Annotated in this window: 48 protein-coding genes, 1 tRNA gene and 1 pseudogene; 24 read left to right on the plus strand and 26 right to left on the minus strand. The window is 71.9% G+C overall.

Annotated features, from left to right (window positions below):
* Window positions 1-104: 104 nt before the first annotated feature.
* Window positions 105-491, plus strand: coding sequence for a peptidase inhibitor family I36 protein (locus LE181_RS05395; RefSeq protein ID WP_225659970.1), 387 nt, complete (start codon window positions 105-107; stop codon window positions 489-491).
* Window positions 492-609: 118 nt separating this feature from the next.
* Here LE181_RS05395 and aceE read toward each other — a convergent pair whose 3' ends face one another.
* Window positions 610-3342 (minus strand): pyruvate dehydrogenase (acetyl-transferring), homodimeric type, encoded by a 2733-nt coding sequence (gene aceE, locus LE181_RS05400; protein WP_225659971.1) that lies wholly within the window; start codon window positions 3340-3342, stop codon window positions 610-612.
* A gap of 460 nt (window positions 3343-3802) precedes the next feature.
* Between aceE and LE181_RS05405 the strand changes: the two genes are divergently transcribed.
* From LE181_RS05405 to LE181_RS05430, 6 genes are all read left to right on the plus strand, one after another.
* Entirely contained in the window at window positions 3803-4225 is a 423-nt protein-coding gene (locus tag LE181_RS05405) for a DUF3052 domain-containing protein (RefSeq protein WP_225659973.1), read from the plus strand.
* 184 nt (window positions 4226-4409) lie between these two features.
* Window positions 4410-4868 carry a peroxiredoxin gene (locus LE181_RS05410; RefSeq protein ID WP_225659975.1) on the plus strand — a complete coding sequence of 153 codons (459 nt, stop codon included), beginning with the start codon at window positions 4410-4412 and terminating at the stop codon, window positions 4866-4868.
* Window positions 4869-5036: 168 nt separating this feature from the next.
* A complete protein-coding gene (locus tag LE181_RS05415; protein ID WP_225659977.1) occupies window positions 5037-5612 on the plus strand; it encodes a TerD family protein in 576 nt (191 codons plus the stop codon).
* 108 nt (window positions 5613-5720) lie between these two features.
* On the plus strand, window positions 5721-6296 hold the full coding sequence (locus LE181_RS05420) for a TerD family protein (RefSeq protein WP_190110296.1): 576 nt from the start codon (window positions 5721-5723) through the stop codon (window positions 6294-6296).
* Between the two features lie 47 nt (window positions 6297-6343).
* Window positions 6344-7486, plus strand: coding sequence for a DUF475 domain-containing protein (locus tag LE181_RS05425; RefSeq protein ID WP_225659979.1), 1143 nt, complete (start codon window positions 6344-6346; stop codon window positions 7484-7486).
* 100 nt (window positions 7487-7586) lie between these two features.
* The gene (locus tag LE181_RS05430; protein WP_225659981.1) at window positions 7587-8330 is read left to right on the plus strand and encodes a TerD family protein; all 744 of its coding nucleotides are present in this window, start codon (window positions 7587-7589) and stop codon (window positions 8328-8330) included.
* A gap of 35 nt (window positions 8331-8365) precedes the next feature.
* Here LE181_RS05430 and LE181_RS05435 read toward each other — a convergent pair whose 3' ends face one another.
* Entirely contained in the window at window positions 8366-9361 is a 996-nt protein-coding gene (locus LE181_RS05435; protein ID WP_225659983.1) for a TerD family protein, read from the minus strand.
* A gap of 222 nt (window positions 9362-9583) precedes the next feature.
* Between LE181_RS05435 and LE181_RS05440 the strand changes: the two genes are divergently transcribed.
* From LE181_RS05440 to LE181_RS05455, 4 genes are all read left to right on the plus strand, one after another.
* Window positions 9584-10795, plus strand: a complete 1212-nt coding sequence (locus LE181_RS05440) for an HpcH/HpaI aldolase/citrate lyase family protein (RefSeq protein WP_225659984.1) — start codon at window positions 9584-9586, stop codon at window positions 10793-10795.
* A 20-nt stretch (window positions 10796-10815) separates the two neighbouring features.
* Window positions 10816-13572 carry a phosphoribosyltransferase gene (locus LE181_RS05445; RefSeq protein WP_372458252.1) on the plus strand — a complete coding sequence of 919 codons (2757 nt, stop codon included), beginning with the start codon at window positions 10816-10818 and terminating at the stop codon, window positions 13570-13572.
* Complete coding sequence (locus tag LE181_RS05450) at window positions 13569-14375, plus strand: HAD family hydrolase (RefSeq protein WP_372458249.1); 807 nt, start codon at window positions 13569-13571, stop codon at window positions 14373-14375. The genes LE181_RS05445 and LE181_RS05450 overlap by 4 nt, the downstream gene beginning before the upstream one ends.
* Window positions 14376-14452: 77 nt before the next feature.
* Window positions 14453-15118, plus strand: a complete 666-nt coding sequence (locus LE181_RS05455; protein WP_225660023.1) for an O-methyltransferase — start codon at window positions 14453-14455, stop codon at window positions 15116-15118.
* A 56-nt stretch (window positions 15119-15174) separates the two neighbouring features.
* Here the strand turns inward: LE181_RS05455 and LE181_RS05460 are convergent, their stop codons facing one another.
* From LE181_RS05460 to LE181_RS05470, 3 genes are all read right to left on the minus strand, one after another.
* Complete coding sequence (locus LE181_RS05460) at window positions 15175-15393, minus strand: FmdB family zinc ribbon protein (protein WP_225659988.1); 219 nt, start codon at window positions 15391-15393, stop codon at window positions 15175-15177.
* Window positions 15394-15433: 40 nt separating this feature from the next.
* Window positions 15434-16795: a coiled-coil domain-containing protein gene (locus LE181_RS05465; protein WP_225659990.1), complete on the minus strand. Its 1362-nt coding sequence runs from the start codon at window positions 16793-16795 to the stop codon at window positions 15434-15436.
* Window positions 16796-16869: 74 nt separating this feature from the next.
* Window positions 16870-17649: a DUF4097 family beta strand repeat-containing protein gene (locus tag LE181_RS05470; RefSeq protein WP_225659992.1), complete on the minus strand. Its 780-nt coding sequence runs from the start codon at window positions 17647-17649 to the stop codon at window positions 16870-16872.
* Between the two features lie 226 nt (window positions 17650-17875).
* On the opposite strand from LE181_RS05470, the gene LE181_RS05475 reads away from it, so the two are divergent.
* A tRNA-Val gene (locus LE181_RS05475) sits at window positions 17876-17947 on the plus strand.
* 108 nt (window positions 17948-18055) lie between these two features.
* On the opposite strand, the gene LE181_RS05480 is transcribed toward LE181_RS05475, so the two are convergent.
* Window positions 18056-19069, minus strand: coding sequence for a LysR family transcriptional regulator (locus LE181_RS05480; RefSeq protein ID WP_225659993.1), 1014 nt, complete (start codon window positions 19067-19069; stop codon window positions 18056-18058).
* A 190-nt stretch (window positions 19070-19259) separates the two neighbouring features.
* Here LE181_RS05480 and snpA point away from each other — a divergent pair, with 190 nt between their 5' ends.
* A complete protein-coding gene (gene snpA, locus LE181_RS05485; protein ID WP_225659995.1) occupies window positions 19260-19940 on the plus strand; it encodes a snapalysin in 681 nt (226 codons plus the stop codon).
* A gap of 77 nt (window positions 19941-20017) precedes the next feature.
* Window positions 20018-20560, plus strand: coding sequence for a DUF1990 domain-containing protein (locus tag LE181_RS05490; RefSeq protein ID WP_225659996.1), 543 nt, complete (start codon window positions 20018-20020; stop codon window positions 20558-20560).
* Here the strand turns inward: LE181_RS05490 and LE181_RS05495 are convergent.
* The 3 genes from LE181_RS05495 to LE181_RS05505 all read right to left on the minus strand — a co-directional run bounded on the left by LE181_RS05495 (window position 20557) and on the right by LE181_RS05505 (window position 22877).
* Window positions 20557-21195, minus strand: coding sequence for a DedA family protein (locus tag LE181_RS05495; protein WP_190110328.1), 639 nt, complete (start codon window positions 21193-21195; stop codon window positions 20557-20559). The two genes, LE181_RS05490 and LE181_RS05495, sit on opposite strands and share 4 nt — an antisense overlap.
* A 321-nt stretch (window positions 21196-21516) precedes the next feature.
* Window positions 21517-22005, minus strand: a complete 489-nt coding sequence (locus LE181_RS05500; protein ID WP_225659998.1) for a DoxX family protein — start codon at window positions 22003-22005, stop codon at window positions 21517-21519.
* Window positions 22006-22235: 230 nt separating this feature from the next.
* The gene (locus tag LE181_RS05505) at window positions 22236-22877 is read right to left on the minus strand and encodes an HNH endonuclease family protein (protein ID WP_372458253.1); all 642 of its coding nucleotides are present in this window, start codon (window positions 22875-22877) and stop codon (window positions 22236-22238) included.
* A 673-nt stretch (window positions 22878-23550) separates the two neighbouring features.
* Between LE181_RS05505 and LE181_RS05510 the strand changes: the two genes are divergently transcribed.
* The gene (locus tag LE181_RS05510) at window positions 23551-24132 is read left to right on the plus strand and encodes a TMEM165/GDT1 family protein (protein WP_225660001.1); all 582 of its coding nucleotides are present in this window, start codon (window positions 23551-23553) and stop codon (window positions 24130-24132) included.
* On the opposite strand, the gene LE181_RS05515 is transcribed toward LE181_RS05510, so the two are convergent.
* The 5 genes from LE181_RS05515 to LE181_RS05530 form a co-directional block, all read right to left on the minus strand.
* A complete protein-coding gene (locus LE181_RS05515; protein ID WP_225660002.1) occupies window positions 24104-24781 on the minus strand; it encodes a hypothetical protein in 678 nt (225 codons plus the stop codon). The genes LE181_RS05510 and LE181_RS05515 overlap by 29 nt on opposite strands.
* A 221-nt stretch (window positions 24782-25002) precedes the next feature.
* A complete protein-coding gene (locus tag LE181_RS05520; RefSeq protein ID WP_225660003.1) occupies window positions 25003-25191 on the minus strand; it encodes a hypothetical protein in 189 nt (62 codons plus the stop codon).
* A gap of 4 nt (window positions 25192-25195) precedes the next feature.
* A complete protein-coding gene (locus tag LE181_RS32155; RefSeq protein ID WP_263868479.1) occupies window positions 25196-25330 on the minus strand; it encodes a hypothetical protein in 135 nt (44 codons plus the stop codon).
* A gap of 79 nt (window positions 25331-25409) precedes the next feature.
* Complete coding sequence (locus LE181_RS05525; RefSeq protein ID WP_225660004.1) at window positions 25410-25673, minus strand: DUF6255 family natural product biosynthesis protein; 264 nt, start codon at window positions 25671-25673, stop codon at window positions 25410-25412.
* 328 nt (window positions 25674-26001) lie between these two features.
* Window positions 26002-26781: a GntR family transcriptional regulator gene (locus LE181_RS05530; protein WP_263868481.1), complete on the minus strand. Its 780-nt coding sequence runs from the start codon at window positions 26779-26781 to the stop codon at window positions 26002-26004.
* Between the two features lie 17 nt (window positions 26782-26798).
* On the opposite strand from LE181_RS05530, the gene LE181_RS05540 reads away from it, so the two are divergent.
* The 5 genes and pseudogenes from LE181_RS05540 (at window position 26799) to LE181_RS05560 (ending at window position 29916) form a co-directional block, all read left to right on the plus strand.
* Window positions 26799-27266, plus strand: a complete 468-nt coding sequence (locus LE181_RS05540; protein WP_372458250.1) for an NUDIX hydrolase — start codon at window positions 26799-26801, stop codon at window positions 27264-27266.
* Window positions 27267-27393: 127 nt separating this feature from the next.
* A complete protein-coding gene (locus tag LE181_RS05545) occupies window positions 27394-27702 on the plus strand; it encodes a putative quinol monooxygenase (protein ID WP_225660005.1) in 309 nt (102 codons plus the stop codon).
* 138 nt (window positions 27703-27840) lie between these two features.
* Window positions 27841-28368 (plus strand): annotated as a pseudogene (locus tag LE181_RS05550) (GntR family transcriptional regulator); the annotation flags it as partial.
* Between the two features lie 104 nt (window positions 28369-28472).
* Window positions 28473-28946 (plus strand): carboxymuconolactone decarboxylase family protein, encoded by a 474-nt coding sequence (locus LE181_RS05555; RefSeq protein ID WP_225660006.1) that lies wholly within the window; start codon window positions 28473-28475, stop codon window positions 28944-28946.
* Window positions 28947-28998: 52 nt separating this feature from the next.
* Complete coding sequence (locus LE181_RS05560) at window positions 28999-29916, plus strand: RNA polymerase sigma-70 factor (protein ID WP_225660007.1); 918 nt, start codon at window positions 28999-29001, stop codon at window positions 29914-29916.
* A 12-nt stretch (window positions 29917-29928) separates the two neighbouring features.
* On the opposite strand, the gene LE181_RS05565 is transcribed toward LE181_RS05560, so the two are convergent.
* Entirely contained in the window at window positions 29929-30561 is a 633-nt protein-coding gene (locus LE181_RS05565) for an AAA family ATPase (RefSeq protein ID WP_225660008.1), read from the minus strand.
* Between the two features lie 122 nt (window positions 30562-30683).
* Between LE181_RS05565 and LE181_RS05570 the strand changes: the two genes are divergently transcribed.
* Entirely contained in the window at window positions 30684-31049 is a 366-nt protein-coding gene (locus LE181_RS05570; protein WP_225660009.1) for a cupin domain-containing protein, read from the plus strand.
* Between the two features lie 81 nt (window positions 31050-31130).
* Here LE181_RS05570 and LE181_RS05575 read toward each other — a convergent pair whose 3' ends face one another.
* Window positions 31131-31790, minus strand: coding sequence for an HAD-IA family hydrolase (locus tag LE181_RS05575; protein WP_225660010.1), 660 nt, complete (start codon window positions 31788-31790; stop codon window positions 31131-31133).
* A gap of 258 nt (window positions 31791-32048) precedes the next feature.
* Here LE181_RS05575 and LE181_RS05580 point away from each other — a divergent pair, with 258 nt between their 5' ends.
* A complete protein-coding gene (locus LE181_RS05580; protein ID WP_225660011.1) occupies window positions 32049-34208 on the plus strand; it encodes an MFS transporter in 2160 nt (719 codons plus the stop codon).
* On the opposite strand, the gene LE181_RS05585 is transcribed toward LE181_RS05580, so the two are convergent.
* From LE181_RS05585 to LE181_RS05595, 3 genes are read right to left on the minus strand one after another with little or no spacing between them, the layout of a single operon-like run.
* Window positions 34205-34753: a GNAT family N-acetyltransferase gene (locus LE181_RS05585; RefSeq protein WP_225660012.1), complete on the minus strand. Its 549-nt coding sequence runs from the start codon at window positions 34751-34753 to the stop codon at window positions 34205-34207. The genes LE181_RS05580 and LE181_RS05585 overlap by 4 nt on opposite strands.
* Before the next feature lie 33 nt (window positions 34754-34786).
* Window positions 34787-35113 carry an antibiotic biosynthesis monooxygenase family protein gene (locus tag LE181_RS05590; RefSeq protein ID WP_225660013.1) on the minus strand — a complete coding sequence of 109 codons (327 nt, stop codon included), beginning with the start codon at window positions 35111-35113 and terminating at the stop codon, window positions 34787-34789.
* Between the two features lie 55 nt (window positions 35114-35168).
* Window positions 35169-35831: a TetR/AcrR family transcriptional regulator gene (locus LE181_RS05595; protein ID WP_225660014.1), complete on the minus strand. Its 663-nt coding sequence runs from the start codon at window positions 35829-35831 to the stop codon at window positions 35169-35171.
* Window positions 35832-36051: 220 nt separating this feature from the next.
* Between LE181_RS05595 and LE181_RS05600 the strand changes: the two genes are divergently transcribed.
* Window positions 36052-38040, plus strand: coding sequence for a bifunctional glycosyltransferase 87/phosphatase PAP2 family protein (locus tag LE181_RS05600; protein ID WP_225660026.1), 1989 nt, complete (start codon window positions 36052-36054; stop codon window positions 38038-38040).
* 36 nt (window positions 38041-38076) lie between these two features.
* Here the strand turns inward: LE181_RS05600 and LE181_RS05605 are convergent, their stop codons facing one another.
* The 4 genes from LE181_RS05605 to LE181_RS05620 all read right to left on the minus strand — a co-directional run bounded on the left by LE181_RS05605 (window position 38077) and on the right by LE181_RS05620 (window position 41395).
* The gene (locus LE181_RS05605) at window positions 38077-38781 is read right to left on the minus strand and encodes a hypothetical protein (protein WP_225660015.1); all 705 of its coding nucleotides are present in this window, start codon (window positions 38779-38781) and stop codon (window positions 38077-38079) included.
* Window positions 38778-39344 carry a DUF6114 domain-containing protein gene (locus tag LE181_RS05610; RefSeq protein ID WP_225660016.1) on the minus strand — a complete coding sequence of 189 codons (567 nt, stop codon included), beginning with the start codon at window positions 39342-39344 and terminating at the stop codon, window positions 38778-38780. Before LE181_RS05610 ends, LE181_RS05605 begins: the two co-directional genes overlap by 4 nt.
* Window positions 39331-39951 (minus strand): DUF6230 family protein, encoded by a 621-nt coding sequence (locus LE181_RS05615; RefSeq protein ID WP_225660017.1) that lies wholly within the window; start codon window positions 39949-39951, stop codon window positions 39331-39333. The genes LE181_RS05610 and LE181_RS05615 overlap by 14 nt, the downstream gene beginning before the upstream one ends.
* A 196-nt stretch (window positions 39952-40147) precedes the next feature.
* Complete coding sequence (locus tag LE181_RS05620) at window positions 40148-41395, minus strand: cytochrome P450 (RefSeq protein ID WP_225660018.1); 1248 nt, start codon at window positions 41393-41395, stop codon at window positions 40148-40150.
* Window positions 41396-41625: 230 nt separating this feature from the next.
* Here LE181_RS05620 and LE181_RS05625 point away from each other — a divergent pair, with 230 nt between their 5' ends.
* Complete coding sequence (locus LE181_RS05625; RefSeq protein WP_225660019.1) at window positions 41626-42795, plus strand: steroid 3-ketoacyl-CoA thiolase; 1170 nt, start codon at window positions 41626-41628, stop codon at window positions 42793-42795.
* 94 nt (window positions 42796-42889) lie between these two features.
* Here the strand turns inward: LE181_RS05625 and LE181_RS05630 are convergent, their stop codons facing one another.
* From LE181_RS05630 to LE181_RS05640, 3 genes are all read right to left on the minus strand, one after another.
* Window positions 42890-43309, minus strand: coding sequence for an aggregation-promoting factor C-terminal-like domain-containing protein (locus tag LE181_RS05630; RefSeq protein ID WP_225660020.1), 420 nt, complete (start codon window positions 43307-43309; stop codon window positions 42890-42892).
* Between the two features lie 255 nt (window positions 43310-43564).
* Window positions 43565-44407, minus strand: a complete 843-nt coding sequence (locus tag LE181_RS05635) for an ECF transporter S component (protein WP_225660027.1) — start codon at window positions 44405-44407, stop codon at window positions 43565-43567.
* 104 nt (window positions 44408-44511) lie between these two features.
* The coding region (locus LE181_RS05640; RefSeq protein ID WP_225660021.1) for an energy-coupling factor ABC transporter ATP-binding protein at window positions 44512-45364 on the minus strand (853 nt) is incomplete at its 5' end.

Here is a 45364-nt window from a genome sequence, read left to right on the forward strand (position 1 = left end):
CCGTCCGTCTTCCCCTATCAGTGCATGGCCGACCCGGCCCTCTTGGCAGTGGCGATCAGCGCCCACCAGACTCGGCGCTCCATTCGAGTGGGGGAGGAACCCATATGCGTATGAACCGTGCCATCGCCCTCGCCGGAGCCGTGGCCTTCGCCCTGGCCCTCGCCGAGGGCGCGGGGGCGCCGGCGGCGAGCGCCCAGGACGCCCCGCGGCGGCTGGGGCCCTGCGCGGCCGGGCAGCTGTGCCTGTGGCCGAAGACCGGATTCCGTGGGCAGCAGCGGACCGCGGAGCTGGCGGGGATCGACATCGAGAGCTGTGTGACGCTGCCGGCGGGTGTGACGGCCGCCTCGCTGGCCAACCGGACGGGGCGTCCCGTCACGACGTACCAGAGCGCGACGTGCGCGGAGACGGGGGAGTTCTCGACGTATCCGTCGGGCACGTGGGCCCCGGAATCGCCCTACGTCGTACGGGCGTACAAGGTGTGGGAGCGGTAGCCCGCCGTTGACGTCTGCGGGTGGTGTGGTACCCCCCGACACGGAAACGCCCGAGCCCCCGGCCGCTTCTGCGGCCGGGGGCTCGGGCGTTGCTACTGCTGACCGTCAGCGCGAGCGCTTACGCGTCGCCGCCCGCGGCGCCCGGGTCGGCCGCGGCCACGTCCAGGAGCTGGTAGCGGTCGATGGCCTGCTTCAGGGCCGAGCGGTCGATCTTGCCCTCCTTGGCGAGCTCGGTGAGCACCGCCAGGACGATCGACTGCGCGTCGATGTGGAAGAAGCGACGGGCCGCGCCACGCGTGTCCGCGAAGCCGAAGCCGTCCGCACCCAGCGACGTGTACGTGCCGGGCACCCAGCGCGAGATCTGGTCCGGAACGGCACGCATCCAGTCGGACACGGCCACCTTCGGGCCCTCGGCGCCGGCGAGCTTGCTCGTCACATACGGGACGCGCTGCTCCTCCTCCGGGTGCAGGAGGTTGTGCTCCTCCACCGCGATGGCGTCGTTGCGCAGCTCGTTCCAGGAGGTCGCCGACCAGACGTCCGCCTTGACGTTCCACTCCTCGGCGAGGATGCGCTGGGCCTCGATCGCCCACGGCACGGCCACACCGGAGGCCAGGATCTGCGCCGGGATGGCGCCCGCCTCGCCCTGCTTGAAGCGGTACAGACCCTTGAGGATGCCCTCGGCGTCCACGTTCTCCGGCTCGGCCGGGTGCTGGATCGGCTCGTTGTAGACGGTGAGGTAGTAGAAGATGTCTTCCGCATTCTCGCCGTACATACGCCGCAGACCGTCCTGGACGATGTGCGCGATCTCGAAGCCGAACGCCGGGTCGTACGCGACGACGCCGGGGTTGGTCGAGGCCAGCAGGTGCGAGTGGCCGTCGGCGTGCTGCAGGCCCTCACCGGTCAGGGTCGTACGACCCGCCGTGGCGCCGAGGACGAAGCCGCGGGCCAGCTGGTCGGCCATCTGCCAGAACTGGTCACCGGTGCGCTGGAACCCGAACATCGAGTAGAAGACGTAGATCGGGATCAGCGGCTCGCCGTGCGTGGCGTAGGCGGAGCCGGCGGCGATCAGCGAGGCGGTGCAGCCCGCCTCGGAGATGCCGTCGTGCAGCATCTGACCGGTCGGGGACTCCTTGTACGCGAGCAGCAGCTCGCGGTCCACGGCCTCGTACTGCTGGCCCAGCGGGTTGTAGATCTTCGCCGACGGGAACAGCGAGTCCATGCCGAAGGTGCGGTACTCGTCGGGGGCGATCGGCACGAAGCGCTTGCCGATCTCCTTGTCCCGCATGAGGTCCTTCAGCAGGCGGACGAAGGCCATGGTGGTGGCGATCGACTGCTGGCCGGAGCCCTTCTTGGTGGGCGCGTAAGCCTTCTCGCCCGGCAGGACGAGCGGCTTGGAGCGGTCCACACGGCTCGGTACGTAGCCGCCCAGCGACTTGCGCCGGTCGTGCATGTACTGGATCTCCTCCGAGTCGCGACCCGGGTGGTAGTACGGCGGCAGGCCGGACTCCAGCTCCTTGTCGGCGATCGGGATGTGGAGACGGTCACGGAAGCGCTTGAGGTCCTCGACCGTGAGCTTCTTCATCTGGTGGGTCGCGTTGCGGCCCTCGAAGTTCGGGCCGAGCGTCCAGCCCTTGACCGTCTGCGCGAGGATCACGGTCGGCTGGCCCTTGTGGGCCTTGGCCGCCGCGTAGGCCGCGAAGATCTTCTTGTGGTCGTGACCGCCACGGCCCAGGTGCAGGATCTGGTCGTCGGTCATGCCCTCGACCATCTTGCGGAGACGGTGGTCGTCGCCGAAGAAGTGCTCACGGATGTACGCACCGGTCTCGGTGGCGTACGTCTGGAACTGGCCGTCGGGGGTGCTGTTGAGCTTGTTGACCAGGATGCCGTCGCGGTCCTGGGCCAGCAGCGGGTCCCAGGAGCGGTCCCACACCAGCTTGATCACGTTCCAGCCGGCGCCGCGGAACTGCGACTCCAGCTCCTGCATGATCTTGCCGTTGCCGCGGACCGGGCCGTCGAGGCGCTGCAGGTTGCAGTTGACGACGAAGGTCAGGTTGTCCAGGCCCTCGCGAGCGGCCAGGGACAGCTGGCCGAGCGACTCGGGCTCGTCCATCTCGCCGTCGCCCAGGAACGCCCAAACGTGGGACTTGGAGGTGTCGGCGATGCCGCGCGCCTCCATGTAGCGGTTCATGCGGGCCTGGTAGATCGCACCGAGGGGGCCGAGGCCCATCGAGACGGTCGGGAACTCCCAGAAGTCCGGCATCAGGCGCGGGTGGGGGTACGACGACAGGCCGTAGGGGGCCTTCGACTTCTCCTGGCGGAAGGCGTCCAGCTGCTGCTCGGACAGTCGGTCCAGCAGGAACGCACGGGCGTACACGCCGGGCGAGGCGTGGCCCTGGAAGAAGATCTGGTCGCCGCCGTCGCCCTCGTCCTTGCCGCGGAAGAAGTGGTTGAAGCCCACGTCGTACAGCGAGGCCGAGGAGGCGAAGGTGGCGATGTGGCCGCCGACGCCGATGCCCGGGCGCTGGGCGCGGGAGACCATGACGGCCGCGTTCCAGCGGGTCGCGTTCAGGACCTTGCGCTCGATCTCCTCGTTGCCGGGGAAGAACGGCTCGTCCTTGGTCGCGATGGTGTTGACGTAGTCCGTGCTGCGCATCTCGGGCACGGCGACGCGCTTCTCGCGCGCCCGCTCGATCAGGCGAAGCATGAGGTAGCGGGCACGTTCCCGGCCTCGCTCATCGACGGCTGCGTCGAGCGAGTCGAGCCATTCCTGGGTCTCTTCGGGATCGAAGTCCGGGACCTGGCTGGGAAGGCCGCCAATGATGATCGGGTTGCGATCGGATCCGGAAGCCACGCTGTTCCTTCGCTGTTCGGGTCGTGCTCAGCACGCGGTCAAATACTGCTCTTGCTTTATGTCGCGCCGGCTCCCATCGTGGACCGCGGCGGCGGAAACGTCATCTCTACTGAGCAGTAACCACCACTCATGAGACGAAGCGTCGAAGGTTGGTCGCCCGGGGCGGCCAAATCGCAACCTTACGCTCCCATTGAGGGTCCTCCGCGTACGGCCGTTCGGGCTCGAATCCCGTAATCGCACGGAGTAACTTCACAAACCCGGCAGAATGCTGTGGTGTGAATCACTCGGGCCTGTTGCCTCATGGTTGGAGTTGCCATGAGACGTCCGCGTCCGTCAACGTTTCGGCGGTCCGGATGGCCGGGTACTTGCGCGATCCGTCCGGCACGTGTGGACTACGCCCAATGCCTCGCGTACGCGAGGAGCACAAGAGCATTTCTCGAAAGATGACAGGAGGCAATCCGTGAGCGCGACCGCGGACCACGCGGAGGAGCGGACCAACCCTGCCGCGAGGCTGGGTTTCCAGCCCGGACAGGTGGTCCAGGAGATCGGCTACGACGACGATGTCGATCAGGAGCTCCGCGAGGCCATTGAGGAGATCACCGGCCAGGACCTCGTCGACGAGGACTACGACGACGTGGCCGACGCCGTCGTCCTGTGGTTCCGTGACGAGGACGGCGACCTGACGGACGCGCTGGTGGACGCCATCGGTCTGCTTGAGGACGGCGGGATCATCTGGCTGATGGTCCCCAAGACCGGCCGCGACGGCTACATCGAGCCGAGCGACATCAGCGAGGCGGCCCAGACCGCCGGTCTGAGCCAGACCAAGAGCATCAGCGTGGCCAAGGACTGGACCGGCGCCCGCCTGGTCGCCCCCAAGCGCTGACGGCCCCGCCGGGACCCGGCAGAGGCCGGTTCCGCGCCCTCGCGCCCCCTTGCAGCAGCGCTGCCGGGGGGCGCGGTGCGTGGTGCGGGGGGCGCAGTGACACACTGGCCGCCTACCCGCGCCGGTGCCGGGGGGCGCACGGCGCACCCCCTCGCGCCGGCGCCGTCGAGAGAGGGATGCGAACATGGCGATCGACGTCGGCACCAAGGCCCCTGACTTCGCGCTGAAGACCCAGCACGGCGAGACCGTCCGGCTCTCCGACTTCCGGGGCGAGAAGAACGTCGTCCTGCTCTTCTACCCCTTCGCTTTCACCGGTGTGTGCACCGGCGAGCTGTGCGCCCTGCGCGACGAGCTGCCGCAGTTCGCCAACGACGACGTGCAGCTGCTGGCCGTCTCCAACGACGCGCCCTTCTCCCTGCGCGTCTTCGCCGAGCAGGAGGGCCTGGAGTACCCGCTGCTCTCCGACTTCTGGCCGCACGGCGAGGTCAGCCGCGCGTACGGTGTCTTCGACGAGGAGAAGGGCTGCGCGGTGCGCGGCACGTTCATCATCGACAAGGAGGGCATCGTCCGCTGGACGGTCGTCAACGGCCTGCCCGACGCGCGTGACCTGAACGAGTACACCAAGGCGCTCGCCGCGCTCTGAGTGCACTGCCGGGGCGCCCGGGGCAACCCTGGCGAGCGACCTGTGCGTCCTTGGCGCAAGAGCCTGTAATCGGTGGGAACCGGTCACTAGGATCAAAACGTTGATCGGATGCCATCGCACAACCGGGGGCGCGGGATACGCCTGGCCCCTCGAACCAATGGAGGACTCGTGGGAGTCAGTCTCAGCAAGGGCGGCAACGTCTCGCTGACCAAGGCGGCCCCGAACCTGACCGCGGTCGTCGTCGGTCTCGGCTGGGACGCCCGTACCACCACCGGTACGGACTTCGACCTGGACGCCAGCGCCCTGCTGACGAACGACCAGGGGAAGGTCGCCAACGACCAGAACTTCGTCTTCTTCAACAACCTCAAGAGCCCCGACGGCTCCGTCGAGCACCAGGGCGACAACCTCACCGGTGAGGGCGAGGGCGACGACGAGGTCATCAAGGTCAACCTGGCCGGCGTCCCGGCGGACGTCCACAAGATCGTCTTCCCGGTCTCCATCTACGAGGCCGAGACCCGCCAGCAGAGCTTCGGCCAGGTCCGCAACGCCTACATCCGCGTGCTGAACCAGGCCGACGGCACCGAGCTCGCCCGCTACGACCTCAGCGAGGACGCCTCGACCGAGACCGCCATGGTCTTCGGCGAGCTCTACCGCAACGGCGCCGAGTGGAAGTTCCGGGCCATCGGCCAGGGCTACGCCTCCGGCCTGCGCGGCATCGCGCAGGACTTCGGCGTCAACGTCTGACGGCCGGCACGGGCTGCCGACCACCGCGCTCCGGCGCCGCACCCCTCCCCGGGGTGCGGCGCCGGACGCGCAGGGCGATCCACATCGACTCGGGGAGGATGCAAGATCATGGGTGTCACGCTCGCCAAGGGGGGCAATGTCTCCCTCTCCAAGGCCGCGCCGAACCTCACCAACGTCACCGTCGGCCTCGGCTGGGACGCGCGCTCCACCACGGGAGCACCCTTCGACCTCGACGCCAGCGCCCTGCTGTGTGCAGCGGGCCGTGTGCTGGGCGACGAGTACTTCGTCTTCTACAACAACCTCACCAGCCCCGAGGGCTCCGTGGAACACACGGGCGACAACCTCACCGGTGAGGGCGACGGCGACGACGAATCCATCCTGGTGGACCTCACCAAGGTCCCGGCGGCCTGCGACAAGATCGTCTTTCCGGTCTCCATTCACGAGGCCGATGTGCGCGGTCAGAGCTTCGGCCAGGTCAGCAACGCCTACATCCGGGTGGTCAACCAGGCCGACGGCACCGAGCTCGCCCGCTACGACCTCAGCGAGGACGCTTCCAGCGAAACCGCGATGATCTTCGGAGAGGTCTATCGCTACGGGGGCGAATGGAAGTTCCGTGCGGTCGGACAGGGGTACGCGTCGGGGCTGCGCGGCATCGCCCTAGACTTCGGGGTCAACGTTTCGTAAAGCCGCGTCCGCGCGGTCATCCCGAACAGCGAAGGATTGGGTAGCCAGTGCTCCTGAAAACCTTTGGTTGGTCGTTCGCCATCACGGCGGCCGGCCTGGCCTTGGCCGGCGTTCTCTGGGGGTGGCAGGGGCTGGCGATCGTCGCGATCCTCTCCGTCCTGGAGATCTCGCTCTCGTTCGACAACGCGGTGATCAACGCCGGAATCCTCCGGAAGATGAACGCCTTCTGGCAGAAGATCTTCCTGACGGTCGGCATCCTCATCGCCGTCTTCGGCATGCGGCTGGTCTTCCCGGTCGTCATCGTCGCGATCACCGCGAAGCTCGGGCCGATCGAGGCCGTCGACCTCGCGATCAACAACAAGGACCGCTACGAGGAACTGGTCACCGCCGCCCACCCGGCCATCGCGGCCTTCGGTGGCATGTTCCTGCTGATGATCTTCCTGGACTTCATCTTCGAGGACCGGGACATCAAGTGGCTGGACTGGCTGGAGAAGCCGCTGGCCCGGCTGGGCAAGCTGGAGACGCTCTCCACGGTCGTCGCCCTGGTCGTCCTGCTCGTCGTCGCCACCACCTTCGCCACGGCCGTCCCGGTCCACGACGGCGAGGGCACGGTCGACAAGGCCACCACGGTGCTGCTGGCCGGCATCGGCGGCCTGGTGACGTACCTGATCGTCGGCGGCGTCTCCGGCTTCTTCGAGGACCGCCTGGAGCAGGAGGAGGAAGAGGCCGAGGAGGAGGCCGGGAAGGCGCCCGCCAAGAGCGGCAACGGCACGGTCGTCGGCCTGGCCGGCAAGGCCGCGTTCTTCCTCTTCCTCTACCTTGAGGTCATCGACGCCTCGTTCTCCTTCGACGGTGTCATCGGTGCCTTCGCCATCACCAACGACATCTTCATCATGGCGCTGGGCCTCGGCATCGGCGCGATGTACATCCGGTCGCTGACGGTCTTCCTCGTCCGCAAGGGCACCCTGGACGACTACGTGTACCTGGAGCACGGCGCGCACTACGCGATCGGCGCGCTGGCCGTCATCCTGTTGGTCTCCATCAAGCACGAGATCAACGAGGTCGTCACCGGCACGATCGGTGTCGTCCTGATCGGTCTGTCGTTCTGGTCCTCCGTGGTCCGCAACCGCAAGGAGGCCGGCTCCGGCGACGGCCCCGGCGCGAAGGCCGAGGTCTCCTCCGGGGTGTGACCCCGGCACATTTGAGGAACGCTCTCACCGGGGCGGTCACGAGGATCATCCTCGCGGCCGCCCCGTGGCATGTGTGCTCGCACGGGTGGGGGTTACGGCAATGGCGATATGGGAGAAGCTCTTCGGGAATTGGGGGAGCGCCGCCGCGCGCCAATTCGACGGCAGCGGCACCAACGGCGCGGTCGAACTGACCAAGCGCCGTCCCACGTTTTCGCTGACCAAGCAGGGTGCGGTCACCGGCAACCTGCGGGTCAACCTGTCCTGGCGCATGCGGACCTCGGACTTCAACGAGCGCCCCTCGTTCGGCGCCGGGCTGCGCCACCCGCTGCGGAAGTTCACCCCGCAGGTCGTGCAGGCCCAGGGCCCCGCCATGGTCAACGTCGACCTCGACCTCGCCTGTATGTACGAGCTGCAGGACGGTTCCAAGGGCGTAGTGCAGCCGCTCGGGAACATACTGGGCAGCGTCAACTCGCCGCCGTATGTTCAGCTCAGTGGCGACGACCGCTTCGGGTCGGGGTCGGGCGAGACGATCTACATCAACATGGACCACCGGGACGAGTTCAAGCGGCTGCTGGTCTTCGTCTACATCTACGACGGCACCCCCGCGTTCGACCGTACGCACGCGCTGGTGACCCTCTACCCGGGCAACGGGCCGCGCCTGGAGGTCGCGCTCCACGAGCGGGCGCCGGAGGCCCGCTCGTGTGCGGTGGTGCTCATCGAGAACGTCAAGGGCGAGATCATCGTGCGCCGCGAGATGAAGTACGTCTACGGCTTCCAGTCCGAGCTGGACCGGCTCTACGGCTGGGGGTTGCAGTGGGGGCGGGGGTACAAGAGCAAGGTGTGAGGGCGGGGCCGCCCGGTGCGCCGGCGGCCCCGGCGTCAGCGGCCCGGCTGGAACTGCGGCCCCTGGGGCGGCAGCCGGAAGGCCGGGTCCGGCACGGGCTGCTGCGGCGGGTAGCCGTAGGAGGGCTGCGGCGACTGCGGCGTCTGGTGCTGCTGCGGGTAGCCGTAGCCGGGCTGGGCGGCCGGGGCCGGCGGGTACTGCGGCGGGTAGCCGTAGGACGGCTGGGGCGACTGTGGCGCGGGGCCGGGCAGGGGAACGGACTGCGAGGGCGGCGGCACCACGGGCGGCGTGGTGGGCGGCGGCGGGTAGCCGTAGCCGGACGCGGGCTGCGGCGCGGCACCCGGTGCGGGCGGGTGGCCCGGAGCCGGTGCGGGCGTCACCGTCGTCACGGCCTCGGGTGCCGCTTCCGGGGCGGTCGTCGGCTCGGCGGCGTCGGCCCTCTCCGGTCCGGCGGCGCCGGCGGCCTCCTCGGACTCGTCGACCGAGATGCCGAACTCCGTGGCCAGCCCCAGCAGGCCCGAGGCGTAGCCCTGTCCGAGCGCGCGGAACTTCCAGCCGTCCCCGCGCCGGTAGAGCTCGCCGCAGAGCATGGCCGTCTCGTCGCCCGTCTCCGCCCGCACGTCGAAGCGCGCGACGGGGGCGACGTCGGTCGTCGTCCCCCCGCCGCCGCGTGCCGCGTCGTACAGCAGCACGCACAGGTCCCGGACGAGCCCGAAGGGGCCGCCGTCGGCGGAGGCGGCGAGCACGACGCGGGAGACGGAGGCGTCCAGCGTCGACAGGTCGGCCTCGACCGAGTCCGTGGCCCCCTCGACCAGGCGCTTCTTGGGCAGGTGCCGGACCAGGCCGGAGGGGTGCCGGGGCTGGTTGTAGAAGACGAAGTCCTCGTCCGAGCGCACGCGGCCGTCCTCGCCCAGCAGGAGGGCGGAGGCGTCCACGTCCGGGACGCCCGGGCCGGGAGTCCAGCGCAGTACGGCCCGCACGGTCGGGGTGTCCAGCGGGATGTTCGACCCCTTCAGCATCGCGTGCGTCATGCCCGCAATCCTGCCTTCCCGTGCCGCCCGCGGACAACGCAGGGGGGTGGGGAGGGATCCGGGCGGTACGCCATCGCTTACCGGATGGATCCATGCAGGTCATGGGCTTTTAACGGACTTGGGGAACTCTTGACCCACCCCCGGACGTACGATAATCGGCCACACTTCCGTGCCGGCCCGGCCGGAGGCGAGGCGCCCAGGCCGTGGCATTCGGGGAGAGCAATGAGGCATTTCGGACACCTTGCGCCTGCGGTGCGGAGTGGGCTGTTCCACAAGGAGCCGGGCGAGTTCGACGCCGGCTCCCCGGCCCGTACGCTCGCCGTCGCCCTCGGCGCCACCCTCTACAGCCCCGGCACCCGGGCCACCCTCGCCCAGGACGTCCGCAAGCAGGCCCGGCGCGGCGTGGTCTCCATGGTCCTGTGCCTGGAGGACTCCATCGGCGACGCCGACGTCGTGGCCGCCGAGGAGAACCTCGTGCGGCAGTTCGCCGAGCTGGCCGCCGGCGAGGAACGGGCGGCCGCGGCTGCGGCTGCGGCCGGGACCGCGGAGGGCGGGGGCGAGCTGCCCCTGCTGTTCATCCGGGTCCGCGAGCCCGCGCAGATCACCGACCTCGTGCGGCGGCTCGGCCCCGCCGGGCGGCTGCTGTCCGGATTCGTCCTGCCGAAGTTCACGGAGGAACGCGGACTGCCGTTCCTCGAAGCCCTCGCCGAGGCGGAAATCGCCGGCGGTCGGCGGCTGTTCGCCATGCCCGTCCTCGAATCCCCCCAATTGCTCCACCTGGAGACCCGCACCGAGACCCTCGCCGGCATCGCCCGGGCCGTCGACAAGTACCGCGACCGCGTGCTGGCCCTGCGGCTCGGCGTGACCGATTTCTGCTCCGCCTACGGGCTGCGCCGGGCGCCCGACATGACCGCCTACGACGTCAAGATCGTCGCCTCCGTCATCGCCGACGTCGTCAACGTCCTCGGCCGCGCCGACGGCAGCGGCTTCACCGTCACCGGGCCGGTCTGGGAGTACTTCCCGCAGCCCGAGCGCATGTTCAAGCCCCAGCTGCGCCGCAGCCCCTTCGCCGGCCCCGCCGAGGCCCTGCGCACCGCGCTCATCGAACACGACATGGACGGCCTCCTGCGCGAGATCCAGCTCGACCGGGCCAACGGACTGCAGGGCAAGACCTGCATCCACCCCTCGCACGTCGCGCCCGTGCACGCGCTGTCCGTCGTCAGCCATGAGGAGTTCAGCGACGCCGAGGACATCCTGCGGCCGGAACGCGACGGTGGTGGAGTGCTGCGCTCCGCCTATACGAACAAGATGAACGAAGTGAAGCCGCACCGCGCCTGGGCCGAACGGACGATGCTGCGCGCCGAGGTGTTCGGCGTCGCGCGCGAGGATGTGAGCTTCGTGGAGCTGCTGTCCGCGGGACTGCAGGACGTATGAGCGGACGCATGAGCGGACGTATGAGCAAGGGAACGGTTGACGTGGTGTGGTCGGGGCAGTGGGTCGCGGAACGGCTCGGCGTCGGGCTGGAGGGCGACCCCCGGCTGCCGGAGCTGCTGGGACTGGCGCTGCGGCGCAATCCGAAGCGGGCCCATCTGCTGGTGTCCAACGTCCTGGGCAAGCACGTGCCGCAGCGGCCCTCCGTCGTCCACGAGGCCGGCGCGGGCCTCGGCCGCCGCGTACGGGCCCTGCTCGGGGACGGGGCCGCGGCGCGCGCCGTGGTCCTCGGCTACGCCGAAACGGCCACGGGCCTGGGCCACGCCGTGGCCGACGGCCTCGGCCTCGCGCCGTACCTGCACTCCACACGCCGCGAAGTGCCGGGCGTCGCGCCGACGGGCGGCTTCGAGGAGGAGCACAGCCACGCCACGTCGCACCTGCTGCTGCCGGAGGACCCGGACTTCCTCGCCGGTGACGGCCCGCTGGTCCTCGTCGACGACGAGTTCTCCACGGGCCGTACGGTCCTGAACACCATCGCCGCCCTCCACGCCCGATTCCCGCGCGAGCGGTACGTGGTCGTGGCGCTCGTCGACATGCGCAGCGCGCAGGACCGTGCGCGGCTGACGGACTTCGCGGCGGAACTGGGCGCCCGCGTGGACCTCGTGGCCCTGGCCGCGGGGACGGTCTCCTTGCCGGAGGGGGTACTGACGGCCGGCCAGGCGCTGGTGGAACGGTACGAGGCCCTTCCGGTCCCCGCCACGGAGGCCGGCTCGGCGCCGCCGGCCCCCCCGGCAGGGGTTGCTCGCCGCTGCGGCGGGGAGAGTGCCCCGGTCTCCACGGGGTCCGGGGCAGAGCCCCGGTTCCGGGAAGGGGCGGGTCAGGGGCCTGTCTCCCGCCGCGACGGCGCTCAGCCACACGCGTGCGGCCCGGCGGTGCCGGACCCCGCGGCCCTTCCTGCTCCTTCGCTGCTTCCGCCCCAGCCCCAGGGGGCCCTGGGGTTCGCCCCCGGTCCCGGGAAGGGGCGGGGCCGGGGAGAGATTCCCCGCCGCGACGGCGACCGGCCCGCGCCGACGCGCCCGGCGGTGCCGAACGCCGCGTACCGGAACCGCATCGACCTCGGCTGGCCCGCGGGCCTCCCCGACGGCGGTCGCCACGGCTTCACCCCCGCGCACCGCGCACAGCTCGAAGCCGCGCTGCCGGCCATGGGCGCCCGTATCGCCGCCGCCCTCCCCGAGGGCGCCTCGCGCATCCTCGTCCTCGGCACCGAAGAGCTGATGTACGCGCCCCTGCGGCTCGCACAGGCCATCGAGCCGGCCTTCGACGACGTCCGGTTCTCCACCACCACCCGTTCCCCCGTCCTGCCCGTCGACGACCCCGGCTACGCGATCCGCTCCCGGATCACCTTCCCGGCGCACGACGATCCCTCCGACGGTCCTGGCGAGCGCTACGCCTACAACGTCGCCGGCGGCCGCTTCGACGCGATCGTCGCCGTCGTCGACTCCGCCGCCGACACCCCCGGGCTGCACGCCCCCGGCGGCCTGCTCGACCGGCTGGCCGAGCACACCGGGCACGTGCTGCTGGCCGTCGTCCCCTCCTACGTCCCCGCCCACCGCACCCCCGACCGACAGGCGGCAGTCTCCATGCCCGAACCGCTCCGCGGCCCCGCGTTCTCCTCGTACGAGCCGGAGGAGGTCGGCTGGCTGCTGCAGGACCTCTCCGGCGTGGAGCTCGAAGCCCCCACCGAGGAGCGCGAGGAGGCCATCCAGAGCGGTGGCGCGCACTACGCGGAGTCGCTTCCGGTCGAGTACCAGCCCAGCGAGGAGTACCAGGCGCTCTTCCACTCCGCCCTCGACGCCTCCGCGGCCCGCGTCGCCCGGGCCGTCGGCGCCGTCACCGAGGCCGTGCTGGCCGAGCGGACGCCCCGCCCGGTCCTGGTGTCGCTGGCCCGCGCCGGCACCCCGGTCGGCGTGCTGATGCGCCGCTGGGCGCGCCACGTCCACGGCCTCGACGTGCCGCACTACGCCGTCTCCATCGTGCGCGGCCGCGGCATCGACCCCAACGCCCTGCGCTGGCTCGCCGCCCACCACGACCCCGCCGACGTCGTCTTCGTCGACGGCTGGACGGGCAAGGGCGCCATCACCCGCGAACTCGCCGAAGCCCTCGTGGACTTCCCCGGCTTCGACCCGCGCCTCGCGGTGCTCGCCGACCCCGGCCACTGCGTGGAGACCTACGGCACCCGCGACGACTTCCTCATCCCGTCCGCGTGCCTCAACTCCACCGTCTCCGGCCTCGTCTCCCGCACGGTGCTGCGGTCCGACCTCGTCGGCCCGCACGACTTCCACGGCGCGAAGTTCTACCGCGAGCTGGCCGGCGCCGACGTCTCGCGCTCCTTCCTCGACGCCGTCACGGCCCGCTTCGCCGAGGTCCGGGAGGACGCGGCCCTCGACGCCAAGGAGACGGCCGCCTCCGACCGCACCCCCACCTGGGCCGGCTGGGCCGCGGTCGAACGCATCAGCGAGGAGTACGGCATCCACGACGTCAACCTCGTCAAGCCGGGCGTCGGCGAGACCACGCGCGTCCTGCTGCGCCGCGTCCCCTGGAAGATCCTCGCCAAGCGGGGCGCCGGAGCCGACCTCGACCACGTGCGCCTGCTGGCCGCACAGCGCGGCGTCCCGGTGGAGGAGGTGGAGGGCCTGCCGTACAGCTGCGTGGGCCTGATCCACCCCCGCTACACCCGCGGCGCCACCGGCGCCGACGGCACGGCGGTGGCCGCACAGTGACCACCGCACGCACCCTCGTCGCCAGCGACCTCGACCGCACGCTCATCTACTCCACGGCCGCGCTGTCCCTGTCCATGCCGGACGAGCGGGCGCCGCGCCTGCTCTGCGTGGAGACGTACGAGCAGAAGCCGCTCTCGTACATGACGGAGACCGCCGCCGCGCTCCTCGGCGAGCTGGCCCGCACCGTCACGTTCGTTCCCACGACCACCCGCACCCGCGAGCAGTACGAGCGCATCCATCTGCCCGGCCCCGCGCCGGAGTTCGCGATCTGCGCCAACGGCGGGGAGCTGCTCGTGCGCGGCGAGCCCGACCCCGGCTGGCGGGCGCAGGTGCACCGCACGCTGGCCGCCGAGTGCGCCACGCTGGAGGAGGTCCACGAGCGCCTGCTGCGCAGCGCCGACCCGGCCTGGCTGCTCAAGGCCCGTACGGCGGCGGACCTCTTCGCCTACCTCGTCGTCGACCGGGCCCTGCTGCCCCCCGAGTGGGTCAAGGAGCTGGCGGTGTGGGCCGGGGACCGCGGATGGACGGTGTCGCTGCAGGGCCGCAAGGTCTACGCCGTGCCGCGGCCGCTCACCAAGAGCGCGGCCGTGGCGGAGGTCGCGCGCCGCACGGGCGCGTCCCGGGTGCTGGCCGCCGGCGACTCGCTGCTCGACGCCGACCTGCTGCTGGCCGCCGACCGCGCCTGGCGGCCGGGCCACGGGGAGCTGGCCGACGCCGGCTGGACGGCACCGCACGTGACGGCGTTGCCGGTGCGGGGCGTGGCGGCCGGCGAGGAGATCGTGCGGGCGTTCTCGGAGGGCTAGTCTCGAAGGCTGCGCCACTGGTTCAACTCCGTTGCCCTCAACGAGGAGATCACGTGCCCGAGACCACGCCCGAGACCGTGCCCGAGACGAAGAACCTTCCGCTCACGCCCGAGCTGTACGCGTACGTACTGGCCCACAACCCCCCGCTCGACCCCGTGCAGCAGGCGCTCGTCGAGTCCACCCACGCCCGCTTCCCCGACGACGCGATCAAGCAGGTGCCCCGGGAGCAGGCCGCGCTGCTGGCCTTCCTCGTCCGGCTCACGGGTGCGCGGCAGGTGGTGGAGGTCGGGACGTTCACGGGGCTGTCCGCCCTGGCCATGGCCCAGGCGCTGCCCGACGGCGGCAGGCTGCTCACGCTGGACGTCTCCGAGGAGTGGACGGCCCACGCCCGCGAGGCGTGGGCCAAGGCGGGCGTCGCCGACCGGATCGACCTGCGGATCGCCCCGGCGATCGAGACGCTGCGCGCCCTGCCCGCCGAGCCGCACATCGACCTGGCCTTCGTCGACGCCAACAAGGACGGCTACGTCGGCTACTGGGAGGAGATCGTGCCCCGGCTGCGCCCGGGCGGGCTGCTGGTGGCCGACAACGTCCTGTTCGGCGGGCAGGTCGCCGACCCGGCGGTCACCGAGGGCCTGGCCGTGCACATCCGGGCGTTCAACGAGCACGTAGCCGCGGACCGGCGGACGGAGTCGGTCATGCTGACGGTCGCGGACGGCATCACGCTGGCACGCCGGGTGGGCTGACCCCCGGGTGCAGCCGTGGCCGGTGGCCTCGGCCCGCTGCGGCTGCGGCCGTGGCCTCAGCCGCAGCAGCCGCCTCCGCAGCATCCGCCACCACCGCCGCCGCCGGCGGGCCGCGGGGCCGCGGCGGCGGCACCCGTCACGGCGACGGTCGACAGCAGCTTCACGGTGTCGCTGTGGCCCTCGGGGCAGGTGGCCGGGGCGGAGGACTCGGCCATGGGCCGGTTCAGCTCGAAGGTGTCGCCGCAGGTCTTGCAGCGGTATTCGTAACGAGGCATACGCGCAGCATACAAATCCGCGGAGCGCGTCCCCCGCCCGTCAGCCCTGGCCCGCACCGCGCTCCGTACGGATCTCCTGCACCACCCGGGCCGCCGACTGCCGCACGGCCTCCGTCTCGGTCAGGAAGTGCCACCAGTCGGGGTGGCGTCCCTCCAGCCCCACGACCGCCCGCTCCAGGCGGGCCACCGCCTCGTCGAGCGGCCCGGCGTGCCGCGGGTCCGGCGTGCTGCGTCCGGCCATGGCCAGCCGCTGGGCGTCGCGGAGGGCGAAGCGGGTCCGCTCGACCTCCTTCTGGTGGTCGAAGGCCACCTCGTCCAGCCGCCGCAGCCGGTCCCCGGCGGCGGTGACGCCCTCGTCGGCGGTGTTCAGCAGCGCCCGCACCGTGCTCAGCAGCGACGTGGCGTCGGCCCAGCGCTGTGCGTCCCGCGCCGCCCGGGCCTCGGCCAGCCGCTGCTCGGCCTGGGCGACCGCCCGCCCGGTCTCCTCCGGGACCTGCTGGAGGTCCTGCCAGCAGGCGGCGCTGTAACGGCGGCGCAGCTCGCTGAGGACGGGGGCGACACCCTCCGCGCGGGTGGTCAGCGCCTGGGCGCGGGTGCGCAGCGAGACGAGCCGCTTGTCGATCTCCGCCGCCCGCTGCGGCAGCTGCTCGGCGTCGTGCCGGATCGCCTCGGCCTCGCGCTGCACCCGCTCGGCGCGCAGCACGGTCTCCTGCACGCCGTGCTGCCCCGCGCCCTGGTTGAGCTTGGTCAGCTCGGGGGCGAGCGCGGCGAGCCGCGCGGCCAGGTCGTCGGCGGCGAGGCCGGTCGCCCGGGCGGCGTCCAGGGCGTTGCTGGCGGCGAGCAGGCCCTGACGGGCGCGCTCGACGGCCGGGGCGACCTGGGCCAGCTGGTTCTCGGCCCGGGTCAGCAGAGGGCCGAGGCCCTGCCCGAAGCGGTCGAGGTCGGCCTTGGTGCGGACGAGCTCGTCCTTGGCCTTCGCCAGGTCGGTGCGGGCCCGCTGGGCGGCGGCGGACTCCAGGTCGTCGCGGTCGAGGTCGTGGGCGTCGACGGCGGTGATGTAGGCGGCGGAGACCTCGTCTATGCGGCGCCCGAAGGTCTCGAAGTCGGCGGCTGCCTTGCGGGCGGCGGGGGAGGAGTCGACCGCGGTGATCGTCTCGATGGAGATCCGCAGCTCGCGCTGGGCGGTGTCCAGCTCGTAGAAGGCCGCGGCGGCGGCGTCCTTCGCGGCCTGGGCCTCGGCCCGCTGGTTCTCCCCGCGTCCCCAGCCCCAGCGGCGGGTGCCGCCCCCGGCGAAGGCGGCGGGCGCGGCGGCCGCCGCGGCGAGGAGGGGAAGGGGCAGCAGGACGAGCGCGAGGGTCTCGCGGGCCGCAGCCGTCACCGTACGTGCGAAGGTCCCCGTCACTTGCCCTCTCCCGATGGATCGCCCCAGGCCCGGGTGTCATTCTCCCACCCGGCAGGGGCGAACACACAGGCCGGTCAGCCGGTGCTCCGCACATCGATGGCGCCGTTGTTGCTGCGTGCGGCCACGGTGGGGCGGGCGGCGGGGTCACGGGGGACGTCCACCTTGACGCCGCCGTTGCGGGAGTCGGCGTCGACCTTGTAGGGGGCGCGGGGGAGGTCGATGCGGATGGCGCCGTTGGTGGTGCGGGTGGTGACGGTCTCGGGCACGCTGCTCAGGCCGAGGCGGACGGCGCCGTTCGTGCTGGTGGCGGAGACGGAGCGCGAGGCGGTGTCCCGCACGTCGATCCCGCCGTTCGTCGAGCGCAGTTCCAGCGGGCCCTTGGCGCCCCGGACGTCGATGGCCCCGTTGGTCGAGGTGACCTTCATGCCCGTCTCGAAGCCTCGTGCCGAGACGGAGCCGTTGGTGTCGTCGACGGTGACGGTGACGCCGCGCGGCACCTCGATGCGGTGCTTGGCCTCGCAGTCGGCGCTGATGCCGTCGCACTTCATCCGCAGCCTGAGCGTCTTCCCGTCCTCCTTCATCTCCCAGGTCGTCCCCGCCGAGCCGCCGATCGTCCACCCGTCGAACCACCGGGTGACCTTGATCTCCTTGCCCTCGCCGGCCGCGGGCACGAGCTCGATGCGGGAGTTGTCCGAGTCCACGACGAGCTCGCGCCCGCCGATCGCGAACGACTTGTTCTCGGGCGTCGCGTCGTCCACGTCGGCCGTGCCGCACCCGGTCAGCGTGGCCCCGGCGATCAGGGTCCCGGCGACGAGGGCCGGGATGCGGACGGCGCGGGAGGCGCGGGCAACCATGGGGATCTCCGTTTCGGGGGGCGGAAGCGCGCCCGACGAGCGCGGTGCGGGAAGCCGCTCCCCGAGCCTAGGGTCGCCGTGATCACGGCGGTATCCCACCTGCTACCGGTTCGGGGGTGGGGTTAACCCCCGCATCCCCCGCCCCGGGGCCCCGCCCCGCCGAGTGCCTCCCGCCCCGGGTTTGCGAGGACCAGGGTGGGGCAAGGTAGGCTGTCCTTTCGTTCCAGGGCGCATAGCTCAGCGGTAGAGCGCCGCTCTTACAAAGCGGATGTCGGCGGTTCAAATCCGTCTGTGCCCACAGAAGCAGCAGGTCGAAGGCCCCTTGGCGCAGCAGCGCCGAGGGGCCTTCGGCTTGTTTGCCGCAGGCTGCGGGCAGGGCCGTCCCGGGGGAGCGGCCCCGGTCGTCTCAATGGCTGCCGACCGACGGCAGCAGCGGGCTGCCGTTGCGGTCCAGCCAGCTGCGGTAGGTGGGGTTTCGTCCCGCTACGTCCACGTAGGCGGCCATCAGGTCCGTATAGAGGGCATCTAGTTCCCGTAGCGGCAGGGAGCCGCGCCGGGAGGCCAGGGACAGCTGGGCGGAGAGGGGGTCGCCGGCCAGGGGGCGGATGACGGTGCCCGGTGGGGGCTCGGCGGTGGGCTGGGCGGTGCGTACGGCCTCGCCGGAGGCGACGAGCTCGGCGGCGGTGGTGTTGTCGCGCACGTGGACGAGGCGGGGGTCGAGGCCCGTGGCGGTGAAGACCCGGCGCAGGGCGGTGGCCTCGTCGTCGGCGGTGGGGTCCACGATCCAGGCGTCACCCGCCAGTTCGGCGAGCCGGAGCACCGGGCGGGCGGCCGCGGGGTGGCCGGCGGCGAGGGCGACGAAGCGGGGTTCGCAGGCGATGAGGACGCGCCGCTCCACGCCCTCGGGGACGTGCAGGGGGAAGCCGGCGGTCTCGTGGACGAAGGCCACGTCCAGCTGATTGGTCGCCAGCAGTTGCAGGAGCGTGTTGGAGGACACCTCTATGTGGATGGTGGTGTCCGTGTCGGGCAGCCGCTGGTGGATCCGGCGCAGCCAGCCCGTCACCGCGCGGCTGCCGATGCTGCCGATGCGCAGGCGCAGGCCGCCCGCGCCGACTGCCGCGTCGCGCGCGGCGGTTACGAGGGCGGCCATCTCCGCGATGATCGGGCGCGCGCGGGAGAGGACGGAGTGTCCCAGCGGTGTGGGATGGCTGCCGGTCTGCCCGCGGGTGAACAGCAGGCCGCCGACGGTGGCCTCGATGCGACGGAGCTGGGTGGTCAAGGAGGGCTGGGTCATGCCCAGTTGCACTGCCGCCTTCCGCACGCTGCCGGTGTCCGCGATGGCGCAAAGTGCACGGAGGTGCCTGACCTCAAGCTCCACGAGGGGAGCATAACCGCGCCTCGTGCGCCACACCAGGCACATGCCGGACGCATGGGGATGGTGAGGTGGCGCAGGATAGGCGATTGGATGGCGCTATGGCCAACTGGCATCATCCGCACCATTGATAACTCGTCAGAGACTCAAGGGGAACTGGAGTTCACCCGTGAGCCCCGGCCGCCGCGACCCACCGCGCGGCGGCCGAAGTGGCTCCGGAACGAATGGAGTCCCCCACATGAAACGCTCCACGATGATGCTCTCGGCCGCCCTCGGCCTGGGTCTCGCGGCCACGATGACCGCGGTCCCCGCATCGGCAGTGGCCCTCGACCACAGCGCTCCGGCCCAGGCCGGGACCGTGGCGACCTCCTCGTACGTCGGCTCGGCGGCCGAGGAGGCGAACAACAAGGCGTTCTTCGAGGCCGTCATGAAGTCGGCCAGAGCCAAGCAGGCCGCCGCCAAGCCGGGCCTCGCCGCCGCGACCGTCACCGTCACCTACGACGCCAGCCGGGCGCCGAGCTTCGCGAACGAGATAGCCCGCAGCGCGCAGATCTGGAACAGCTCGGTGCGCAACATCCAGCTGCGCTCCGGCTCCAACGCCGACTTCCGCTACTACGAGGGCAACGACTCCCGCGGCTCGTACGCCAGCACCGACGGCCACGGCCGGGGCTACATCCTCCTCGACTACCGGCAGAACGAGCAGTACGACTCCACCCGCGTCACCGCGCACGAGACCGGTCACGTCCTCGGTCTCCCGGACCACTACTCCGGCCCCTGCAGCGAGCTGATGTCCGGTGGCGGCCCCGGCCCGTCCTGCACCAACCCCTACCCGAACTCGGCCGAGAAGAGCCGGGTCAACCAGCTCTGGGCGAACGGCCTGAAGGCGTTCGACAAGGCGCCCGTCACCAAGGCGCACTGACCGTCCGGTCCCGCTCCGCGGGGCACGCGGCAGGCCCGGTTCCCCCGAGGGACCGGGCCGTCGCGCATACTGGCGCGGTGACGGACAGGCTCACCTATCCCGAGGCCGGCGCCACCGCCGCCGGCCGGCTGCCCGGCGGCTACCACCACCTGCGCGTGACCACTCGCGTCGGCCACGGCGGCGCCGACTTCCGGGCCGCCGCCGACGCCGTTCTGACGTGGCGGATGCACCGCGCCATGACGGGCGTACGGATCCCCGGCGGCACTCCGGACCCCGCGCCCGGCGTCCGCGTCACGCCCGCCATCGGCTTCGGTCCGTTGAGCGTCTCGGGCCCGTGCGCGGTGGTGTGGGCCGTCCGGGAGGAGCGGCGGGCCGGCTTCGGCTACGGGACGCTGCCCGGGCATCCGGAGCGCGGGGAAGAGGCGTTCGTCGTGACGATGGACGCGGAGGGCGGCGTACTACTGACCGTGCTCGCCTTCAGCAGGCCCGCGCGGTGGTTCACGCGCCTCGCCGGGCCCGCCGTACCGCTGTTCCAGCGCTACTACGCGCGCAGCTGCGGGCGCGCCCTGCGCACGCTGGTGCAGGGCGTACGGGCAGGGCGGGACGAGCGGAAGCGCTAAGGGGCCGGGGTCTCCGGCTCCTCCGGGCGGCGCATGAGGAAGACCGCGCCCGATCCGGCCAGGAACAGCGCCAGCACCGAGACGGCCGTGCTGAGCCAACTGGCCCCCAGCCACTGGCCGCCGAAGTAGCCCAGGCTGACGCTGTAGGCGGCCCAGGTCAGGCCGGCCAGCGCGGACCAGGGGAGGAATTCGGCCACCCGGCGGTGCATCGCACCCGCGCCGAGGCTGACCACCGAGCGGCCGGCGGGCGCGAAGCGCGCGAGGACGACGAGCGGACCGCCGCCGCGCAGGAGGGCCGTGCCGAGCTTGGCCTGTGCGGCGGTCAGGCGGCGGGAGCGGGCGATGGCACGGTCGAAGCGGTCACCACCGCGCCAGGCGAGGCGGTAGGCGACCATGTCACCGAGGACGGAGGCGGTGGCGGCGCACATCACGAGTGCGAACATGTCCGCGAAGCCGGCGTGCCCCGGGGCCGCCTCGCCCACCGCACCGGCGGCGGAGCCCGCGGCCGCGGTGGCCGCGGTGATCACCAGGACCCCGCTCGGCAGCACTGGCAGGAAAACGTCCAGGAGTACGGAGAGGCCGACGATCACGTATATCCATGGGGTGTCGGCCAACGCCCCCAACTGCTCCAGCACGTCCTGATCTCCCGGTACGGTCCCCCGCCGCGACGTCGCAGGGGAGCGGCAGGGGCGGCCTTCACAACCGTACAGCGTACGCCTGGAGTGGCTGGGGGATGGGCGTGGGGCGCGTGATGTTGTTCGCATCACGCGCCGGACGGCCCGGGGAGTGAGCCAGGTCACGCCGTGGGGGCGGCTCGTCGGGCCGCGTGTGGGCGGCGGGTAAGGGGTAGCGGGCGGCGGGCGCCGGGCGCCGGGCAGCGGACAGGGGCCCGGCGTCGGCCGGGCCCCTGTTGCGTGCGGGTGCGGGGATGACGTGCGGTCAGCCCTGCCGGGCGGTCAGTCCTGCTTGGCGCGGCCGAAGAGGCGGTCCAGCGACAGCGGGCCGGGGCCGGTGAAGACGAGCAGCAGGAACGCCCAGCAGAACATCGCGGACGCCTCGCCGTGGTTCTGTATCGGCCACAGCGCCTCGCTCTGGTGCACGTCGAAGTACGCGTACGCCATCGAGCCGGACGAGATGAAGGCCGCGGAGCGCGAGCCGAGGCCCACCATCACGAGGATGCCGCCCACGAGCTGGATGACGGCCGCGTACCAGCCGGGCCAGGTGCCCGCCGCGATGGTGCCGCCGTTGCTGCCCGCGGCTCCGCCGAGCACACCGAAGAGGGAGGCGGCGCCGTGGCAGGCGAAGAGCAGGCCGATGACGATGCGGAACAGGGACAGCACGTACGGGCGTGCCGCGTCGACGCGCTCGGTGAGGGCGGCGACGGGCGAGGCGGGGGCGGACTGCCCGGAGGCCGGGGACGTGGCCGCCGTGGGCGTGCGGGGCATGGGTGGGGCTCCTCGTGTCGGGGACGGAGAACGACGAGGGGTAAAGGTTAGGCGCGCCTAAGAGGTACTTGCAAGTTCAAGTTTCTTGATTTCTGCCCCGGCAACATCCTTTTAACAAGGCCCTCACGCCCCTCCGGTGGGCGAGGGGGAGGCGCGAAAGGGTCGCGAAGGGGTCGCGAAGGGTCTCCCGCCGAGGTGGGGGAGGCCCTTCGCGCTGCCGGGTGATCCGGTCAGCAGCCGTTGAGGATGCCGGTCAGGGCGGTCTTCTCGGCGGAGTCCACCGTCAGCTTGTAGTCGTACTTCACCGAGACCCACATCCGTGCGTACGTACACGCGTACGACTTCAGGGGCGGCATCCACTGCGCCGGGTCCTTGTCGCCCTTCTCCTGGTTGACGCGGTCGGTGACCGCGATCAGCTGCGAGTGGGTGAGGTCGTTGGCGAACGCCTTGCGCTGCTCGGTCGTCCAGGTGTTGGCGCCCGAGCGCCACGCCTGCGCCAGCGGCACGATGTGGTCGATGTCGATGTCCTGGGCGTCGTGCCAGGTGGCCCCGTCGTAGGGGGAGAACCAGGTGCCCGAGACGGCCGCGCACTTGCCGTCCTGCTCCACGTCCTGGCCGTCCCGCTTCAGCACGACCTCGCGGGTGTTGCACTGCCCGTACTGGGTGGCCCAGTGGGGGAACTTGGACCGGCTGTAGCCGTCCATCGACCCCTCGGGCTTGACCGTCAGCTGGCTCAGCTGCGTGCGGACCGTGGCGGCGTCCGGCGGCGTGGGCGGCGCGGCCTGGGCCGCGGGCCCGTTGAGCACGAGCGTGCCGACCAGGGTGGTGAGTCCGAGGGACACCGCGGTACGACGCGCGTAGACGCTGCGCAGGGCCGAGGGGACGCGCAGTCCGGGCATGGGAACTCCCTTGAGGGTGGTGAGGGTACGGGCCGCCGAAGCGCGGCCAGGATCGCGGCGCCGGATGTCAGGGGGGTGGTCGCCAGATGACAGGATGGCGACGCGGTCATGCCAAAACAAGTGTTTGTGGACGTGAGATGTGCGCGTGTTTCGCGGGGAGTTACCGGAATTCCGGCCTCCGGCGGCGAGGGGCTGACGTGTCGTCAGGGGCGGGGGTCGGGCTGGGCTCGTCGGCGACGGGCCGGGCGGTGCTCTTCGCCGTCCTGCCGAAACCGCCGCCGTGACCGTCGCGGCACTGGCCCGCCCGTTCGCCCGGCCGCCTGGCCGACGGGACCGCGGCCCTGCCCGGACCTGCGCGGTGGGCCCCGTCACACCCCCGGGTCCTGCACGTCACGGCGCGCGGGTCGCCGAACCCATCCCGTACCCTGGGGGGAGCAGAAGGGGAGTAGCTCTTCGCCGGACCGTCGACATACTGCTGGGCCTCGCGCCCGGCCGGCGCCCGGAGGCCCGTCCGTCAGGAGGGGCCAGCGAGACCTTCGGCCGCAGTGTCCACGACACTGCCGTGCCGAAGCGACCCCTGATTCTCCTGCAGGTCACTGTTTCGGCGCGGCGGCGTCACCGCCCACCGACAGAGGAAACCACCCCTGTGTTCAGCTTCACCGTCGCCGCCCTCGTCTTCGGCGTGATCTTCCTGGCCGAGCTGCCGGACAAGACCGCCCTCGCCGGCCTGATGCTCGGCGCCCGCTACCGCGCCTCGTACGTCTTCGCCGGCGTCGCGGCCGCCTTCCTCGTCCACGTCGCCCTGGCCATCGCGGCGGGCAGCGTGCTGACCCTGCTCCCGCACCGCCTGGTGCAGGCGGTGGTCGGCGTCCTGTTCCTGGCCGGCGCGGCGATGCTGCTGCTGAAGAAGGACGACGAGGACGAGGAGATCGCCAAGCCCGCGGACCAGTCCTTCTGGAAGGTGTCGGGGGCGGGCTTCATGCTCATCCTCGTCGCGGAGTTCGGCGACCTCACCCAGATCATGACCGCCAACCTCGCCGCCCGCTACGACGACCCGCTCTCGGTCGGCGTGGGCGCGGTCCTCGGCCTGTGGGCGGTGGCCGGCCTCGGCATCCTGGGCGGCAGGACGCTGATGCGCTACGTACCGCTGAAGCTGATCACGAAGGTGGCGGCGCTGGTGATGCTGGCGCTGGCGGGGTTCAGCCTGTACGAGGCGGCCGTGGGCTGAGCTCCCCGTCGAGGAGGTTGGTGATCAGCTTCCGCAGCCGCCCTTCGCGGACCGTCGCCACGCCGTGCACGAGCTGCGCCCCGTAGACGACGGCGGTCCCGGCGGGCGGCGCGCTCGTCCACCGGGTGCGGGGGACCCCGGCGAGCGCGGCGACGGCCTGCGGCCCGGCGTGGTGGGAGATCTCCCGCACGAACCGGGTACCGGGGACGAAGGCGCTGCCGGGCCCGGCGGTCCGCTGCGTCCACAGCGCGTCGGACGCACACGTGTCGACGTAGAACTCCCCGCCCTGCTCGGCCTCCTGCAGATGGAACGCCACCCGCGCCACCCGCTGGGGCCGGCGTTCCGGGTCGCTGACGCCGTGCACGTGCGGCTCGATGCGGTCGCCGGGCCGCAGGTCGTGGTAGTCCCACGGCGTGGCGGCCTCGGCGGAGGGGAACACCCGCCGGATCGAGGGCAGCGCGCGCCGGACGGCGGCGGCGAGGATCTCCTGGACGGCGGCGGGCGCGACGAGCCCGTCACTGGGCCGCGCGGGGGCCCAGCGGGTGGCTTCGAGGTGATCGTCCAGCACCTTGACGACGTGGGCCGTCTCGTCGGGTTCGAGGAACCCCTCGACGGTGTGGAGGGCGAGGGTCTCGGTCATGTGGATCACGTCTCTGACTCCTCTCGCGGCGCGGAGCGCTTCCGCGAGCGATTCCACTGCGGGGCGGTGCGCTTGCCAACGGCCGGGCTGCGGCCGACGGAAGCACCGAGGCGCACGCGCGGGCGCGCGCGGGGGCGTACGGGGCGTACGGCTTCGCCCTGGCGCTGCGACGCTTCGCTTCCCGGGGCCGGTGCCCGGCGGGAACGTAGGGACAGGAGTGGTGGACGGGCTCAGACGGGGCTGATCCCCGCCTGAGCCTTGATCGTGTCCACGGCTTCCTGGGTGAGCAACCGCAGGGGGACGACGGTCCAGCGGTCCCCCTTGCGCATGATCACGGCCTGACCGTCCTTGGTGCGTCCGACGTGGACGAACCCGTGATCACGCCGCAGGTCCTTGACCAGGCGTTCGCCGTGGATCACGGGGTCACTTCCCTTCGCGTTCCTCGTCGTTCGCAGTGGAGGACCAGACGTCGCCGTTCTGCGACACCCGGGTGTCGGGGTCGGTAGCAGTGCCCTGGTTGTCCTGGGGGTCCCACTCGTCCTCGTTCTTCTTACCCATCGTCACGGGCTCCTTCCTGACCGGTGCTGCGTCGGTACGAGGGCGTTCCCTGTGCTGTCGTGCGGTGGTGCCCCGCCCGTCAGGGTGAACGTCTGCCGCCGGGGCCGGTGAGGGTGCCGGTGCCTCTGACCGCGACGGTGGGCCCGTCGAGCTCACCCCTGTCCGGCAGCTGCAGGGCCAGGCCCAGAGCCCGGTAGTCGGTGACGCGCCGGGTGCCGCAGCGGGCGCAGGTCCGGAGACCGCCGGCGGTGGTCCATGCGGCGGCGGGGTGCGGGCAGGTCCGGCCGCTCCCCGTCCCACCGGCGAGCCGGCCGGTTGCTTGCGCCGCCCCGCCGCTTCTCATTGGTGCGCCGCCCGCAGATGGAGACCCATGACATCGGCCATGGCTGCGGCCACGGTCTTATCGCCCCGGCGAACGGCTTCGTAGCGGCGCTCCTTGATCCTTCTGCATCGCGTGCACGGTTGGGAGGAGGGCCTTGGCTCTGTGGTGTTCGACTCCCCAGCCGGGGCGTTGACCGCGTTGTCCTGCATGAACCTCTCGATCCTCTTCAGAACATGCTCCTGCACTCATGTGCATGAGTGCAGGAGTGCATGAGTCAGGGTGGCGCATCTCCTGTAGATGAGTCAACCCGCCCTGGTAGAAGGGGGGTTATGCCGTCCTCTCCACAAGCTCAGTCCTCGGCGGCGATCCGGTATTCAAGGACGAAGCGGTCGGCGGCCATGACCGTGTCGCACACCTCGACCACCCGGCCGCGGTCGGTCACTGCCTCGCGGATCAGGTGGATCACCGGCGAGCCCGGACTGAGGCTCAACGCCACCGCCTCCTGCTTGGTGGCGGGCCGTGCCCGCACGGACTCGACGAATTCCACCAGGGTGTGACCGTGCTCTTCAAGGCGGGCATAGATCCCACCGTCGCCGGGATTGTCGCTCAGCATCTCCGGGATGGCCTCGGCCACTTGCCACGGCAGGTAGGAGACGGCTTCCTCCGTGGGTGTCCCGTCGCTGAAATACCGCCGTCGTCGGGCGAGCACCGTCTCGCCGGTGGCCAGACGCATGCGTTCTGCAATATCCGCGGGGGCGTCCGTCGGTCCGACGTAGAGCACATGCACGCTCGGCTCGCGGCCTGCTTGCTGTGCTTCGACCATGTAGGCGGCCTTGCCGCCTCTGCGGTGCGAGCGACGGAACCGGTCCGAGGACTTCCTGTGGACCGGAGGCAATCTCCTCACGTACGAGCCGCGGCCATGGTGGGTCTCGACCAGCCCAGCCGTGCGCAGCTCCGCGACGGCCTTGCGCACCGTTCCCTGCGAGACGCCGTAGCGGCTCATGATGTCGGACTCGCTCGGCACCTGGGCACCCGGTGCCAGAACGCCCACCCGGATCTGTTCCGCGAGATCATCGGCGATCTGCAGGTAACGGGGCTTGCCGGAGTTCCGTGAGATCTCGTTCCCCATGAGCCGCCACCCCTCCTATGCTCGTTCGCATGAGTACAGCGGCTCAGTGTCCCAGGCCCATGCCACTTCATTCGGTGTCGGTGGCCGGAGCCGTCGTGCGTGAGGACGGGCGCATTCTCGCTGTCAGGCGGGCCGACAACGGACGGTGGGAACTACCGGGCGGAGTGCTGGAGCTCGATGAGTCGCCCGAAGCCGGCGCTTGCCGCGAGATCTTCGAGGAGACCGGCATAGAGGTCAGCGTCGAGCGGCTGACCGGCGTCTACAAGAACATGATGCGTGGCATCGTCGCCCTCGTCTTCCGCTGCAGCCCGGTCGGTGGTTGCGAGCGGACGTCGGACGAGTCGGCTGCCGTGACGTGGCTGACCCCTGAGGAAGTGATCGCGACGATGGCCGAGGCGTATGCCGTGCGCCTGCTCGACGCCCTCGGCGATGACACGCCGTATGTGCGCATCCACGACGGTCGTCGGCTCATGCCGGTTGGGTGAACAGAGGGGGAGCGAACCTGATTACCCTGCCTGCGAAGGGGGCCTTCATGGCCGAGCAGTGGGGTGCCTGATCGGCTCAGCAGACGGATTTAACGGCGAGCCACTCGACTTGAGAGGGAGAGCGGACATGTCCACAGGCTTTGGCCTGGTCGTACGTTTCACGCTTCGTGACGCAGAAGCCGGTGCGGGCTTCGACGAGTTGGTGTCCCGAACGCTGGAGCGGATCCGGCAGTACGAGCAGGGGACCGTGGTGTACGTGAGCCACCGCGTACCGGGAGAGCCGAAGCTACGGACCTTCTACGAGCTGTACAAGGACCGGGCTGCTTTCGACGCCCACGAACAGCAGCCGCACACGCAGCACTTCCTCGCAGAGCGAGAGAAGTTCGTGTGCCGGACCGACGTGACCTTCCTGGAGCCCGTCGACGGGAAGGTGTGAACGGGCGGGCGGCTCCCGAAGAGCAACGTGCGTACGGCGCACACGTGCTGCGCCCGACGGCAGCGGTAGCGGGGAAATGAAACCCCGACGGTGGGAGGGACACGCGTGAGCAGTGGCGACTTCGAGGCGGGCCCGGTGCGGCCGATCCGGCGGCGGGGGATCCGGCGTCTGGCCGAGTCCACCTGGGGTTCCGGCCGTTCGATCTGGTCGGCGGACGTCGGGGATCGGGCGCTGATCGTCGACCGGGTCGACGTCGCCGAGCATGCCGCGCCGCAGCGAGTGGCCGAAGTGCTGGGCCTGGAGTCCGGCGCGACAGTGTGCGTCAGGAGTCGGCGCTTCGTTCTCGACGGGAAGCCGGTTCAGCTGTCCACCTCGTACCTGCCCGCCGGCCTCGTGGCCGGATCCGCGATCACGCGGGAGGACACCGGGCCGGGAGGCACGTACGCGCGTCTCGCGGAACTGGGCCACAAACCGGTGCGCTTCCGCGAGGAGATCCGCACCCGGATGCCCTCCGCGGACGAAGCCGAGCAGCTCGCCCTCTCGCCGGGTACACCCGTCGTGCACATCTGCCGCACGGCATTCGCCGAGGGCGGCAACGCCGTCGAGGTCAGCGAGATGACGTTGGACTCCGCGTCGTACGTGCTGGAGTACGAGTTCGACGCCTGATACCCCGCAAGCGGCGAGGCGCAGGTCACATTCGTCCATGTCACAGGGCGGCGGGCTGTCTCGTCTCAGGGGTGTAGGCACCGACCACCGCTGAGGAGCACACCATGGACGCGCGACTGAACTACTTCGCCAGCCCCACCGCCGGCAAGGCCCTCAAGCACTTCATGGCCGCGGGCAAGGCGCTCAAGGACTCGCCGCTGCCGGCTGCGACGCAGGAGCTGGTGGCGCTGCGCGTGAGCCAGATCAACGGGTGCGCCGCCTGCATCGACATGCACACCAAGGAGGCCGCCGCTGCCGGCGAGAGCCCGGTGCGGCTGAACCTGGTCGCGGCGTGGCGTGAGGCCACGGTCTTCACCGAGGCCGAGCGTGCCGCGCTGGAGCTGGCGGAGGAGGGGACGCGGGTCGCGGATGCGGCCACGGGCGTGAGTGACGAGGTATGGGCCTCCGCTGCCAAGCACTACGACGAGGAGCAGCTCATGGCCCTGGTCTTCCTGGTCTCCTTCATGAACGCCGCGAACCGGCTGAACATCATCACCCAGCAGCCGGCCGGCGACTACGAGCCCGGGCAGTTCCACTGAGCGTGGCGGCAGGGCGTTAGCCTGACTCGGCGTCAAGGGGAGGGGATCCGGCGTGAGCAAGGTCGAGGAGTTCGAGGAGCTGCGTCCGCTGCTGTTCTCGATCGCCTACCGGATTCTGGGCAGCGTGAGCGAGGCCGAGGACGCGGTGCAGGAGACGTGGCTGCGCTTCGACGGCACGACGACCCTCCCCACGTCGGCCAAGGCTTTTCTGTCCACCGCGGTGACGCGCGTCTCGATCGACGTGCTGCGCTCCGCGCGCGTGCGGCGGGAGGAGTACGTGGGCCCCTGGTTCCCGGAACCGTTGCTGAGCGATCCGTACCAGGATCCGGCGCGTGCGGCGGAGCTGGCCGACTCCGTGTCGGTGGCGGCGCTCCTGCTGCTGGAGCGGCTGAGCCCGCTGGAGCGGTCGGTGTTCGTGCTGCGGGACGTGTTCGGCTTCGGGTTCGACGAGGTCGCCGCGGCGGTGGGGCGTTCGGAATCGGCGTGCCGGCAGCTGCTGGTGCGGGCGCGGCGCCACATGCAGGCCGGGCGGCCACGGTTCGCAGCGGACCGTCAGGAGCGGCAGGAACTGGCGGCGCGGTTCTTCGACGCGCTGAAGGACGGCGACATGGGCGCGCTGCAGAAGCTGCTGGCCGCCGACGTCCACATGGCCGGGGACGGCGGCGGCCAGGCCCCGCAGCTGGCCAGGGCCATCGTCGGGGCCGAGAACGTGGCCCGGCTGCTCGCCTCCGTCTTCCCCTGGATGGCCCGGATCGACGTCACGTTCGAGCCGCGCGAGATCAACGGCCAGCCCGGTGCGGTCTTCCGCGACCGGGACGGCAAGGTCCTGCACACCCTGGCCCTGGAGATGCTCGACGGGAAGATCCAGGCCATCCGATCGGTGATCAACCCCGACAAGCTCGGCCACCTCGGGCCGGTCGCCGACGCCTGGGCCGTCGACCGCGAGGTGAAGCAGGCCCGTCGGCAGTAGCCCCCCGCCGTCTCAGTCGAAGCGGATGTGCTTCGCCCCCGTCCAGGCCCGTCGCAGGCGGCCCCGGAGCGGGCTGTCCGTGTTCGGGGTCAGGGTGAGCCCCGCCGAGGCGGCCACGTGGTCGGCCACCTGCGCGACGGTGACGTCGTCCGTCCATACGTGCTCGCCGAACCCCTCCCCGCGCAGCCGCTCCAGGCACACGTCGAGCTTCGCGACGGCGAAGCTCTCGCGCCGCAACGGCGCGTCCTTGCCCGCCACCCGCTGTACGACGTGCCCGAAGCCGCGCTCGCGCAGGCGGCGCAGCACCGTCTCCCGGCGGGCCAGCAACGAGAAGTGGCGGACGTCGTGACCGCGCTCCCGCAGCCGGCCGACGGTCTCGTCGAAGTACACCGGGTCGATGACCGTCATGGGGACGATCACCGGCCCGTGGTGCCGGTTGAGGGCCAGGTCCAGCACCTCGCAGACACCCTGGCGCCAGGCCGGGAAGTCCTGGAAGTCGCCGCGCAGCGCCGGCGGCAGCATCCGGTGCAGGCCGAAGCCGACGTGCTCGGGGTCGCAGACGACGCTGCCGGGCAGGCGGCGGTGGAGTTCGTGGGCGGTCTGGGTCTTGCCGCCGCCGAAGGGGCCGTTGATCCACAGAAGCATGCGCGGAGTCTAGGCACCGGTCGCGGTCCGTTTGTGGCCTGCCTATCGTGAGAAGTGGGGTAGTGGCGTCCTCGACGAGCGCGATCAGGAGCGCGAGCAGGAGTCGACGCAGAGGAGGAGCCATGACTTCGACGAGCCGGGAGGAGACGCCCGTCACCGTCCAGGGTGAGGGAGTCGAGGTGCGCACGCAGGACATCGGCGGCGGCATGGCCGTGATGTTCATGCGCGCCGGCAAGGGGACGGACCTGGGGCCGTTGCTCAAGGGGCTGCCCGACGACCTGTGCCAGTGCCCGCACTGGGGGCTGCTGACCAAGGGGCGGGTCCGGATGAGGACGAAGAGCGGCGAGGAGACGTACGAGGCCGGGCAAGCCTTCTACTGGGGCCCCGGGCACGCTCCCGAGATGGTGGAGGACACCGAGTTCGTGGACTTCTCACCCACGGGGGAGCTGGACAAGGTGATGGGGCACGTCAAGACCCAGATGGGGTGAGGCGGGGCCCCGCCGCCCGCGGGCGCTCCGCTTCGCTGCGCCACCGCGCGCAGCATGCCGGCTCAGCCCTCTGGCGTGCGCTCAGCCCGTCGTCGTGATCCGCAGGACGATCCCGCCGTCCGTGCCCGCCTCGACCGTCACCTGCGTCAGGTCCGTCACCGCGACGTCCGGGCCGTGCGCCGCCGCCCGGGGGCCGACGCCCACGACGCGCATGCCCGCCGCGCGGCCCGCCGCGATGCCGGCTTCCGAGTCCTCGAAGACGATGCACTCCTCCGGGGCGAAGCCCAGCTCCGCCGCGCCCTTGAGGAAGCCCTCGGGGTCCGGCTTGCTGGCGCTGACGCACTCCGCCGTGACGCGCACCGCGGGCATCGGCAGGCCGGCCGCGGTCATGCGGGCGCGGGAGAGGGGGCCGTCCGCCGAGGTGACGAGGGCGTGGGGGAGGGAGGCCAGGGCCGCCATGAAGGCGGGGGCGCCGGGGACGGGTACGACGCCGTCCATGTCGGCCGTCTCCGCGGCCAGCATGCGGCGGTTGTCCTCGTAGTTGAGCTCCATGGGACGGTCCGGCAGCAGGACCGCCATCGTGGCGTAGCCCTGCCGGCCGTGGACGATCTTCATGGCCTCGTCGGCGTCCAGGCCGTGCTCCTCGGCCCAGCGGCGCCAGCAGCGCTCGACGACCGCGTCGGAGTTGACGATCGTCCCGTCCATGTCCAGGAGCAGGGCACGTGCCGTGAGAGTGGTCATCGGTGGGCTCCAGAGCGCGCGCGGAAGAAGACAAGCGGCTCCACCCGCCGGTCAGGGAGTGCGGGCGGAGCCACTTTGTTTCTCAACGATACAAAACGGACCCCGTTGAACGCCAACGCCCCTGGTCGAAGCCCTTTCCGGCGCCCCGCCCGGGCCGCGTAACCGCCAGCCAATGGCCTATCCCAGCAGGCCGGGAACGCCCGTACGCCACACGATGGAGGCAGCGGAACCGACACCCCCGCCCCCGAGGAGCTCCCCATGGCCCAGGACACCCCGGGCACCCCGGGCCGCGCGGCGGCCGCGGGCCCCGCGTCCGCGTCCGCGCCCGTGCCCGGAGCGGGGCAGGGCGGCGGCGGAGTGCGCGTGGCCATCGGCGCGCTGCTGCTCGGCATGCTGCTGGCCGCCCTCGACCAGACGATCGTCTCGACCGCCCTGCCGACGATCGTCAGCGACCTCGGCGGGCTGGAGCACCTGTCCTGGGTGGTCACCGCGTACATGCTCGCCTCCACCGCCGCCACCCCCCTGTGGGGCAAGCTGGGCGACCAGTACGGGCGGAAGAAGCTGTTCCAGACCGCGATCGTCATCTTCCTCGTCGGCTCCGCGCTGTGCGGCCTGGCCGCGAACATGCCCGAGCTGATCGGGTTCCGGGCCCTGCAGGGCCTGGGCGGCGGCGGGCTGATGGTGCTGTCGATGGCGATCGTCGGCGACATCGTGCCGCCCCGCGACCGCGGCCGCTACCAGGGCCTGTTCGGCGCCGTGTTCGGCGGTACGAGCGTGCTGGGGCCGCTGCTCGGCGGGCTGTTCGTCGACCACCTCAGCTGGCGCTGGGTCTTCTACGTCAACCTGCCCATCGGCATCGTCGCCCTGCTGGTGATCGCCGCCGTGCTGCACATCCCCGCCGACCGCACCCCGCACCGCATCGACTACCTCGGCACCTTCCTCATCGCCGCCGTCGCCACCTGCCTGGTGCTGATGACCTCGCTCGGCGGCACCACCTACCCCTGGTCGTCCTGGCAGATCATCGGCCTCGGCGTGCTGGGCGTGCTGCTGCTCGTCCCCTTCGTGCTCGTCGAGCGGCGCGCGGCCGAGCCCGTCCTGCCGCTGGGGCTCTTCCGCGTCCACACCTTCGCGCTCTGCTCGGTGATCGGCTTCGTCGTCGGCTTCGCGATGTTCGGGTCCATGACGTACCTGCCGACCTTCCTGCAGGTCGTCCAGGGCGTCTCGCCCACCATGTCCGGCGTGCACATGCTGCCGATGGTGGCCGGCATCCTCATCGCCTCCACCGCCTCCGGACAGATCGTCAGCCGCACCGGCCGCTACAAGGTCTTCCCCATCGCCGGCACGGGCGTCATGGTCATCGGCCTGCTGCTGCTCCACCAGCTCAGCCCGTCGATCAGCACCACCGAGATGAGCGCGTACTTCTTCGTCTTCGGCTTCGGGCTCGGCCTGGTCATGCAGGTGCTCGTGCTCATCGTGCAGAACTCCGTCGGCTACGAGAACCTCGGCGTCGCCACCTCCGGCGCCACCTTCTTCCGGTCCATCGGCGCCTCGTTCGGCGTGTCCATCTTCGGCACGATCTTCGCCAACAAGCTCGGCCCGCGCATCGCCGACGCCCTGGCCGGCATCCCCCTGCCGCCCGGCGTCACCCCCGGCTCCCTCCAGGCCGACCCGCGCGCCGTGGACCGGCTCCCACCGGCCCAGCGCACCGGCGTGCTCGCCGCCTACTCGCAGTCGATCACCGACGTGTTCCTCTACGCCGTGCCGCCCGCGCTCGTGGCCTTCGCCCTCGCCTGGCTGCTGCGCGAGGAACCGCTGCGCGCCAGCGTCACCGCCCCCGACAACAGCGAGGTCATCTCCAGCAACCCCGTCGAGCGCTCCTCCCACGAGGAGTGCGCCCGCGCCCTGTCCCTGCTCGGCAGCCGCGAGGGCCGCCGCCGCGTCTACGAGAAGATCACCGCCCGGGCCGGGCTCGACCTCCACCCCGCGGCCAGCTGGATGCTGCTGCGCATCAAACGCGACGGGCACACCGAGCCGTCCCTGCTCGCCGAGCGCGTGGACGTACCGCTGCGGGTGGTCACCGAGGCGGTCCGGCAACTGGAGTCACGCGGGCTGGCGACCCGCGAGGGCCTGCAACTGGTGCTCACGGACGAGGGCCGGCGGGACGCGGACCGGCTGTTCGACGTGCGCGAGCAGATGCTCGCCGACATGCTGGGCGACTGGTGGACGGCCGAGGACCGCCCCCACGACCTGGAGCAGCTCGTCCGTCACCTGAACGCCGAGCTGTGCGGATCGGACGCCGAACAACCCCACGACGGCGAGGCCCGCACCGGCCACCCCCACGACGACCACCGCGTGGACCACCACCTGGACCACGGCCATGGCTACGGCCAGGGCCAGGGCCGCGGCCCCGGCCACTAGCCGACCGCCGCACCACCGGCCGCCCGGTCCGCCGCCAGCGTCTTGCCCAGCCACACATCGGCGTACGGCCGGTGCGCGTCGTACGCCGGGATGCCCGTGAAGCCGTGCCGCGCGTACAACCGCCGTGCCTCCACCAGGTCCCCACGGGTGTTCAGCACGATCCGCCCGGCGCCCCAGGCGCGCGCCGTGGACTCGGCCGCCGCCATCAGCGCCTCCGCGCCCCCGAGCCCGCGCCGGCCGGCCCGTAGGTACATCCGCGTCAGCTCGGCCGTGCCCCCGTCGAGCCGCCGCAGGCCCACACACCCGCCCGCCGCCCGTTCCCCGCCGTGCCGGGCCACGAGCAGTACGCCGTCCGGGGGAGCGAGGTCGTCGCTGGGGTCCTCGGCCAGATGGCGCTCGATCTCCTCCGGCGTGCACCGCCGCCCGTGGTGCAGCAGGTACCAGCGGTCGGCCACGTCGGTGAGGTACTCCCGCAGCAGCGCGGCCGACTCGGCGGAGCCGACCGGCTGCGGGGTGATGGTCCAGGAAGCGAGGGCGTCGGTCATGGCCCGGATCGTCGCACGCGACCTGTCGGGGACTCAGCTCTTTTTCGGCGCCGCCTGCTGGACGACCTCGAAGGACCACAGCGTCGACCCGGACGCCGCCGGCCGCTGCTTCGGAGCGCCCTCGCCGCCGCCCTGGTGGGCGGCCTTCATCGGGCCCTCCATCCAGGCCGTGAAGTCCTCCTCGCTGCGCCAGCGGGTGTAGACGAGGTACTGGTCGGTGCCCTCCACCGGACGGAGGAGTTCGAACCACTCGAAGCCGTCGGAGTTCTCCACGGAGCCGGCGCGGGAGGCGAAGCGCTGTTCGAGGACCTCGCGCTGCTCGGCCGGGACGGTCAGGACGTTGATCTTGACAACACTCATGGCCCCATCCTGCCGCACGCGCGCCGGAGATCCGGCGAGGGGAGGGCGGAAGCGGTCAGCGGGGCCGGCCCGCGTCCGTCAGGGTGGTGTTGAGCTGGTCCAGCGTCAGGGGCGGGGCCGGGAGGGGGCCGGAGACCTGGGGGCGGAAACCGTCGAAGAGGAGCGCGAGGTAGCGGCGCCAGGAGCCGGGGGCCGCCGTGGCGGCGGCGGGGACGTAGCGGCCCAGGGCGGCCAGGGCGAACAGGAGGTCCTCCGTCACCACTTCGGGGCGCATCGTGCCCTGTTCCTGGGCGCGGCGGACGAGCAGGCCGACCGTCTCGTGGTTGTGCTCGCGCAGTTCGGCCAGGGTCGGGCCCGCCGGGATCGCGGTCGTCATCAGTTCGATCGCGCCGCGGTCGGCGGCCAGCCCTTCGAAGATGCGTTCCATATAGGCAACGAGCGACGCGAAGGCGTCCTCGCCCCGCCGGGCCTGCTCGCCCGCGGCCAGGCTGCGGCCGAGGGACTCGCCGAAGACCGCCTCGATCAGCGCCTCGCGCGTGGGGAAGCGCCGGTAGAGGGTGGCGTTGCCCACGCCCGCGCGGCGGGCGATCTCGTCGAAGGGCACCTCCAGGCCCTGCTCGGCGAAGAGTTCCCGGGCCGCCGCGACGAGGGCCTCCCGGTTGCGCCGGGCGTCGGCCCTCAGGGCCGGGGACCGCTGTTCACTGCTGCCACTGCTCATGAACCGCACCCTAATGGCCCTTCGGGCGTTGGAATCAGGCCACCTGTGGGAGGTTGTCAGGTGATGTGGGGGTGACCTGCGTCTGTTCCGCAGGACTCAGTAAGGTCTCAAACAGCCCTACGAGGCTGACCGTGCCGGGCGACTGGAGGAGCGGCGAAGCGTGGCGGATGCAGAGCGCGGCGGGCTGGGAAGTCCGCCCAGGGCGGGCTCGCGGACCGGCATGGCCCTGGGAGCCCTGTGGATCGTCGCCGCACTGCTGGCGGTGCGTCAGGCGGCGGCGGTGCTCCGGCTGCCTCCGGAGCGCCGGTTCACCGACCTGGAGACGTGGATCGGCGAGAACGGCGTCCTGCACGTCGGCGGATCCCTCTACGAGACCGACCGGTTCACCGGAACACCCTTCTCCGGGCTCGTCCTGAAACCCCTCACCAAGGCCGCCGAGCAGAGCCTCGGCATCGTCTGGACCCTCGGCACCCTGCTGCTCGTCGTCGCCGTCGCCCTCGTCGCCGCCCGCGCCCTGCCCGGCCGCGCGGACGGCGGCCCCGTCAGTCGCCGCACCGCCCTGCTCGCCGCACCCGCCGCGGTCATCCTGACCGTGACCTCCCTCCCGGTCCGCAACACCTTCATCCTCGGGCAGACCAGCATCATCCCCGTGCTGCTGGTGCTCCTGGGGTGCTGCCTGCCCCGCGTCGTCCAGGGCTCCGGCCGGGCGAGCGGCGTCCTCGTCGGCGTCGCGGCGGCCCTCCAGCCCGCCGTGCTCCTCTTCACCCCGCTGCTCTGGCTCACCGGCCGCCGCCGCGCCGCCGCGACCACCGGCGTCACCTTCGCGACCTGCACGGCACTGGCATGGGTGACGATGCCGGACGACTCGTGGACGTACTGGGTGCACCACATCGCCGGGGCCGGCCTCGGCGAGAAGCCCGACGGCCTCGCCAACCAGTCCCTGCACGGCCTGCTGCTGCGCATCGGCCTGCACGGCCCCGTCGAGCTCGCGCTGTACGCACCGCTGGCGATCGCCGTCACCGTGCTCGGCCTGCGCCGCGCCGTGCGCTACGCCCGGGACGGGCAGCCGCTGCTCGCCACGGCCATCACCGGCTGCGTCGCCGTCGCCGTCTCGCCCACCGCCTGGCAGCACCAGCAGCTGTGGATCCTCCTCGCCGTCGTCGGGCGGGTGGGCCGGCGCCGCGCCGACCGGTTCGTGTGGCCCGTGCTCGTCGTGCTCGTCATGACGCTCACCAGCACGGTCCTCATGCCGGTCAACCCCGTCCTCGCCCCCGTCGGGGAGCACGCGCCGCTGCTGGCCGCCCTGGCCGCGGCCTGCGCGGTGCCCTTCCTCTCCCGCTCCTCCGCGTCGTGGGACGCGCCCGAGCCCACCCCGGTGGCCGAGCCGCAGCGCGGCCGCTTCGCCTGGGTGCCGCTCCTGGGCTTCTTCAAGCGCGCGATGAACCGCCCGAACCTGCTGCTGGAGCTGATGCTGATACGGGTCGGCTACTGGGTCTACTCGTACATCCGCGGCCAGGCCCCGGACTCGCGCAGTCTCGCGGAGTCCCACGGCCGTCAGATCATCGGCATCGAGGAGTTCCTGCACCTGGACGTCGAGCGCGGCTTCAACCACTTCGTGGCGGGCGTCGGCTGGCTCAAGGACAGCATGAACTACTACTACGGCACCTTCCACTTCCTGGTGCCGCTGTCCCTGCTGGGCTACCTGTACCTGCGCCGCCCGGCGACGTACCGCTGGGCGCGCACGGCGCTGGGCTTCGCGACGCTGATGGCACTCGTCGGCTTCTGGCTCTACCCGCTGGCACCGCCGCGGCTGATGCCGGGCCGCGGCTACATCGACACCGCCAACGGGCCGCAGGACCTGTCCCACCCCGACTTCGGGGCGCTGACGGAGCTGTCCAACCAGTACGCGGCGATGCCCTCGCTGCACATCGGCTGGTCGCTGTGGTGCGGCGTGGTGATCGCGACGGTGGCGCCGAAGCGGTGGATGAAGTGGCTGGGCATGCTGTACCCGCTGCTGACCTTCTCGGTCATCGTCGGCACGGCCAACCACTACGTGCTGGACGCGGCCGGCGGCGCGCTCGTCGTCGCCTCCGGCTTCGCCATCCAGTACGCGCTGACCGGCCCCGGCCGGGTGGCCCTGGCGGTGATCCCGGGGGCGCGGGGCGAGAGCGACGCGCTCAAGCCCGAGCCGGTACGGGCCGGAGGCTGATCCGGCCCGTCCGGGCCCGGACGGGCGGTGCGGCGGTCAGTCACCGACCGTGATCAGCGACGCCGGGTCGGTGACGTCCTTGACGTCGTAGACCGCGTTGAACACCGAGGTCGTGGAGGCGGTCGGGCACCCGAAACCGCCCGTGACCTTCACCGCGACCTCGGCGTCGGCGACGGTGATCCGCGAGGGGGTGCCGCCGGAGCCGTTGGTGAAGGTGGCCGGGAACGTCACGGGCCCGTCGGGAGCCGCGGTGATGGTGCAGTTGGCCAGGCCGCTGCTCTTGAGCACGAAGCCCCCGGTGGGGATCGTGAGCGACGCCGTGATCGGCGATCCGTTCTGCATGGAGACGGTCCACGTGCCCGAGGTGGTGACGTTGATCTCCACCGGCAGGCTGGAGGAGCAGTCGGAGTAGGTGGGCGCGTTGATGCCGCTGGCCACGGGGCCCGAGGCGTTGGAGTTGCCCGGCGCGTCGGGGACCTTGTTGTTGCCGCTGCCGGCCGAGGGCTCCGAGCTGGAGGCCGCACAGCTCGCGGTGACGGAGCCGGCCTTGAAGGACGCCTCGCCGTTGAGGGAGGCCGTGAAGGAGTGTCCCGCCGGCCGGACCGTGGTGGACGCCGCGTCCGTGACGTGGGCCGAGGCGGTGCCCGTGCCGCTCAGGGTCAGCGCGGCGGTGACGGCCAGGCCCGCGCCTGCGGCCAGCAGGGCACGGCGGGGACGGGGGGCGGGGGTGTGGGAGGTCACGGTGACTCCTTGGGTGGGAGATGGCGTGGTGGTGCCGGTGCCTCTGCCTGCGTCTGTGGCTGTGTCTGTGCCGGATGTGTCTGTGCCGGGTACGTCCGCGTCCGGTGTGTGTCCGTCCGGGGGCCGGGGAGCGGGGTCCCGGACGGCTCCGATGCCGGTTCCAGTGGGGTCCAGGCGAAGATCATGCCGCCGCCGATGACGCCGACGACGGTCCCGAAGAGGAAGCCGCCGAGGTTGGACATGACGAGCGTGGCCGTCGCCACGAGCACGGTGAGGACGCCGGCCAGGCCCCGGTACTGCGGGGCGAACCACGCGGACAACCCCATCACGATCATGACCAGGCCCATGAGGACGCCGGGGATCCCCGCGATGCCCTGTTCCAGCATGATCTTCAGTGGCGCCAGCGGGATGGCGCAGATCTCGGCGCCCGCGACGACGGCGGCCAGGCCGCCCCAGAAGGGGCGGCTCCTGCGCCACCGCCGCCATGCGGCGCGCGGCCGGCGCCGGGAGGGTGCGGGGCGGGCGGCCTCGGCGCCGCCGCCCGGCACGTCAGAAGCACTCATCCTTGCCGAGCTTGATGTTCATGTTGAGCCCGGAGAGCTTGAACTTCCCGGCGTTGGTCGCCCACGCCGTCTGGCGCAGGCCCGTCATCTTGATGGACTTGGCCTGCTGCCCGAAACCGTCCTGCAGGCCCTGCGCGGAGGCCGGCCCCTTGTTGAGGGTCGAGGCGTCCCGGCCGATCTCGATGTTCTCGAACTCGGCGTCGCCGGACATCTGGGTGGCGTCGATGAAGAGGTCGGTCGCCTCGACGACCTTCGCGCCCTGACCGGCGTACAGCTTGAGCGAGATGTCGCCGATCACCGGCAGGGTGGTGACCACGGACTGGCACAGGTCGCGGATCTCGGCGTTCTTGACGGCGGTGACGGCGACGGGCAGCAGTTTGCCGCGCGCGTTCTTGTCGATGCCGCCGTACTGGGCGAACCCGGTGCCCGTCAGGCTCGACGCCCCGACCTTGAACTCCTGGCCGGACACGGCGAACGAGGCGGCCAGCGCCCCGTCGGCGAGCGCGACGGCCAGCGCGGCGGTGGCGGCGAAGCCCGGCACGGCCACGACGGCGAACCTGCGCCACCTGACGCGACCCGCCACCTGTCTTCCCTGAGCTTCCTTCATGTGGATGTCCCCTCGGAGGGTGGAGTACACGAGGGAGCGGGCACTGCGGTGCGCGACGTAGCGCATATGTGCGCCGTCCCGAAGGTGTACCCGAGAGTAAGTCCGCCGGTTGAACCTGACAAGGGTTCAGGTATGGACCGGATGTTCGATGGACTCCCTTGGCCGGAAAGGGAGTTGGAGGGCAGGGAATGCGCCCTTACGCGTAGCTGACCCGCAGCTCCTTGATCCCGTTCAGCCAGGCCGAGCGCAGCCGTCGCGGCTGCCCGGCGAGCCGGATTCCGGGGGCGGTGTCGGCGATGGCGCCGAAGATGAGGTCGATCTCCAGGACCGCGAGGGACTTGCCCAGGCAGAAGTGCGGCCCGCCGCCCCCGAAGCCGAGGTGGGGGTTGGGGTCGCGGGTGATGTCGAAGACCTCGGGGGCGTCGAAGACCTCGGGGTCGTGGTTGGCGGACGCGTAGAAGAGGCCGACGCGCCGCCCCGCCGCGATGCCGACGCCGCCCAGCTCGGTGTCCCGGGTGGCCGTGCGCTGGAAGGAGACGACGGGGGTCGCCCACCGGACGATCTCCTCCGCCGTGGTGGCCGGGCGTTCGCTGCGGTAGAGCTCCCACTGTTCGGGGTGGGTGAGGAAGGCGTGCATGCCGTGGCTGATGGCGTTGCGGGTGGTCTCGTTGCCGGCGACGGCCAGCATCAGCACGAAGAAGCCGAACTCGTCGGAGCCGAGATTGCCCTCGTCCTCGGCGGCAACCAGCCGGCTGACGATGTCCTTGGCCGGATGCCGGGCGGGGTGCCGGGTGCGGTCGGCGGCCAGGTTCATGGCGTAGCCGATGAGCTCCGCCGCGGAGAGCGTGCCGGTCTCCTCGGTGACGGCCAGTTCCGGGTCGTCGTAGGAGATCATCTTGTTGGACCAGTCGAAGATCCGCGCGCGGTCCTCCTGGGGGATGCCGATGAGCTCGGCGATGGCCTGCAGCGGCAGCTCGCAGGCGATGTCGGTGACGAAGTCGCCGCTGCCGTGCTCGCGCGCCGCCGTCACGATGGCGCCCGCCCGCTCGCGCAGGGCCGTGCCGAGGGCGCGGACGGCGCGCGGGGTGAAGCCGCGCTGGACGATCCGGCGGACCCGGGTGTGCTCCGGCGGGTCCATGTTGAGCATCATCAGCCGCTGGGCGTCGATCTGTTCGCGCTTGATGCTCGGGTGGAAGCGGATGACCGAGGTGTTGAGGGCCGAGGAGAAGACGTCCGGGCGGGTGGAGACCTCCCGGACGTCCGCGTGGCGCGTGACGGCCCAGTAGCCGTCGTCGTCGAAGCCCGCGAGGCCGTGCGGCTGGGGTATCCACGCCACCGGTGCGCTGCGTCGCAGCCGGGCGAATTCCGGGAGCGGGACGCGGTAGCGGTAGAGGTCCGGGTCGGTGAGGTCGAAGCCGTCGGGCAGCGCGGGACAGGACGACATGGCCACCACTCCACTTCTGACGGTGCATCAGAAAGCTGTCGGCCGACGGTAGTGACGAGCCCGTGCACCGGCAAGGGAAACGACGCCATCTGTTGCGGAGGCGGGCCGTGCGCGACCCTTGTGTACCGGGGGTAACGCTCGCGAGACTGCGGGCGGGAAACGGGAACACGTACCACTTCTGCCGGGGGCGCCGGGACGCCCCGCGGACGCGAGGAGAGGACGAGTTGGTCATGGCCGCGGAGCCCGTCATCGTCGAAGCCGTACGCACCCCCATCGGCAAGCGCGGAGGCGCGCTCGCCAATCTGCACCCCGCCTACCTGCTCGGCGAGACCTACCGGGAGGTGCTCGCGCGCACCGGCATCCAGCCCGACTGCGTCGAGCAGATCGTCGGCGGCACCGTCACCCACGCCGGCGAGCAGTCGATGAACCCGGCCCGCACCGCCTGGCTCGCGATGGGCCTGCCGTACGAGACGGCGGCCACCACCGTGGACTGCCAGTGCGGCTCGTCCCAGCAGGCCAACCACCTCGTCGCCAACATGATCGCGACCGGCGTCATCGACGTGGGCATCGGCTGCGGGGTCGAGGCCATGTCCCGCGTCCCCCTCGGCAGCGGCTCCAAGCACGGCCCCGGCAAGCCCTTCCCCGACGAGTGGAACGTCGATCTGCCCAACCAGTTCGAGGCCGCCGAGCGCATCGCCCGCCGACGCGGCCTGACCCGCGAGCGGGTCGACGCCCTCGGCCTGCTCTCCCAGCAGCGGGCGGCCCGGGCCTGGGCGGAGGAACGTTTCAAGCGGGAGACCTTCGCCGTGCAGGTGCCCACCACGGAGGAGGAACAGCTCGCCGGGCAGGGCATGTGGCGCCTGGTCGACCGCGACGAAGGGCTGCGCGACACGAACCCCGAGGCGCTGGCCGGACTCAAACCCGTCATGCCCACCGCCGTCCACACCGCCGGCAACTCCTCGCAGATCTCCGACGGCGCCGCGGCACTGATGTGGGCCTCCAAGCGCATGGCCCGGGCCCTGCGGCTGCGCCCCCGCGCCCGGATCGTCGCCCAGGCGCTCGTCGGAGCCGACCCGCACTTCCACCTGGACGGGCCCATCGACGCCACGCGCGCCGTGCTGGGGCGGGCGGGGATGTCCTTGCGCGACATCGACCTGGTGGAGGTCAACGAAGCCTTCGCCTCGGTGGTGCTCTCGTGGGCGCACGTCTTCGAGCAGGACCTGGAGAAGGTCAACGTCAACGGCGGAGCGATCGCCCTCGGCCACCCGGTCGGCGCCACGGGTGCGCGGCTGATCACGAGCGCGCTGTACGAGCTGGAACGGCGGGACGGGGAGTTCGCGCTGATCACGATGTGTGCGGGTGGTGCGCAGGCGACGGGGACGATCATTCAGCGGCTGTGAGGCCGCGGGGCGTGTGGGGGCGTGACGCACTGCGGCCGGCATCCCGTACGGGATGCCGGCCGCAGCGGCACGTCATGAGGTCCGATCGGTTCGATCAGTACCAGTTGTGGGCCTGCCAGAAGTTCCAGGCGCCGCAGGGGCTGCCGTAGCGGTCCTTCATGTAGTCCATGCCCCACTTGATCTGGGTGGCGGGGTTGGTCTTCCAGTCGGCACCGGCGGAGGCCATCTTGGAGCCGGGCAGCGCCTGGACCAGGCCGTACGCACCGCTGGAGGCGTTGGTGGCGGTGTGCTTCCAGCCGCTCTCGTGCTCGACGATCTTGCTGAAGCACTGGAACTGGGCCTCGTTCGAGATCATCTTCCGCGCGATCTCCTGCGTGGCGCTCGTCGAGGGGGCCGCGGCGGCCTGCGCCGGAACGGCGGTCAGGACGGCACCTGCGGTGCCCAGGGCCAGGGCGGCGCCGGCGGCGGCGACGAGCTTGCGGGAGGCGAAGCGGGTGATGGTCGAGAACGTCACGGCGGAAGGTCCTTCCGTCGGGGGCAAAGGCGTGCCGCCCGGAGCGTCGTGCTCCCTGGCGGCTCAACCAACCTGACCGAAGCCCCGGGGGTCTGGCAAAGCCCCCTGTGCACGAAGGACCTTCGCAGAACGGCCGAACCGGCGGGCCGGCATCCGGGGCGCAGGGGTGCGCACGGTACGGCGTGGCTTCGTATGTGACGGGCCTCATGTGCCCCGCCTCACCGGAGGCGTCAGGGGCGCAGGGCGTCCGGCCCCTTACGGGGAGGGCGTGGAGTGGCCCCGGTCACGCGGGTGGGCGGGCCGGGCCTCCTCGAAGGCGACCGGCGCGTCGAAGGCGGCGCGGCGGGTGGCCCGGCGCAGGGCCTTGAGGACGGTGGGCCCCAGGGTGAGGGTGGCCAGGACCGTCACCAGGGCCCGGGGCAGGTCCCAGCCCAGGGACGTGGCGAGGCAGTACGCGACGAAGCGGGCGAGGTTCTCGGCGACGGGGTCACCGGGCACGAAGGCGACGCCGGAGACGAGGGAGCCGATGTAGGGCCAGCCCTGGAGGTTCATGACCGTGCCGTAGGCGACGGAGGCCACGGACCCGTACGCCGCGAGCATCCCGAGCTCGCGCCGCCCGCGCAGCCGGTCGGGCCCGGGGAGCAGGCCCGCGCCCATGGCCACCCAGCCCATGGCCAGCATCTGGAACGGCATCCACGGCCCCACCCCGCCGGTGAGCAGGGCGGACGCGAACATCGACACGGAGCCGAGGACGAACCCGAAGCCGGGGCCGAGGACGCGTCCGGACAGCACCATCAGGAAGAACATGGGCTCGATGCCGGCCGTCCCCGCCCCGAGCGGCCGCAGCGCGGCCCCGGCGGCGGCGAGCACGCCGAGCATGGCGATGGCCTTGGCGTCCAGCCCGCCGTCGGCGATCGTCGCGACGACGACGGCGAGCAGGAGCGGGAGCAGCGCCGCGAACAGCCACGGAGCGTCCTGCGAGTGCGCGAGCCCGGAGCCGGGGGAGGCGAGCAACGGCCAGCCGAAGGCGGCGACGCCGACGAGGGAGACGAGCACGAGCGCGACGACGGCCCGGGGCCCGAGCCGGACGGCCCGCACCTGCCGGTCGCGGGGGCCGGCGTGGCCGGCCTGCGGGTTCCGGGGCGGGGGAACCGGGAGGCCGCCGGGCCCCGCGGTCGGCTGGGCCTCGCCGTGGGCGTCCGTCACGACGTCTCCCCCAGTGCCGAGCGGACCTGGGGCACCGTGAGCCACGGCAGTGGCGCCAGGACCTTCGCCACCTGCGGGGAGAAGGCCGGGGACGAGACCACGACCTCGGCCGTCGGGCCGTCGGCCACGACCTCGCCCTCCGCGAGGATCACCACGCGGTGCGCGAGCTCGGCCGCCAGTTCCACGTCGTGCGTGGCCAGCACGATGGCGTGACCCTCGCCGGCCAGGCCGCGCAGGATCTCCACCAGGCGGGCCTTGGCCGCGTAGTCCAGGCCGCGCGTCGGCTCGTCGAGGAGGATCAGCGGCGGCCGTGCCGCCAGCACCACCGCCAGTGCCAGGGCCAGGCGCTGGCCCTCGGACAGGTCGCGCGGGTGCGTGGCGTCGCCCACGTCCGGCAGCAGCCCGGCCACCAGGGCCCGGCACGTGCCGGGCCCGGCGCCCGCGTCCTGGTCGGCCGCCGCGCACTCGGCGGCGACCGTGTCCGCGCACAGCAGGTCGCGCGGCTCCTGCGGGACGAGGCCGACGTGGCGCAGCAGCTCGCGGGGGCCCGTCCGGTGCGGTACGGCGCCGCCCACGCGGACCGTGCCGCGCGAGGGCTCGTGCATGCCGACGAGCGTGCGCAGCAGCGTGGACTTGCCGGCGCCGTTGCGGCCCATGAGGGCGACGGTCTCCCCGGCCCGTACGGACAGTCCGACCTCGCGCAGTGCGTCGACGCGCCCGTGCCGCACGGCCAGGCCCGTGACCTCGGCGGCGGCAGCCGTGCCCGGTTCGGTGGCGGCTGCGGGGCGCCCTGCCCTGCGCAGCAGGCGGGCCGCCGCCCCGCGCGGGCGCCGTGCCGGCTCCGGGGGC

It is taken from the genome of Streptomyces sichuanensis, from assembly GCF_020328095.1.
In the GTDB taxonomy this organism is placed as follows: domain Bacteria; phylum Actinomycetota; class Actinomycetes; order Streptomycetales; family Streptomycetaceae; genus Streptomyces; species Streptomyces cinnamoneus.

What these genes read in the sequence shown, in the direction of transcription:
- LE181_RS05590 (WP_225660013.1), bottom strand. Translation starts at nt 35,113, where the DNA reads ATGAGTGTTGTCAAGATCAACGTCCTGACCGTCCCGGCCGAGCAGCGC.
- LE181_RS05600 (WP_225660026.1), top strand. Translation starts at nt 36,052, where the DNA reads ATGGCCCTGGGAGCCCTGTGGATCGTCGCCGCACTGCTGGCGGTGCGT.
- LE181_RS05585 (WP_225660012.1), bottom strand. Translation starts at nt 34,753, where the DNA reads ATGACCGACGCCCTCGCTTCCTGGACCATCACCCCGCAGCCGGTCGGC.
- LE181_RS05580 (WP_225660011.1), top strand. Translation starts at nt 32,049, where the DNA reads ATGGCCCAGGACACCCCGGGCACCCCGGGCCGCGCGGCGGCCGCGGGC.
- LE181_RS05395 (WP_225659970.1), top strand. Translation starts at nt 105, where the DNA reads ATGCGTATGAACCGTGCCATCGCCCTCGCCGGAGCCGTGGCCTTCGCC.
- LE181_RS05445 (WP_372458252.1), top strand. Translation starts at nt 10,816, where the DNA reads ATGAGCAAGGGAACGGTTGACGTGGTGTGGTCGGGGCAGTGGGTCGCG.
- LE181_RS05440 (WP_225659984.1), top strand. Translation starts at nt 9,584, where the DNA reads ATGAGGCATTTCGGACACCTTGCGCCTGCGGTGCGGAGTGGGCTGTTC.
- LE181_RS05625 (WP_225660019.1), top strand. Translation starts at nt 41,626, where the DNA reads ATGGCCGCGGAGCCCGTCATCGTCGAAGCCGTACGCACCCCCATCGGC.
- LE181_RS05575 (WP_225660010.1), bottom strand. Translation starts at nt 31,790, where the DNA reads ATGACCACTCTCACGGCACGTGCCCTGCTCCTGGACATGGACGGGACG.
- LE181_RS05460 (WP_225659988.1), bottom strand. Translation starts at nt 15,393, where the DNA reads ATGCCTCGTTACGAATACCGCTGCAAGACCTGCGGCGACACCTTCGAG.
- LE181_RS05570 (WP_225660009.1), top strand. Translation starts at nt 30,684, where the DNA reads ATGACTTCGACGAGCCGGGAGGAGACGCCCGTCACCGTCCAGGGTGAG.
- LE181_RS05480 (WP_225659993.1), bottom strand. Translation starts at nt 19,069, where the DNA reads ATGTGCCTGGTGTGGCGCACGAGGCGCGGTTATGCTCCCCTCGTGGAG.
- LE181_RS32155 (WP_263868479.1), bottom strand. Translation starts at nt 25,330, where the DNA reads ATGGGTAAGAAGAACGAGGACGAGTGGGACCCCCAGGACAACCAGGGC.
- LE181_RS05595 (WP_225660014.1), bottom strand. Translation starts at nt 35,831, where the DNA reads ATGAGCAGTGGCAGCAGTGAACAGCGGTCCCCGGCCCTGAGGGCCGAC.
- LE181_RS05410 (WP_225659975.1), top strand. Translation starts at nt 4,410, where the DNA reads ATGGCGATCGACGTCGGCACCAAGGCCCCTGACTTCGCGCTGAAGACC.
- LE181_RS05610 (WP_225660016.1), bottom strand. Translation starts at nt 39,344, where the DNA reads ATGAGTGCTTCTGACGTGCCGGGCGGCGGCGCCGAGGCCGCCCGCCCC.
- LE181_RS05525 (WP_225660004.1), bottom strand. Translation starts at nt 25,673, where the DNA reads ATGAGAAGCGGCGGGGCGGCGCAAGCAACCGGCCGGCTCGCCGGTGGG.
- LE181_RS05435 (WP_225659983.1), bottom strand. Translation starts at nt 9,361, where the DNA reads ATGACGCACGCGATGCTGAAGGGGTCGAACATCCCGCTGGACACCCCG.
- LE181_RS05470 (WP_225659992.1), bottom strand. Translation starts at nt 17,649, where the DNA reads ATGGTTGCCCGCGCCTCCCGCGCCGTCCGCATCCCGGCCCTCGTCGCC.
- LE181_RS05500 (WP_225659998.1), bottom strand. Translation starts at nt 22,005, where the DNA reads ATGCCCCGCACGCCCACGGCGGCCACGTCCCCGGCCTCCGGGCAGTCC.
- LE181_RS05565 (WP_225660008.1), bottom strand. Translation starts at nt 30,561, where the DNA reads ATGCTTCTGTGGATCAACGGCCCCTTCGGCGGCGGCAAGACCCAGACC.
- LE181_RS05540 (WP_372458250.1), top strand. Translation starts at nt 26,799, where the DNA reads ATGCTCGTTCGCATGAGTACAGCGGCTCAGTGTCCCAGGCCCATGCCA.
- LE181_RS05430 (WP_225659981.1), top strand. Translation starts at nt 7,587, where the DNA reads ATGGCGATATGGGAGAAGCTCTTCGGGAATTGGGGGAGCGCCGCCGCG.
- LE181_RS05555 (WP_225660006.1), top strand. Translation starts at nt 28,473, where the DNA reads ATGGACGCGCGACTGAACTACTTCGCCAGCCCCACCGCCGGCAAGGCC.
- LE181_RS05530 (WP_263868481.1), bottom strand. Translation starts at nt 26,781, where the DNA reads ATGGGGAACGAGATCTCACGGAACTCCGGCAAGCCCCGTTACCTGCAG.
- LE181_RS05620 (WP_225660018.1), bottom strand. Translation starts at nt 41,395, where the DNA reads ATGTCGTCCTGTCCCGCGCTGCCCGACGGCTTCGACCTCACCGACCCG.
- LE181_RS05545 (WP_225660005.1), top strand. Translation starts at nt 27,394, where the DNA reads ATGTCCACAGGCTTTGGCCTGGTCGTACGTTTCACGCTTCGTGACGCA.
- LE181_RS05420 (WP_190110296.1), top strand. Translation starts at nt 5,721, where the DNA reads ATGGGTGTCACGCTCGCCAAGGGGGGCAATGTCTCCCTCTCCAAGGCC.
- snpA (WP_225659995.1), top strand. Translation starts at nt 19,260, where the DNA reads ATGAAACGCTCCACGATGATGCTCTCGGCCGCCCTCGGCCTGGGTCTC.
- LE181_RS05615 (WP_225660017.1), bottom strand. Translation starts at nt 39,951, where the DNA reads ATGAAGGAAGCTCAGGGAAGACAGGTGGCGGGTCGCGTCAGGTGGCGC.